The sequence below is a fragment of the Roseateles asaccharophilus genome (assembly GCF_031458115.1).
GTDB classification, from domain to species: Bacteria; Pseudomonadota; Gammaproteobacteria; order Burkholderiales; family Burkholderiaceae_C; genus Pelomonas; species Pelomonas asaccharophilus_A.
Window position 1 is genome coordinate 227,152 of sequence record NZ_JAVDXV010000007.1, and the last position, 55,237, is coordinate 282,388.

Annotated in this window: 51 protein-coding genes (2 of these 51 running past the window's edge); 25 read left to right on the top strand and 26 right to left on the bottom strand. The window is 69.0% G+C overall.

The genetic code is table 11. From position 1 onward, the window contains the following. The 4 genes from yghU to J2X21_RS18190 all read right to left on the bottom strand — a co-directional run. Positions 1 to 309, bottom strand: partial view of a glutathione-dependent disulfide-bond oxidoreductase gene (yghU, locus tag J2X21_RS18175; RefSeq protein ID WP_310330969.1) — the 5' portion only. Its footprint begins 561 nt before the window's first position; the window shows 309 of its 870 coding nt (coding positions 1-309); its start codon is at positions 307 to 309; its stop codon lies beyond the left edge, outside the window. Positions 310 to 404: 95 nt separating this feature from the next. Continuing rightward, the gene (locus J2X21_RS18180) at positions 405 to 2,021 is read right to left on the bottom strand and encodes a diguanylate cyclase domain-containing protein (protein ID WP_310330971.1); all 1,617 of its coding nucleotides are present in this window, start codon (positions 2,019 to 2,021) and stop codon (positions 405 to 407) included. Then, positions 2,018 to 2,464: a hypothetical protein gene (locus J2X21_RS18185; RefSeq protein WP_310330973.1), complete on the bottom strand. Its 447-nt coding sequence runs from the start codon at positions 2,462 to 2,464 to the stop codon at positions 2,018 to 2,020. Before J2X21_RS18185 ends, J2X21_RS18180 begins: the two co-directional genes overlap by 4 nt. A 4-nt stretch (positions 2,465 to 2,468) precedes the next feature. Further along, positions 2,469 to 3,695: a hypothetical protein gene (locus J2X21_RS18190; protein WP_310330975.1), complete on the bottom strand. Its 1,227-nt coding sequence runs from the start codon at positions 3,693 to 3,695 to the stop codon at positions 2,469 to 2,471. Between the two features lie 212 nt (positions 3,696 to 3,907). Here J2X21_RS18190 and J2X21_RS18195 point away from each other — a divergent pair, with 212 nt between their 5' ends. From J2X21_RS18195 to J2X21_RS18205, 3 genes are all read left to right on the top strand, one after another. Then, positions 3,908 to 4,552 (top strand): DsbA family oxidoreductase, encoded by a 645-nt coding sequence (locus J2X21_RS18195; RefSeq protein ID WP_310330976.1) that lies wholly within the window; start codon positions 3,908 to 3,910, stop codon positions 4,550 to 4,552. Between the two features lie 78 nt (positions 4,553 to 4,630). Then, on the top strand, positions 4,631 to 5,977 hold the full coding sequence (locus tag J2X21_RS18200) for a PEP-CTERM sorting domain-containing protein (RefSeq protein ID WP_310330977.1): 1,347 nt from the start codon (positions 4,631 to 4,633) through the stop codon (positions 5,975 to 5,977). A gap of 60 nt (positions 5,978 to 6,037) precedes the next feature. After that, entirely contained in the window at positions 6,038 to 7,015 is a 978-nt protein-coding gene (locus J2X21_RS18205; RefSeq protein WP_310330980.1) for a recombination-associated protein RdgC, read from the top strand. Positions 7,016 to 7,027: 12 nt separating this feature from the next. Here J2X21_RS18205 and J2X21_RS18210 read toward each other — a convergent pair whose 3' ends face one another. Together J2X21_RS18210 and J2X21_RS18215 are read right to left on the bottom strand one after the other, a co-directional pair. Beyond that, on the bottom strand, positions 7,028 to 7,492 hold the full coding sequence (locus tag J2X21_RS18210) for a CYTH domain-containing protein (RefSeq protein ID WP_310330981.1): 465 nt from the start codon (positions 7,490 to 7,492) through the stop codon (positions 7,028 to 7,030). Next, the gene (locus J2X21_RS18215; RefSeq protein ID WP_310330982.1) at positions 7,482 to 8,735 is read right to left on the bottom strand and encodes a DEAD/DEAH box helicase; all 1,254 of its coding nucleotides are present in this window, start codon (positions 8,733 to 8,735) and stop codon (positions 7,482 to 7,484) included. Before J2X21_RS18215 ends, J2X21_RS18210 begins: the two co-directional genes overlap by 11 nt. Before the next feature lie 73 nt (positions 8,736 to 8,808). Between J2X21_RS18215 and J2X21_RS18220 the strand changes: the two genes are divergently transcribed. Beyond that, positions 8,809 to 10,788: a ferritin-like domain-containing protein gene (locus J2X21_RS18220; protein ID WP_310330983.1), complete on the top strand. Its 1,980-nt coding sequence runs from the start codon at positions 8,809 to 8,811 to the stop codon at positions 10,786 to 10,788. 19 nt (positions 10,789 to 10,807) lie between these two features. Here the strand turns inward: J2X21_RS18220 and J2X21_RS18225 are convergent, their stop codons facing one another. Genes J2X21_RS18225 through dusA form a run of 3 tightly spaced genes read right to left on the bottom strand, consistent with a single transcriptional unit; the run spans position 10,808 to position 13,315 of the window. Further along, positions 10,808 to 11,362, bottom strand: a complete 555-nt coding sequence (locus J2X21_RS18225) for a methylated-DNA--[protein]-cysteine S-methyltransferase (protein WP_310330984.1) — start codon at positions 11,360 to 11,362, stop codon at positions 10,808 to 10,810. Between the two features lie 10 nt (positions 11,363 to 11,372). Beyond that, positions 11,373 to 12,359, bottom strand: a complete 987-nt coding sequence (locus J2X21_RS18230; protein WP_310330985.1) for an MBL fold metallo-hydrolase — start codon at positions 12,357 to 12,359, stop codon at positions 11,373 to 11,375. A 2-nt stretch (positions 12,360 to 12,361) separates the two neighbouring features. After that, positions 12,362 to 13,315 (bottom strand): tRNA dihydrouridine(20/20a) synthase DusA, encoded by a 954-nt coding sequence (dusA, locus tag J2X21_RS18235; protein WP_404667369.1) that lies wholly within the window; start codon positions 13,313 to 13,315, stop codon positions 12,362 to 12,364. Between the two features lie 163 nt (positions 13,316 to 13,478). Here dusA and J2X21_RS18240 point away from each other — a divergent pair, with 163 nt between their 5' ends. After that, positions 13,479 to 14,558 carry a site-specific integrase gene (locus tag J2X21_RS18240; RefSeq protein WP_310330987.1) on the top strand — a complete coding sequence of 360 codons (1,080 nt, stop codon included), beginning with the start codon at positions 13,479 to 13,481 and terminating at the stop codon, positions 14,556 to 14,558. Between the two features lie 189 nt (positions 14,559 to 14,747). Here the strand turns inward: J2X21_RS18240 and J2X21_RS18245 are convergent, their stop codons facing one another. Continuing rightward, positions 14,748 to 15,080 carry a hypothetical protein gene (locus J2X21_RS18245; RefSeq protein WP_310330989.1) on the bottom strand — a complete coding sequence of 111 codons (333 nt, stop codon included), beginning with the start codon at positions 15,078 to 15,080 and terminating at the stop codon, positions 14,748 to 14,750. A gap of 370 nt (positions 15,081 to 15,450) precedes the next feature. Here J2X21_RS18245 and J2X21_RS18250 point away from each other — a divergent pair, with 370 nt between their 5' ends. Next, on the top strand, positions 15,451 to 16,815 hold the full coding sequence (locus J2X21_RS18250; RefSeq protein WP_310330991.1) for a cyanophycinase: 1,365 nt from the start codon (positions 15,451 to 15,453) through the stop codon (positions 16,813 to 16,815). A gap of 26 nt (positions 16,816 to 16,841) precedes the next feature. Beyond that, a complete protein-coding gene (locus tag J2X21_RS18255) occupies positions 16,842 to 17,531 on the top strand; it encodes a substrate-binding periplasmic protein (protein WP_310330992.1) in 690 nt (229 codons plus the stop codon). A 50-nt stretch (positions 17,532 to 17,581) separates the two neighbouring features. Here J2X21_RS18255 and J2X21_RS18260 read toward each other — a convergent pair whose 3' ends face one another. Beyond that, positions 17,582 to 20,353: a TonB-dependent receptor gene (locus J2X21_RS18260; RefSeq protein WP_310330993.1), complete on the bottom strand. Its 2,772-nt coding sequence runs from the start codon at positions 20,351 to 20,353 to the stop codon at positions 17,582 to 17,584. A gap of 255 nt (positions 20,354 to 20,608) precedes the next feature. Between J2X21_RS18260 and J2X21_RS18265 the strand changes: the two genes are divergently transcribed. The 6 genes from J2X21_RS18265 to J2X21_RS18290 are packed head-to-tail and all read left to right on the top strand — an operon-like array spanning position 20,609 to position 27,026. Then, positions 20,609 to 21,838: a cyanophycinase gene (locus tag J2X21_RS18265; RefSeq protein WP_310330994.1), complete on the top strand. Its 1,230-nt coding sequence runs from the start codon at positions 20,609 to 20,611 to the stop codon at positions 21,836 to 21,838. A gap of 4 nt (positions 21,839 to 21,842) precedes the next feature. After that, positions 21,843 to 22,961 carry a M14 family metallopeptidase gene (locus J2X21_RS18270; protein ID WP_310330995.1) on the top strand — a complete coding sequence of 373 codons (1,119 nt, stop codon included), beginning with the start codon at positions 21,843 to 21,845 and terminating at the stop codon, positions 22,959 to 22,961. Between the two features lie 7 nt (positions 22,962 to 22,968). Next, on the top strand, positions 22,969 to 24,357 hold the full coding sequence (locus J2X21_RS18275) for a YfcC family protein (protein WP_310330996.1): 1,389 nt from the start codon (positions 22,969 to 22,971) through the stop codon (positions 24,355 to 24,357). 37 nt (positions 24,358 to 24,394) lie between these two features. Beyond that, positions 24,395 to 25,366 carry a GlxA family transcriptional regulator gene (locus J2X21_RS18280; protein WP_310330997.1) on the top strand — a complete coding sequence of 324 codons (972 nt, stop codon included), beginning with the start codon at positions 24,395 to 24,397 and terminating at the stop codon, positions 25,364 to 25,366. Next, positions 25,363 to 26,379: an arginine N-succinyltransferase gene (locus J2X21_RS18285; protein ID WP_310330998.1), complete on the top strand. Its 1,017-nt coding sequence runs from the start codon at positions 25,363 to 25,365 to the stop codon at positions 26,377 to 26,379. Before J2X21_RS18280 ends, J2X21_RS18285 begins: the two co-directional genes overlap by 4 nt. After that, positions 26,376 to 27,026 carry an arginine N-succinyltransferase gene (locus tag J2X21_RS18290; RefSeq protein WP_310330999.1) on the top strand — a complete coding sequence of 217 codons (651 nt, stop codon included), beginning with the start codon at positions 26,376 to 26,378 and terminating at the stop codon, positions 27,024 to 27,026. The genes J2X21_RS18285 and J2X21_RS18290 overlap by 4 nt, the downstream gene beginning before the upstream one ends. Before the next feature lie 9 nt (positions 27,027 to 27,035). On the opposite strand, the gene J2X21_RS18295 is transcribed toward J2X21_RS18290, so the two are convergent. From J2X21_RS18295 to J2X21_RS18325, 7 genes are all read right to left on the bottom strand, one after another. Continuing rightward, entirely contained in the window at positions 27,036 to 28,205 is a 1,170-nt protein-coding gene (locus J2X21_RS18295) for a DUF3370 family protein (protein WP_310331000.1), read from the bottom strand. Between the two features lie 91 nt (positions 28,206 to 28,296). After that, complete coding sequence (locus tag J2X21_RS18300) at positions 28,297 to 29,253, bottom strand: SGNH/GDSL hydrolase family protein (RefSeq protein ID WP_310331002.1); 957 nt, start codon at positions 29,251 to 29,253, stop codon at positions 28,297 to 28,299. Between the two features lie 83 nt (positions 29,254 to 29,336). Beyond that, positions 29,337 to 30,605, bottom strand: coding sequence for a DUF5009 domain-containing protein (locus tag J2X21_RS18305; RefSeq protein ID WP_310331004.1), 1,269 nt, complete (start codon positions 30,603 to 30,605; stop codon positions 29,337 to 29,339). Beyond that, positions 30,602 to 31,486, bottom strand: a complete 885-nt coding sequence (locus tag J2X21_RS18310; protein WP_310331006.1) for a carbohydrate kinase family protein — start codon at positions 31,484 to 31,486, stop codon at positions 30,602 to 30,604. The genes J2X21_RS18305 and J2X21_RS18310 overlap by 4 nt, the downstream gene beginning before the upstream one ends. Next, positions 31,483 to 32,670, bottom strand: a complete 1,188-nt coding sequence (locus tag J2X21_RS18315) for an AGE family epimerase/isomerase (RefSeq protein ID WP_404667371.1) — start codon at positions 32,668 to 32,670, stop codon at positions 31,483 to 31,485. The genes J2X21_RS18310 and J2X21_RS18315 overlap by 4 nt, the downstream gene beginning before the upstream one ends. Beyond that, the gene (locus J2X21_RS18320) at positions 32,667 to 33,347 is read right to left on the bottom strand and encodes an N-acetylmannosamine-6-phosphate 2-epimerase (protein ID WP_310331008.1); all 681 of its coding nucleotides are present in this window, start codon (positions 33,345 to 33,347) and stop codon (positions 32,667 to 32,669) included. Before J2X21_RS18320 ends, J2X21_RS18315 begins: the two co-directional genes overlap by 4 nt. Beyond that, complete coding sequence (locus J2X21_RS18325) at positions 33,344 to 34,078, bottom strand: GntR family transcriptional regulator (protein ID WP_310331009.1); 735 nt, start codon at positions 34,076 to 34,078, stop codon at positions 33,344 to 33,346. The genes J2X21_RS18320 and J2X21_RS18325 overlap by 4 nt, the downstream gene beginning before the upstream one ends. A 151-nt stretch (positions 34,079 to 34,229) precedes the next feature. Between J2X21_RS18325 and J2X21_RS18330 the strand changes: the two genes are divergently transcribed. From J2X21_RS18330 to J2X21_RS18370, 9 genes are read left to right on the top strand one after another with little or no spacing between them, the layout of a single operon-like run. Further along, the gene (locus J2X21_RS18330) at positions 34,230 to 35,471 is read left to right on the top strand and encodes an ABC transporter substrate-binding protein (protein WP_310331011.1); all 1,242 of its coding nucleotides are present in this window, start codon (positions 34,230 to 34,232) and stop codon (positions 35,469 to 35,471) included. Beyond that, positions 35,468 to 36,319 (top strand): ROK family protein, encoded by an 852-nt coding sequence (locus tag J2X21_RS18335; RefSeq protein ID WP_310331012.1) that lies wholly within the window; start codon positions 35,468 to 35,470, stop codon positions 36,317 to 36,319. The genes J2X21_RS18330 and J2X21_RS18335 overlap by 4 nt, the downstream gene beginning before the upstream one ends. Then, positions 36,316 to 37,176 (top strand): carbohydrate ABC transporter permease, encoded by an 861-nt coding sequence (locus J2X21_RS18340; RefSeq protein ID WP_310331014.1) that lies wholly within the window; start codon positions 36,316 to 36,318, stop codon positions 37,174 to 37,176. Before J2X21_RS18335 ends, J2X21_RS18340 begins: the two co-directional genes overlap by 4 nt. Further along, positions 37,173 to 38,000: a carbohydrate ABC transporter permease gene (locus J2X21_RS18345; protein WP_310331016.1), complete on the top strand. Its 828-nt coding sequence runs from the start codon at positions 37,173 to 37,175 to the stop codon at positions 37,998 to 38,000. The genes J2X21_RS18340 and J2X21_RS18345 overlap by 4 nt, the downstream gene beginning before the upstream one ends. A gap of 2 nt (positions 38,001 to 38,002) precedes the next feature. Continuing rightward, positions 38,003 to 40,492 (top strand): glycoside hydrolase family 38 N-terminal domain-containing protein, encoded by a 2,490-nt coding sequence (locus tag J2X21_RS18350; protein ID WP_310331017.1) that lies wholly within the window; start codon positions 38,003 to 38,005, stop codon positions 40,490 to 40,492. After that, positions 40,489 to 41,943, top strand: a complete 1,455-nt coding sequence (locus J2X21_RS18355) for a DUF4127 family protein (RefSeq protein WP_310331019.1) — start codon at positions 40,489 to 40,491, stop codon at positions 41,941 to 41,943. The genes J2X21_RS18350 and J2X21_RS18355 overlap by 4 nt, the downstream gene beginning before the upstream one ends. After that, positions 41,940 to 43,418, top strand: a complete 1,479-nt coding sequence (locus tag J2X21_RS18360) for an FAD-dependent oxidoreductase (RefSeq protein ID WP_310331021.1) — start codon at positions 41,940 to 41,942, stop codon at positions 43,416 to 43,418. The genes J2X21_RS18355 and J2X21_RS18360 overlap by 4 nt, the downstream gene beginning before the upstream one ends. Continuing rightward, on the top strand, positions 43,415 to 44,440 hold the full coding sequence (locus tag J2X21_RS18365) for an ABC transporter ATP-binding protein (protein WP_310331023.1): 1,026 nt from the start codon (positions 43,415 to 43,417) through the stop codon (positions 44,438 to 44,440). Before J2X21_RS18360 ends, J2X21_RS18365 begins: the two co-directional genes overlap by 4 nt. Beyond that, entirely contained in the window at positions 44,437 to 45,318 is an 882-nt protein-coding gene (locus J2X21_RS18370; protein WP_310331025.1) for an aldose 1-epimerase family protein, read from the top strand. Before J2X21_RS18365 ends, J2X21_RS18370 begins: the two co-directional genes overlap by 4 nt. A gap of 393 nt (positions 45,319 to 45,711) precedes the next feature. Here the strand turns inward: J2X21_RS18370 and J2X21_RS18375 are convergent, their stop codons facing one another. After that, the gene (locus tag J2X21_RS18375; RefSeq protein WP_310331026.1) at positions 45,712 to 46,674 is read right to left on the bottom strand and encodes a GlxA family transcriptional regulator; all 963 of its coding nucleotides are present in this window, start codon (positions 46,672 to 46,674) and stop codon (positions 45,712 to 45,714) included. A 109-nt stretch (positions 46,675 to 46,783) separates the two neighbouring features. On the opposite strand from J2X21_RS18375, the gene J2X21_RS18380 reads away from it, so the two are divergent. The 3 genes from J2X21_RS18380 (at position 46,784) to J2X21_RS18390 (ending at position 48,233) form a co-directional block, all read left to right on the top strand. Then, positions 46,784 to 47,086: a putative quinol monooxygenase gene (locus J2X21_RS18380; protein ID WP_310331028.1), complete on the top strand. Its 303-nt coding sequence runs from the start codon at positions 46,784 to 46,786 to the stop codon at positions 47,084 to 47,086. A gap of 54 nt (positions 47,087 to 47,140) precedes the next feature. Beyond that, entirely contained in the window at positions 47,141 to 47,428 is a 288-nt protein-coding gene (locus J2X21_RS18385) for a glutathione S-transferase N-terminal domain-containing protein (RefSeq protein ID WP_310331029.1), read from the top strand. A 181-nt stretch (positions 47,429 to 47,609) separates the two neighbouring features. Then, the gene (locus J2X21_RS18390; protein WP_310331031.1) at positions 47,610 to 48,233 is read left to right on the top strand and encodes a tyrosine-type recombinase/integrase; all 624 of its coding nucleotides are present in this window, start codon (positions 47,610 to 47,612) and stop codon (positions 48,231 to 48,233) included. Positions 48,234 to 48,591: 358 nt separating this feature from the next. On the opposite strand, the gene J2X21_RS18395 is transcribed toward J2X21_RS18390, so the two are convergent. The 7 genes in view from J2X21_RS18395 to J2X21_RS18425 are tightly spaced (at most 25 nt apart) and all read right to left on the bottom strand, a layout consistent with a single transcriptional unit that may run on beyond the window. After that, positions 48,592 to 49,299 carry an ABC transporter ATP-binding protein gene (locus J2X21_RS18395; RefSeq protein WP_310331033.1) on the bottom strand — a complete coding sequence of 236 codons (708 nt, stop codon included), beginning with the start codon at positions 49,297 to 49,299 and terminating at the stop codon, positions 48,592 to 48,594. Continuing rightward, positions 49,292 to 50,044, bottom strand: a complete 753-nt coding sequence (locus J2X21_RS18400; RefSeq protein ID WP_310331034.1) for an ABC transporter ATP-binding protein — start codon at positions 50,042 to 50,044, stop codon at positions 49,292 to 49,294. The genes J2X21_RS18395 and J2X21_RS18400 overlap by 8 nt, the downstream gene beginning before the upstream one ends. Then, entirely contained in the window at positions 50,041 to 51,078 is a 1,038-nt protein-coding gene (locus tag J2X21_RS18405; protein WP_310331036.1) for a branched-chain amino acid ABC transporter permease, read from the bottom strand. The genes J2X21_RS18400 and J2X21_RS18405 overlap by 4 nt, the downstream gene beginning before the upstream one ends. Continuing rightward, positions 51,071 to 51,964: a branched-chain amino acid ABC transporter permease gene (locus J2X21_RS18410; protein ID WP_310331038.1), complete on the bottom strand. Its 894-nt coding sequence runs from the start codon at positions 51,962 to 51,964 to the stop codon at positions 51,071 to 51,073. Before J2X21_RS18410 ends, J2X21_RS18405 begins: the two co-directional genes overlap by 8 nt. A 13-nt stretch (positions 51,965 to 51,977) precedes the next feature. Further along, positions 51,978 to 53,147 carry an ABC transporter substrate-binding protein gene (locus tag J2X21_RS18415; RefSeq protein WP_310331040.1) on the bottom strand — a complete coding sequence of 390 codons (1,170 nt, stop codon included), beginning with the start codon at positions 53,145 to 53,147 and terminating at the stop codon, positions 51,978 to 51,980. A gap of 25 nt (positions 53,148 to 53,172) precedes the next feature. Next, complete coding sequence (locus J2X21_RS18420; protein WP_310331235.1) at positions 53,173 to 53,979, bottom strand: enoyl-CoA hydratase/isomerase family protein; 807 nt, start codon at positions 53,977 to 53,979, stop codon at positions 53,173 to 53,175. Continuing rightward, positions 53,972 to 55,237, bottom strand: partial view of an AMP-binding protein gene (locus J2X21_RS18425; protein ID WP_310331042.1) — the 3' portion only. It continues 267 nt past the right edge of the window; only the last 1,266 of its 1,533 coding nucleotides appear in the window; its start codon lies beyond the right edge, outside the window; its stop codon occupies positions 53,972 to 53,974. The genes J2X21_RS18420 and J2X21_RS18425 overlap by 8 nt, the downstream gene beginning before the upstream one ends.

The window sequence follows — 55,237 nt, forward strand, 5'->3', positions numbered from 1 at the left end:
CACCAGTGCCGGAATCTTGGAGTTGGGGTTGGCCGCGACGAAGCCGCTGCCGAACTGCTCGCCCTCGTTGATGCGGATGAGCCAGGCGTCGTACTCGGCGCCGGCATGGCCCAGTGCCAGCAGCTCCTCCAGCATGACCGTCACCTTCACGCCGTTGGGCGTGCCCAGCGAGTACAGCTGCAGCGGGTGGCGGCCGACGGGCAGTTCCTTGTCGTGCGTGGGGCCGGCGACGGGCCGGTTGATGCTGGCGAACTGGCCGCCGCTGGGCTTGTTCCAGGTCCAGACCTGGGGCGGGATGTAGTCAGGCATGACGGGTTTCTAAGCTTGTTCGCACCGCCGCGTGAGAACAGGGACATTCGGGGCCGAGCGCCGGGCCGCGTCCAGCGCGGCCCGGCGAGAGGCACTCAGCCCGCCAATGCCAATACGAAGGCCAACTTCCCGTTGCGCTTCACGTGATACAGCGCCTCGTCGGCCGCACGCACCAACCGCGGCGACTCGGCCGCATGCAGCGGCAGGCAGGCCACGCCCACGCTGACGCCCACGCGCACCGTGTCGCCGGTGGACAGGCTGATGGGCCTGGACAGGCTCTCCACGAGGTCGTGCATGACCTGGCTCAACACCGCGTCGCCCGGGCCCACGTCGCGCAGCGCGATCAAGAACTCGTCGCCGCCGAGGCGCGCCACCAGGTCGGACGAGCGCCGCACCGCCGCCCGCATGCGCTCGGCGCAGGCGATCAGCACCTCGTCGCCGCTGTGGTGGCCGTGCCGGTCGTTGATGAGCTTGAAGCCGTCCAGGTCCACACAGGCCACGCTCAGCGTGCCGCCGCGCGCCAGCGCGTCCGCCACGAAGCGGTCCAGCGTCGCCAACCCTTCCGCTCGGTTCTTCAGCTGCGTCAGCGCGTCGTGCTCGGCGCGGTGGCGCACCGCCTTCTCCTCGCTCTTGCGCTCGGTGATGTCGTAGATGACGCCCTCCACCGTGGGCGCCTCGGTCGCCTCCTGCACGGAGATCAGGCAATGCACCCAGCGCCGGTGCTCGCCCTGCTGCACCAGCTCCAGGTCGGCCGAGACGGTCTCGCCGTGCCGGGTGGCCTCCTCGATCATCTGCCGCACCTGCTCGGGACGGTGGAACACACGGGCTATGAAGTCTTCCTCGCTGAGCGTGCGCAGCTGGTCCATCGACAGGCCCACCACGCGCGACACCGTCGGGTTGCCGTTGATGAGCCGCCCGCCCTCGTTCAGCACGAAGATGCCGGCGCTGCTGGAGTCGAAGATCTGGCGGTACTGGGCCTCCATCGCCTCGACCTCGGCGCGCAGGCGGCGCTCGGTCTGCAGCTGTCGCTCGTTGGCCTCCAGCAGCGAGTTCGCGCCGGCGATGAGCACACCGATCTCGTCACCGGCGTGGCTGGCCGGCGTTTGCAACCGTTCGCTGCTGCCCGGCGTCATGCGCCGCAGCGCGCTGGCCAGCCGCACGATGGGACGCGAGACCATGCGCGCGGCCAGCAGGTACAGGATCAGCGCCAGCAGCGCCGCCTGCGCGGCCATCGCGCCGGCCAGCGTGTAGGCCTCGCGGTCGGCGTCGGCCTGCACCTTGGCGTCATTCAGGCGGATGCGCAGCTGGCCCAGCTGTTCCTTGGCGTCGAAGGGCGACATCAGCGGCCGCGTCAGCAGCGTCGCGCCCATGCGGTCGACCGCACCGGGGCGCAGTGCCTTGGCCAGCGCGCTGCCGTCGGCGGCCACCACCTCCACGACATCCACCAGCTCGTTGCGCGCCAGGCCGCCCGCGACCTCCTGCAGCAGCACGGCGTCCTTCGCGAACGCGCCGATGGCGACGGTCTTCTCGACCGCCGTCGCCAGCGCTTCCACGCTGTTGCGGCTGGCCGTCAGCGCACGCTCCTGGCCCACCTGGTAGGCGACGGTGGAGGCCACGAGGGCCAGCAAGGCGGCGCTGATGAACACCAGCAGCATGAAGCGCAGCTGCAGGCTGTTCGCGCCGCGCACGCGAGGTGCGCCCGGGGTCGTCATTTGGCGGGCGTTTCCTTGATGACCAGCACCGTGCGCAGGCCGGCGTCGGTGGGCTCCTTGCTGAGCCAGCCCAGGGCGCTGGGGTTGCGGCGCAGGATGCCCGCCATGGCGGTCTCATCGGGCAACGCCTGGGGCGGCGCGCTCTGGCCGGAGAACATCAGCCGCGACCAGTAGCTGTTGACCTGGGCCACGCTCATGCCGGTCAGCGATTGGTAGAACGCCGCGCGGCGCGGGTGGTCGCGCGGCAGGTCGAAGATCAGCGCGAAGTCGCCGTTGGCGAACGCGCGGCTGCGGCCCATGAAGAGGTCCACGGCCTCCTTCTGCGTCAGCGCGCGCTGCGGGTTGCTGGCGTGCACGACGATGTAGAAATCGGCGCGTGCCGGCAGCGACAGCGCAAGACAGGCGGCCAGGCCGGCGAGGGAGAGCAGTCGGCGCAGGGTCATGGCTTCAGAAGATGAAGTCCACGACCGCGGTCGCGACGTTGACGGTGGCGGGCGAGCCGTCGGCGCCGGTCCACAGCGCGGCGCCGAAGCGCTGCACGCGCACGCGGTCCCACTGCAGCTTCAGCGCGGCCTGCGTATGGAAGTCCCAGCGCGTGCCCAGCGACCAGGTGGACTGGTGCACACGCGTGTTGTTCAGCGACGTGGTGACCACGCTGCCCAGCATCTGCGCCTGGGCCGCCCCCAGGGGGCCGATGACCGGCGTCAGCACCGCCTGCCAGGCCGGCTGATCCAGCACCGCCAAGGAATTGCGCGCGATGCCGTAGCTGATGTAAGGCGTCCAGTCGCCCAGCCGGTGGCCCAACATCGCCGTGACCATGTTCTCCACGGTCAGCGGCTTGGCCGCGACGCGCACGAACTCGGCGCTCCACTGCCAGTCCGCCAGCTCGTGGCGCAGGCCCAATTCCCAGAACGTGGCCCAGACGCCCGTGGCGCCCAGCCGCTCGCGCAGCACGCGGGCCTGATCGGCCACCGCAGGAATGGGCAGTTGGCCCAGCTGGGCCAGGCCGTCGAGGGCGGGCTGGGCGTTGGTCAGGTCGATGTCGATGCGCGTGCGGGCCACACTGGCGCGCACCAGCAGGCCGCCCTCCTCGCGCGACAGCATGCCGCCCACGACCTGGCGTATGCGGCTGGCCTTGGCCGTGTGCAGATCGCCGATGCGCGCGGTGCCCAGCATCAGCTTGGCGCGCCACTGCGCATCGCCCTGGAACCAGCTGCGCGCCACGTCGGCACCGTCCAGCGTGGTGGGCAGCCGCGAGTACAGCTCCACCGACGGCCGGGCCGCCGTGAAGCCGTAGCCGACGTTGCGATAGTCGGCCATCAGGAAAGCGTCGACGTTGACGCGGCCGGCGCGCAGCGTCCAGTCGGCGTTGGGCCGGTAGGTGGCGTAGGCCCATTCCAGCGCATCGCCGTCGGCGGCGTAGTGGCCGCGCTTCTTGGCAATGACCTGGGCCACCAACTCGAACCGCGTGCCCAGGCTGTAGTTCAGCTGCACGCCCAGCCGGCTGTCCACGTCGGCATGCCAGCGGCCGTCGTCGGCCGACTGCGTCAGCTCGCGGCGAAAGCCCCACCCGGGTGGCGTATCCACATGGCTCAGGCCCAGCGTGCCGAAGCCGCTCAGCCGCAAGCTGCCGCCGGGCCGTTCGGCCTGCTGGCCATGTGCCGTGGTCGCCATGACGCTGGCGGCCGCAGCCGCCAACAAACGGTGCCACGTGGATCTGGAGCGGAGGAGTGTTATGTAGGACATGGCTGCAGGGCAATGGCCAAGTCGATTATTAGCCCCGGGTCCCCCTCCCAGGCAAGGCCCGGCGCCGCCGACAGCAACCCAATCACGTTTTGCGCCGGCCTGCACGCTCGGTGGCATTGAGCCGCCGCGAAAATGCCGCCATGCGTATCGACTTCATCTCCGACATCGTCTGCCCCTGGTGCGCCATCGGCCTGTACTCGCTGGAGGCCGCCGCGGCGCGCATCCCGGGGCTGGAACTGGACCTGCACTTCCACCCCTTCGAGCTGAACCCCGGCATGGCGCCCGAGGGCCAGGAGATCGAGGAGCACCTGGCGCAGAAGTACGGCGCCAGCCCGGCCGCGCTGGCAGGCACGCGCGCGGCCATCCGCGAACGCGGCGCCGCGCTGGGCTTCGACTTCCGCATGGAGGCGCGCAGCCGCATCTACAACACGCGCGACGCCCACCGCTTGCTGCACTGGGTCGACGAGGCCTACGGCGGCGCCCGCCAGCGCACGCTGAAGGTCGCGCTACTGAAGGCCTATTTCACCGACGGCCGCGACGTGTCCGACCGCGCCGTGCTGCTGGAACTGGCCACGGCCGCCGGGCTGCCCGAGGCCGAGACCCGGGAGCTGCTGGCCAGCGACCGCTACGACGCCGACGTCAGCGCGGCCGAGGCGCAGGTGCACGGCCAGGGCATACATGCCGTGCCGGCCATCGTCATCAACCAGCGCCATCTGATCCAGGGCGGACAGTCGGTGGAGGTGTTCGAGAAGTTGCTGCGCCAGGTCATGGCCGACGCGGCCTGACCCCGCCTCCACAGCACTGGGGATGCGCCGGGCACCCGGGGGCCGCTAGCCTGCGGCTCATCTTTCGGGAGCCTCGCGATGAAGAAGCGCTGCCTGGTCTCACTCGTTCCGCTCGCCCTGCTGGCCGCCGCCCACGCACTGGCCGCCACGCCCACCGCCGAGTCGCCGTTCTTCCTGCGGCAGAACAACAGTGCCAACAGCGGCAACCATGCCACCGGCGACCTGATTGTCTGGGGCATACAGAACGTGAAGCCGCCGGCCGACAACCCCTCGGCCTATGTCTACGGCACGTCGGGCATCTGCCCCTGGGGCAAGACCTGCGACTCGTTCGCGACCGACCCCGACTGGCTCAAGCAACGCCTGTTCGAGCGCGACTGGACGCTGCTGCCGCACCAGTACTACGCGTCGCGCCCCTATGACCCCGCGCTGACCGGCAACTGGCGGCTGCTGCTGGCGACGAACGCCAGCTTCAGCGGCGCCATCAGCCTCACGACGCCCACGCTGGGCAACGTGGGCGCCATGCCCTTCGTCAGCTCGATGACCATCAGCGGCGCGGGCCTCACGCCCACCATCAGCTGGACGCTGCCGGCCACCACGCCCGACGGCATCGACCAGATGCGCATCCGCGTGCAGGACACCAGCCACCCGGTCACCGTGGAGTCGCGCGCGGGCGCCGCCTACAGCTTCCAGCAGGCCGACCTGATCTGGCAGAGCCCGGTGCTGGGCAGCACCAGCTTCACACTGCCGGAGGGCGTGCTGCAGTACGGCACAAGCTACGCCATCAGCATCGACCTGGCGCACACGCGCACCAGCGGCATCTTCGCCGGCACGGTGGACTCCCGCTCCAGCTCGTACTTCGACTTCACGCCCATCAACCCCGCCACGTTGCCGGCCGGGGTCAGCAACATCGCGCTGCCCACGCTGGCGCCGGTGCCCACCACCAGCGGCCTGCTGGCCGGGCCGGTCTACAGCTTCAACGTGGCCGACGTGGGGCCTGACCACGTCACCTTCATCGACCCCGTCGTCGCCACCGGCTTCAGCTACGCCACCGGCGCGGGCGACCCGCGCTTCAAGGCCGTGCAGGTGGCCAGCAACGTGGGCGACGGGCTCTACGAGGTCTGGACCTGGACGGGCAGCGGCTGGCAGCAGAGCGCCACCGGCCTGGCCGCCGGCGCCAGCTTCGACTTCACGGCGAACGGCTTTGCGGCCGGCGTGGACCGCTTCCAGATCCGCGGCATCGAGGCGTCGGCCAACGTCAACGCGTTCGACGTGACCGGCTTCGTCACGGGCCTGAGCTTTGTGTCCACGGGTAACTTCACGGGCACCATGCAGGCCATCACGACCGCCGTGCCCGAGCCTGCGACCTATTGCCTGTGGCTGGCCGGGGTCGGGGCATTGCTGAGCTGGGGGCGCCGGCGTACCTGAGACAATGCAGCCGTCTTTGTGAAGCCCGCCGCTGGCGGGCTTCTTGTTTCTCCAGAGTCCATGTTCAAGAACCTGATCACCTACCGCATCGGCGAAGGCTGGACGGCCGACGCTCAAGCGCTCGCCGAACAACTCGCCAAGGAACCCTTCCTGCCCTGCGCACCCACGCAACCGCTGGCCGTGGGCTGGGCGCCGCCGCGCGGCGTGGAGCACGCGCCGCTGGTCGAAGTGGTGGACGGCCACTGGCTCGTCAAGCTCAAGCGCGAGCAGCGCCTGCTGCCCTCCTCCGTCGTCAACGAGCGGCTGGACGAGCTGTGCGAGCACATCGAGGAAACCACCGGCCGCAAGCCCGGGAAGAAGGCCCGCAAGGACCTGAAGGAGCAGGCCGAGCACGAGCTGCTGCCGCGCGCCTTCACCAAGACCTCGGCCACGCAGGTCTGGATCGCGCCCAAGGACGGCCTGCTGTTCGTCGACGCCGGCTCCAGCAGCCGCGCCGACGAGGTCGTCACGCTGCTGATCCAGGCCAGCCCGGGCCTGAGTCTGCAGCTGGTGCAGACCGCCGAGAGCCCCGCCGCCGTGATGGCCGCATGGCTGATGGACGGCGTGACGCCCGAGGGCTTCCAGATCGAGCGCGAGTGCGAGCTGAAAGGCAGCGATGAGCAGAAGCCGGTCGTGCGCTATGCGCGCCATCCGCTGGACATCGACGAGGTCCGCGCCCACCTGACCAGCGGCAAGATGCCCACGCGCCTGGCGCTGAGCTGGAACGAGCGCGTCGCCTTCACGCTGACCGAGGGCTTCACGATCAAGAAGATCAGCTTCCTGGACCTGGCCTTCGAAGGCCGGCCCGAAGCCAGCGGCGACGAGGCCTTCGACGCCGACCTGGCGCTGGCCACCGGCGAGCTGGGCCGCTTGATCCCGGCGCTGATCGAGGGCCTGGGCGGCGAGCACGACTTCGCCGCCGGCCCCGCGCCCGCCCCCGTACCGGCTTTGCTGCCGGAGCCGACCGAGGCGGTCAGCGAGGAAGCGCCGCCCTGGTGACGACCACGCCGTTCACCAACTGGTGAACGGCCGCACCGCCAGGTTGGCGTTGACGTAGCGCGCGTCGCCGGTGACCTCGTCGCCCAGCCAGTCGGGATGCATGAAGACCTGGTCTTCGGACTGCAGCTCGATCTCGGCGACGACCAGACCGGCGTTGGCGCCCAGGAATTCGTCCACCTCCCAGGTCATGCCGCCCACGGTGCACAGGTGGCGCACCTTCTCGACGACCGGGCCGTCGGCCATCGCCAGCAATTGCTGCGCATCGGCCACCGGAATGGCGTACTCGAACTCGGCGCGCGTGGCACCGGTGGTGGCACCCTTGATGGTCAGGAAGGCGCGCTCGCCGGCAACGCGCACGCGCACCGTGCGCGCCGGGTCGCGGCTCAGGTAGCCCTGGCTGAAGCGGGTCTGGCTGGAAGCCTGCGCGCGCCAGCCCTCGCCGGCGACGAGGAATTTGCGTTCGATCTCAATGCCCATCGGGGTTTCCTGCTGCTGCGCGGGCGGCGGCCTCGCGCAGCTTGTCCTTCTTACTCTTGCGGGTGGTGCTCTTGATGCCGCCGGTGGCCTGCGCCTCGGTGGCGACGGCCTGCGGCTCGAAGCCTTCCAAACGCTCGCGCGGCACGCGCTGGCCCTGGCGCTTCTCGATGAGGCGGAAGTGCGATTCGGCGTTCTCGGCGCTGTCCGCACAGATGAAGCTGACGGCCGTGCCCTGCGCGCCCGCGCGGCCGGTGCGGCCGATGCGGTGCGTGTAGTCGGCCGCGGAGCGCGGCAGCTCGTAGTTGACGACAGCGTCCAGCGCGTCCACATGCAGGCCGCGCGCGGCGACGTCGGTGGCCACCAGCACGTTGACGCGGCCGGACTTCAGCGCCTCCAGCACATCGCGCCGTGCGCCCTGGCTCAGTTCGCCATGCAGCACGCCGGCCTTGAAGCCGTGGGCGAACAGCTTGTCCGACACCAGCTCGGCCGTGTACCGGCTGGCGACGAACACCAGCGCCCTCGCCCACCCGGCGTCGCGCAGCAACTCGCGCAGCGCGGGCAGGCGCTGGGCGCGGTCCAGCTGGATGGCACGCTGCGTGATCCGCGGCGGCGCCTCTTCGATGACGATGCGCTCGGGCTCGCGCAGCAGCGCGTCGGCCAGCGCCTGCACGGCCGGCGGGAATGTCGCGGAGAACAGCAAGGCCTGGCGTTGCGCAGGCACCTGGGCCAGCACGCGCTGCAGCTCGTCGGCAAAGCCCTGACCCAGCAGGCGGTCTGCTTCGTCCAGCACCAGGCACTGCACGCCGGCCAGCGTCAAACCGTTGTGGTCCAGCAGGTCCAGCAGCCGGCCCGGCGTGGCCACCATCACGTCGCAGCCGCCGCGCAGCGCCATCAGCTGCGGGTTGATGGACACGCCGCCGAAGGCGAGCGCGATCTTCGGGCGGTGCAGCAGCCGGGCGGCCACGTCGCGCAGCAGCTGCGCCGTCTGCGCCGCCAGCTCACGCGTGGGCGCCAGCACCAGCACGCGCGGGCCGGGGCGTGGGGGTGAGTCGATGAGGCGCTGCAGCAGTGGCAGCGCGAAGGCGGCGGTCTTGCCGGAGCCGGTTTGCGCGATGGCGAGCACGTCGCGGCCCGCCAGCACCGGCGGCAATGCCGCGGCCTGGATGGCGGTGGGCGCGTGATAGCCCTGCTCGCGCACGGCGCGCAGCAGGGCGGGCGTGAGGCCCAGGGAAGCGAAGGACATGCCGCGATTGTCGCGGCGGCGGCGTCAACCCGCGTGCTAATGTCGCGACAGGCCAGACTTGGAGCGCCCCGCGATGACGAGCCCCACGACCACGGTTGCGCCCAGTCGAGAGCAACTGCTGCACAGCCTCTACGAAGCGGCCGAGCTGGAGCACAACCTCATGTGCACCTATCTCTACGCCGCCTTCAGCCTCAAGCAGGCTGGCGAAGCCGGCTTGAGCGGCGCCGAGGCCGAGGCCACCGAGCGCTGGCGCCGCGAGATCATCGCGGTTGCGGTCGAGGAGATGGGTCACCTGGTGGCCGTCTGGAACATCACGGCTGCGCTGGGTGGCGCACCACGGGTAGGCCGCGGCAACTTCCCGCTGGACCCGGGCAACCTGCCCGCCAGCGTCGTCGTGAAGCTCGCGCCGTTCAATGCCGCGACGCTGCAGCACTTCATCTTCCTGGAGCGGCCCGAGGGCAGCGACGAACAGGATGGCGACGGCTTTGCGCTGCAGCACCCGTTCAAGCGGGGTTCGGCCGTCGCACGGGTCACGCCCATGGCCTGCGACTACGACACGGTCGGCCACTTCTACCAGCAGCTGGGCGAGAAGCTCCGGGCCTTCGTCGCGTTGAACGGAGAGGCGGCGTCGTTCTGCGGTGACCGCTGGCTGCAATTGGGCCCCGACGAGTTGACCCTCTGCGGGGCCCGCCAGGTGCTGTGTTCCAAGACCGCGCTGGCGGCGTTCGACGCCATCGTGCTGCAAGGCGAAGGCGCCTCGACCGACAGCGAGCGCTCCCACTACCACCGCTTCAGCGGGATCCGCGCCGAGTTGAGCGCGCTTCGCGAGGCCAACCCGGGCTTCGAGCCTGCCTGGCCGGCCGCGACCAATCCGGTGCTTCGGCGCCCGCCCAGGCCCGAGGGCCGCGTGTGGCTGGAGAACCCCGCCGCCGCCGAGACGGTCGACATCGCCAACGCCAGCTACGGCCTGATGCTGAGGCTGCTGTCCCAGAGCTATCTGATGCCGGGGCCCTCGGCGGAGAAGAGCCTCATCGTGGATCTGGCCGTGGGCTTGATGCGGGCCTTCACGCCGCTGGCCGAGCATGCGGCACGGCTGCCCGCCGGCCCCAGCAATCCCGGCTGCAACGCCGGCGCCAGCTTCACGGCGCTGCGCGATGCGGCCGGCCTGCCGCCCGGCCTTGCCGCGCGTCGCTTCGTCGTGGAGCGCCTGGCCCAGATCGCGGATGCCGCGGCGGGGCTGCATGCCGGACAGGGCGCCGACCGCACCGGGCGTGCCGCACGCCAACTGCAGGCGCTGCACGAACGCGCCGAGCGTGGCTTGGACTTGCATCAGGCACCGACGGCCACGGCGCCGCCCATCGCCGTGGCCGTGCCTGCTGCTGCGCCCCCACCCACCACGGTCGATGCAGGCATCGAGGTGGTGCAGGGCGAGAAGCTGGAACTGCGCTTTGAAGCCCAGCGCTGCATCCACGCACGTTTCTGCGTCACCGGCGCACCCAAGGTCTTCCTCGCCAATGTGCAAGGCCCCTGGATACACCCGGACGCGATGCCGGTCGAGCGCCTGGTGGACATTGCCCATGCCTGCCCGTCCGGCGCCATCCAGTACCGCCGCAAGGACGGCGAGCCCGACGAGCCGGCACCGCCCGTCAATCTGATGTCGGTGCGCGAAGCCGGCCCCTATGCCTTCCGCGGCCCGCTATCGCTGCGTGGCCACCGCATCGGCATGCGGGCGACCTTGTGCCGGTGCGGCGCCAGCAAGAACAAGCCGTTCTGCGATGGCAGCCATCACGACGTCGGTTTCGACGCGACCGGCGAGCCGCACACGGGCATGCTGGGCCTGTCGACCGACATGCCCGCTGTCCGTGACGGCGACATCGCCATCGAGCCGGAGCCCAACGGCCCGCTGCAGGTGCGCGGCCGCATCGAGGTGCTCAGCGGCACCGGCCGCATGGTCTGCCGGGTGACGCAGGCGCGTCTTTGCCGCTGCGGCGGCAGCGGGACCAAACCCTTCTGCGACGGCACCCACGCCGTCAACGGCTTCAGCGCCGATTGAGAGGCGCGCGGCCGGGCCGTCAGAAAAGAGGCTGCTGGTCGCCGGCCAACTGCCCCACGGCACGGGCCTCGATGAGCAGCATGCGCCGCTTGGTCTCGACGCCGCCGGGCGCCGAGAAGCCGGTGGGCTCACCGCCCGCGCCCATCACGCGGTGGCAGGGCACGATGGGCGGGAAGGGGTTGTCGCCCTCGGCCCGGCCCACCGCACGCGCGGCGCCGGGCTGGCCCAGTGCCGCGGCGATCTCACCATAGGTACGCGTCTGGCCGGGCGGGATGGCGCGTGTCAGCGCATGCACCTGGCGGCGGAACTCGGGAATGCCGCGCTCGTCGAGCTGGATGTCGCCGAGGTCGCGCGCCTCGCCGGCCAGCAGCGCCCGGATGCCGTCCACCGCATGGGCGATGTGGGACGGCAGTTCGGTGACCGGCTTCGCCGTCGGATGCCGCCTGGCCAGGCGCGCCAGACTGGCGTCGGGCAGCAGCGAGGCGACGACGCCGTGCTCGCTCCAGACGATGCCGCAGCGACCCAGCGACGTGTCGAAGCTGTGGCTCCAGAGCGGCTCGTCGGGCGGGATCACAGGGCCGATATCAGGGTCGTCGACAAAAGCGCTCACGTTGCTCGGGCGGGGCTTGCAGCAGGGTCTTGAAATAGTAGCCAACCATGCCGTTGACGCGGGCATCGCCTGCATCGTCCAGCCAGGGCCGGGCGTGCGAGCGCCAGGCCGCCGCGCAGGCGGCGGGATGCAGGCCCTGGTCGGCGCAGTCCAGCAGCGCGTCGAAACCGCCACGCCAGCGCTCGAAGTCCGCGCGGCTCATCACCGGGCCGTGGCCTGGCACCAACCGCGTGAACGGCTGGGCCGACAGGCGCCGCAAGGCCTCGCGCCAGGCCGGCGGGCAGGCGGTGTCCAGAAAGGGCACGGGCAGCGTGACGAGGTCGCCCGCGGCCAGCGTGCCGCTGGCCTCGTCCAGCACCCAGAGGTCACCGCCACTGACGGCGCTCTCGACGCCCACGCGCAGCCGGCGACCGACGATCGCGAGCGACGATGCGGCGCGGATCTCGCGATCGGGGTTCAACGCGTCGGCACGATTCAGCAGGTCCAGGTCCACCTGCATGACAGCGGCCTGCGCGGGTGGTGCGGTGGGGATGCCCGCCACCAGCTGCTGGCGGTAGCGGTCCAGCCAACCGCCGTTGGCCAAGGCCTGGCCCACGGCCGGCGAGGCCCAGACCTGCAGGCCGGGCAACCGCTCGCGCAGCCACGCGTTGCCGCCCAGGTGGTCCAGATGCCAGTGCGTGTTCAGCGCCGCCGTCACCTGGCCGCCGGCCGCTGCCAGCGCCGCCTCGGTGTGGGCGCGATGGCGGCCGCTGTCGATCAGCAACCAGCCATCACCCTCGCCCTTCAGCAGCACGCTGTTGCCATCGGGCTGGCGGCCGGATTCGAAGCCGCCGGACAGCAGCACGACGCCGGGCGCCAGCGTCTGCTGGGCCTGGGCCGCGCCGCACAACAGGCTGAGTGTGAGCAGCAGGACACGCATGCCGCCATGCTCGCGGATACCGGCGCTGCGGCCGGTCGTCATGCTCAGGCGGCGACCGCGAGGCCCGACAAGCGCGCGGCCGTGGCCTGAGCGGCGACTTCGCGTGGCGGCAGCGTCTTCAGCCGATGGTCGCTCCACACCTGGCGCCAGCGGCGAGCGCCCGGCGTGCCGTTCCACAGGCCCAGCGCATGGCGCATCGCATGCGGCCACGAGCGGCCGGCGGCATGCAGACGGTCCAGATAGTCCAGCCAGGCCTCCTCGACCTGCTCGCGGCTGTTGGCGGGGTCGGCGGCGCCGAAGAAGCGCGAGTCCCACTGCGCCATGCTCCAGGGCTCGTGATAGGCCTCGCGGCCGATCATGACGCCGTCGACGACCTGCAGCTGCTCGGCGATCTCGTCGGACGTCTTCAGCCCGCCGTTGATCGCGATGGTCAGCTGCGGGAACTCGCGCTTGAGCTGAGCGACCAACTCATAGCGCAGCGGCGGAATCTCACGGTTCTCCTTGGGCGACAGGCCTTGCAGCCACGCGTTGCGGGCGTGCACGACGAAGACCTCGCAGCCGGCCGCGGCCACGGTGCCGACAAAGTCGCGCACGAACTCGTAGCTCTCGATCTTGTCGATGCCGATGCGGTGCTTGACCGTGACCGGCAGCATCGTCGCGTCGCGCATGGCCTTCACGCAGTCGGCCACCAGTTGCGGCTCGGCCATCAGACAGGCACCGAACGCGCCCTTCTGCACGCGCGGGCTGGGGCAGCCGCAGTTCAGGTTGACCTCGTCATAGCCCCAGCGCTCGGCCAGCTTCGCGCAGGCCGCCAGGTCGGTGGGCTCGCTGCCCCCCAGTTGCAGCGCGACCGGATGCTCCTGGTCGTTGAAGTCCAGATGTCGCGGCTGGTCGCCATGCAGCAACGCGCCGGTGGTCACCATCTCGGTGTACAGCAGCGTGTGGCGCGTGATGAGGCGGTGCAGGTAGCGGCAATGGCTGTCGGTCCAATCCATCATCGGGGCTACGCTCAAACGCCACCCGCCATGAGAACTCGTTTTCTCTATGAAAACAGGGTCTCTTCCCTGTGTCTGATTCGGCATCGTTTCGGTCCGTTTTGGATCGTTTTTTCGACCCCGGTGCTACATTCGGTGCTACAAGAACTCTCTGTAGCACCGAACTATGGGCACGATTGTCCCACGCAAGCGCGCCGATGGCTCTGTCGGCTACACCGCTCAGATCCGCATCAAACGAGGCGGGAGAGTCGTCCACAGCGAGGCAGAGACCTTCGAACGGGACGCGGCGGCCAGGGCCTGGATGAAGAAGCGAGAGGCTGAACTTGCTCAACCCGGCGCTCTAGATCCCAAGCCGGAGATCAAGGATCCATTGCTGTCCGAGATCATCACCCAGTACAACACGGAGAAGCTCAAGGAACACGGCAAGACAAAGACCCAAGTTCTGAAGACCATTCAGGAGTCCCGGCTGGGAGGGCTTCGGGGCTCGCAGATCGGAAGCAAGGAGCTGGTCGAGTGGGTCCGGGATGAGCTCGACGCTACGCCCCAAACCAGGGGCAACTACGTGGCCCACCTGTCTTCGGTATTCGTGGTGACCAGACCGGCCTGGGGCTACCCGCTGGATCCCCAGGCAATGAGCGATGCCAAGATCGTGATGAAGAAGCTGGGCCTGATCTCTAGATCGAAGGAACGCAACCGACGCCCCACCCTCGCCGAGCTCGACAAGATCATGGCGCACTACGAAGCCATGCAAAAGCGCGGCCGTGCGATCGTCCCCATGAACCACATCATCCTCTTCGCCATCTTCTCGACCAGACGACAGGAAGAGATCACCCGAATCGCTGGCGCAGACCTCGATGCCGATCACAAAGAGGTGATCGTCAGGGACATGAAGAACCCAGGCGAGAAGATTGGAAACGACGTCCGCACAACTCTCACACCCGAGGCCCTTCGGCTGATTCAGTTGCAGCCAGAAACCAAAGGATCTATCTGGCCCTACAACGCTGAATCGATCAGCACCTCATTTCGTAAGGCCTGTGATTTCCTCGGCATCGAAGATTTGCATTTCCACGACCTCCGACATGACGGCATAAGCCGGTTGTTCGAGCTGGGTTGGAACATCCCCCAAGTCGCCCAGGTATCTGGCCATAAGTCCTGGAGTTCGCTGAAGAGGTACACCCACATCAGACAGTCAGGCGACAAGTACGCCGGATGGAGCTGGCGGACCAAGATACTCGACTCAGACTAGATCGGAGTGGTGGGCTGAACAGCGGACTTGCTTGTTCGCCAGAACCGTGGGCAACTCTGTTGATAACCACTGGCGACACACGCTAAGCCGTTGTCACATAACGGCTGCAGACAACGTGCCCAGGAAAGTAGCAGCTTTCGCCTGCTCTGATCGGCCAGCACGTCATTGCCGCCGATTTGGGGCACAAGCTCAGCCGGCTAGCAAATCGGCCGCCTTGTTCCCCAGCTCAAATGCAAGCAGCACCGCTGCCTTCGTGCCCATATCAGCACGCCCCATCGCCACGTAGTTGTTTGCTGCACGCAATTGCATCCTGAGCATTGCCGCGGCCTCGGCAACCTGCACCGGGTCGCGCTCCAATGCCACAGCCATGTGCAACACCTGCGCCCATCGGTCGGACTCGCTCAGGTAAGCACGTAATTGTCGCTGCCAGGGCTTGGCAGAAGGCAGAGACTTCCGCACTGCCTGGAGCAGTTCCGCAAGGTCTTTGAGGACTTTGCCTGAAGCCGGTACCTTTGCAGTCATGGCCCTCGATTGCTCCATTGGCCTCAATTCTCGCGCGCGAATGTGACCTAATCCAACAACATGGTCAGGCGGACGCTAACAGCCGCAACGCCAGCCGTTTGCTCATCTTGCAAAGCTATCAATAGCTGTGTTGAGTTCTGCCGATCCTTCGCCGAGTCGGCGCCAAGCACATACGAAGTTTGTTTGTCAGTTCGTCAATGGAGCAGTCCGGAGCAACCCCGACAGGACATTCCCGCAGGTGGCACAGCGACGCAAGTTTGCGTCGCGCCAAGGCAAGTCGGCCCCTACCGCGCCGCCGCCCCCGTCAATACCGTGCGCCCAGGGTTTGAGGCCAGCCATACCGGCGCCACCCGCTCCGTTCGGAGACCGCATGAGAAGCATCTTCATGAAGGCCGTGTTGACGTGCCTGCTGTCCAGCGCCGCGTTGGCGCCCGCCACGGCCGGCAAGCTGTTCCTGTCGGGTGGCGCCTACGAGGACGCAAACACCGACCTCTTCGTCAACGGCCTGCGCAAGGCCACGGGCCGCGATCCCAATTTCACGCCCAACATCAACAGCATCAGCAACTGCGGCACCAACTGGACCACGACGCTGTGCCCGCGCATCGCCGTCATCACGGCCTCCAAGGAGAACTACGCGACGGGGCTGGACGCCTTCAACAACGACATCCCGGCCAGCGGCTCGTCACCGCTGAAGCGGGGCTACTACAACCTCTTCCAGACTCACGGCTTCAGCCCCAAGCACATCACCGCCCACGTCGACAACTACAGCGTCCACAGCAGCGCCAGCACCACGCAGGGCCAGGCCAACATCGCCCTCATCAACCAGGCCGACGCGGTCTGGATCGTCGGCGGCGACCAGGCCAAGGTCATCCGCACGCTGCTGACCGACAGCGGCGCCGACTCCGGTTTGGCCGCCGCGCTGCGCGCCCGTTGGAGCAACGGCAACGGCAGCATCGTCATCGCGGGCGACTCGGCCGGCAACCATGCGCTGAACGTGCAGATGCATGCGGGCGGCGTCAGCTACGGCTATCTGTACTACGGCGCCGACCTGCCCGACACGCCGGTCACCGGCTGGCAGACGCTGGGCGACACGCGCGACGGCCTGGCCGCGCTGCGCTACCTGGAGAACGGCGCCACGATGAAGGGCCTGGGCTTCCTGCCCGCCGGCATCCTCAGCGACACGCATTTCGACAGCCGCTCCGGTCGCCTGGGCCGCCTGGCCGCGGCGCTGCGCGACCTGTCGGTGGCGCAGGGCTTTGGCGTCGACGAGAACACCGGCGTCGTCGTGGACACGTCGGCGCAGACCGCCACGGTCTACGGCGCCAACCGGCTGCTCGTCGTCGACACGGCCAACGCCAGCGTGCAGGCGGGCACCTTCTACAAGGTCAACGGCCTGCGCGTGAGCCTGCTGACGCCGGGCGACAAGTACAACTACGCCAGCAAGGTCGTCACCAGCACCAAGAGCGCGATCGGCACGGCCTACTACTACGGCAGCGCCTACAACTCGGCCGACATCTTCGCGGCGCTGGAGACCTCCAAGTCGCTGACCCGCGTGGTCGACCAGGCGCCCACGGTCAACATCGGCACGGCTCCCGTGCCCGTCTACAGCAGCGGCCCCGCCTACCCCGGTGGCGCGCCGGTCATCCGGCTTCGCTTCACGCGCGATGCCAGCAGCAAGGGCTACTACAGCGGCGGCAAGTACACCGTCGACAAGGTCAAGGTCGACATCTACTGAGCACCGGGCGGCGCTAGCATCCCCGCATGCGCCGCCTGATCCTCGCTGCCCTGCTGTCGGTCTGCGCATGCCCGGCGCTGGCCGACACGCGGCCACTGCGGGTGGTGTTGTTCGACATTGCCCCCTATGCCAGCCAGATCGACGGCAAGCCGCAAGGCCTGTACGTGGACTGGCTGCGCGGCTTTCTGGGCCCGCTGGGCTTGCAGGCCGAGTTCCAGCTCCGGCCCTTCGCCCGCATTGCGCCAACGCTGGAGCAGCGTGAGGCCGACCTGACCATCAGCTTCGCGACCGACACGCTATGGCAGGCCGCCCTGCCCCTGGGCCCGGTGCCGCGCGTCGATTCCGTCGTAGTGACGCGCACCGGCTGGCCGTCGGGCAAGCTCGAGAGCCTGCAGGGCGCGTCGCTGGGACGTGCCCGGGGCGGTTGCCTCGATCTTGCCGAACGACCCGAGCTGCACCTGCGCTGGACCGAGATCAACGGCTTCGACAAGGCTCTACGCATGCTCGAACTTGGCCGGCTGGACGGCGTCTGCCAGACGCGCGACGTGCTGCGTCACCAACTGCCGCTGCTGGGCATGAACCGCGCGCAGCTGGGGCCAGAGATCGTCGTGGGCCATCGTGTCGCACAGCTGTTCGCCCGCAAGACGCTGGAGCCGGCGCTGCTGGCCCAGCTGCAGGCCGCACTCGCCCAGCGTTCACCGATGCAGCGCGACTAGAAAAGGCGCTGCCCACCGGAGCGGACAGCGCCTTCATAGCGAAGCGGGCGTCAGAACTTGTACTGCGCGTTCACATAGAAGCTGCGGCCGCGCGGGTCGCCGTAGGTCGGGTCCCAAGTGACCTGAAAGTAGCGCGACTGGTTGGTGAACGGCGGCGCCGTGTCGGCCACGTTCAGGATGCCGGCGCGCAGGCGCAGCGCGGGCGTGAAGCGGTAGCTGGCAGCCAGGTCCCACAGCGAATACGCCTTCACGTCGCGATCGTTCCATTCGGGCGCCGCCAGGCCGGGCGTGTTCTGGTCGCGGTAGCCGGCCATGTAGTTGTTCGTCACCGTCAGGCCGAACGCACCGATGTCCCAGTCCACCGTCAGCTTGTGGCGCCAGCGTTGCACGGCCTTGTCGTCGCGGAACTTGCCCAGGCCGTCGACCATGCCGGAGCGCGGGTCGGTGTTGAACTTGTACTCGGTCACCAACGTGCCGCCCAGGCTGGCGCCAAAGCGGCCATAGGCCGTCGGCTCGCCGCGCCAGGTCAGCGACAGATCCACGCCCGCCGTGTTCAGCTTGCCGCGGTTCTCCTTCTTCACGGTGACGAACTCGACGAAGCCGTCGGAGAAGCGCTTCACGATGGCCGGGTCGTTGTAGTAGACCGGGTTGGTGAAGATGGTTTCCTCGCCGATCTCGGAAATGATGTCGGTCTTGCGGATTGCCCAGTAGTCGACGCTGCCGTTCCAGTTGCGCGACGGCTCGAACACCACGCCGACGTTGAACTGCTTGGACTTCTCGGGCTTGAGGTTGGCGTTGGAGTAGCGATCCACCGCCATCTGCGCCACCTCGCCGGACACCGGGTCCTTGACGAAGCTGGCGGTGATGCCGGAGCGCAGCGGGCGGAACAGCTCCGACACCGTTGGCGCGCGGAAGCCCGTGCCGTAAGACGCGCGCGCCAGCAGCGTGCGGTCGGGGCGGAAGCTCAGGCCCAGCTTGGGGTTGGTGGTGTTGAGCTTGGGCGACGTGGTCTTGGTGGCCTCGTCGTAGATGCCGTCGTAGCGATCATGGCGGATCGCGAGCTGGCCTTCCCACTGCTTGGTGAACGGCGCGCTCAACTCGGCGAATGCGCCCATCACGTCGCGCTCGTGGTTGGTGTCGGCCAGCAGCGGGCCGGAGCTGGAGCGGTCGTTGTTGACGTCGTTGCTCTTCAGTGCCGCGGTGGCGCCGAACTTCAGCTTTTCGCGGCGCACTTCCGCGCCCACGGCCAGCATCAGGTCGCCGCCGCCCAGCGTGGCCAGTGCGCGAGTCAGCTTGCCGTCGACGCTGGTGCTGCTGCCTTCGGCGACGCGCGCGGCACCGTCGATGCGGATGGAGTTCATGAACGCACGGCCGGCGCTGGCGTCGCTGGCACGCTGGAACGGGTTGTACTGGCCCGCCTTGATGCCGGCCTCCAGCTTGCTCAGCGACACCCAGCCATCCAGATTGAGGTCGGACGCCTTGTTGACGCTGTGGTTCAGGGCCGTGTCGTACTCCCAGTCGCCGAAGCGGCCCGTGGCGCCGGCCACCACACGGGTCGCCTCGCTCTCGACGCGGCTGATGCGCTTGCCCGCGTCTTCCAGGCGGAAGCGGAAGTCCACCGCACCGGTGACGCCCGTGACGGCCTGCAGCGATGTCGGCAGCGTGATGCCGGAGGCCGTGCGGAAGCGCGCCGTGGCCGGCGACGCGGAGTAGTCGGTGTCGGTCTTGGCGAACAGCGCCTCGATGAAGACCTGGTGGTCCTCGGCCGCCTGGAAGGTCGCGCGGCCGATCACGCTGGCCTTGTCGGATGCCGGGTAGATCTCCGAGCCGGCGACATAGTCGTAGGAGCAGCCTTCGCGGCCACCCAGGCCCAGCGCCTGCACCGAGTTCGGGTTCAGCCCGCCGGTGCACGACGCCTTGCCGAAGTTCACGCGGCGCGAGCCCGAGTTCACGCCGCCGGGGTTCCAGGTGCCGTTGGCGTTGGAGCCCTTGATCGCCGTACCGGGGTTGGCCAGCACGAAGTTGTTCAGCGCGGTCAGCTGCGCCGCGGTGAGGTCCACGTTGGCCGGGAAGCTGTTGCTGGACGTCTGCGACGGCAGGCGGCCCGGCAGGTTGTATTCCTGGATGAACTGGCGCTGGCGGGCGTCCAGCGCGTCCAGCTTCTGCACGTCCACCGCGGCAAACACGTTGAAGCGGTCCTTGGCCAGGTCGCCCCAGCCACCGGACGCGCTGAACGTCGTCTTGCCGGCGCCGCCCTCCTCGGTGCGGAGCGCATAGACGCTCAGGTCGGCGCCCTGGTAGTCCTTGCGCGTGATGAAGTTGATGACGCCGCCCATCGCATCGGTGCCGTAGATCGCCGAGGCACCATCCTTCAGCACCTCCACGCGCTGGATCGCGCCCGCGGGGATGTTGTTTAGGTCCACGCCCGCGTTGTCACCAGGGCTTGCGAAGTTGGCCAGACGGCGGCCGTTCAGCAGCACCAGCGTGCTGGACACGCCCAGGCCACGCAGGTTGGCGCCGTTGAAGCCGCGCTGTGCGCCGGACTGGTCGCTGATGCTGGCGCCATCGGTCAGGCCGCCGACGTTGGACGTGATCTTCTGCAGCAGCTCGGCCGCGGTCGTCACGCCGGCCTTGTCGATGTCCTGGCGCTTGATGACGTCCACCGGCAGCGCGGCCTCGCCGTCGATGCGCTTGATGCTGGAGCCGGTGATCTCCACGCGTTCGAGCTTCTGCTCCTGGGCGTGGGCGACGGAAATGGCTGCGGTGGTCAACAGCGCGGCTTGCGCGAGCGTGCTGAGGGTGTGGGTGCGGGTTCTGGTCATGAAGGCCTCGGGGTGGATGACGGTCGGACGACTGCCTTGCAATTCACTCTAGGGAGGGGCCTCATGTATTGCCTATGGGGTTTGGTCGCGCAGGTCGCTTGCACGCAAGTGCGCGTCGCTTCACGGCAATCGCGCATGGCCGCCGCACCACGGCGGCACCGGCGTCTTGCTCAGATGCGACATGGAATTGCGTGCCCGGCCCCAACGAGGTGCAACCCGCTGCCCCGCCGCGAAGTGCGCTGACAAGATGGCTTCATGCGAAGACTTCTCTCCACCTTCATGGCCGGCGTGCTGCTGGCAATGTCCACCGCAGCAGCGGCCCAGGGCACGTCCATCGTCATCGGCGGCGCGCTGCGCTTTGACAACGACGCCGTCTGGCAGCGCATCGTCGACGAGGCCGGCGGCGCGGGCGCGCGCATCGCCGTGTTCGCCACCGCCGCGGCCAACCCCGAGCGCAGCGCGGCCAACATCGTCGCGGCACTGAACCAGCGCGGCGCACGCGCCGAAGCCATTCCCGTCGCACCGCGGCTGAAGAACATCGATCTGCAGACCAATCTGCGCGACCCCGCACTGATCGCCAAGGTCGCCGCCTCGCGCGGCGTGTTCTTCTCCGGCGGCGCGCAGGAGCTCATCGTCGACACGCTGCAGCCCGGCGGCGAGCCCACCGCGATGCTGAAGGCCATACGCGCTGTGCACGCCGGCGGCGGCGTCGTGGCCGGCACCAGCGCGGGCGCCGCCATCATGAGCCGCATGATGTTCCGCGACGCGCAGGACAACCTGCAGATCCTCAAGGGCCAGTGGCGCCAGGGCAAGGAATACGACCGCGGCCTGGGCTTCGTGGGCCCCGACCTCTTCATCGACCAGCACTTCCTGAAGCGCGGCCGCATCGGCCGCATGCTGCCGGCCATGCGCGCGTTCGGCTACACGCTGGGGCTGGGCATCGAGGAGAACAGCGCCGCCGTCATCAAGGGCAGCGCGGTGGAGGTCATAGGTGCGCGCGGCGCGCTGCTGGTGGACCTGAGCGCCGCCATGTCCGATGCCCGCCAGCCCGCCTTCAACCTGCGCGGTGCGCAGCTCAGCTACCTGGACCGCGGCGACCGCCACGACCTGGCCAACGGCGTGACCACGCCCGCGCCGCACAAGCTGCGCGAAGCCCGCATCGACCCCGCCGCCAGCGACTACAAGCCCTATCTGCAGGGCGACAGCTACTTCCTCGACATGCTGGGCGACGGCACCATCGTGACCGCCATGGCCCAACTGCTGGACAGCGCCGCCCCCGAGGTGCGCGGCCTGGCGCACCGCGTGCATCCGCGCGCCGGCGATACCGCACCCGACGTCGGCTTCGAGTTCCGCCTCTACAAGGGCCCCGGCCTGGTCGGCTGGTTCAGCGGCGCGCTCGGCGGCGAGGACTACACCGTGCTGAAGGCCCGCCTGGACGTCACGCCCGTGCGCGTGGCCACGCCCCTCGTCACGCCGCTGCCCTGACCTCATGCGAACTCAATTCCACGACCTGCCGGCCGCCAGCGCCGGCACCACGCGACGCCTGCGCAGTCTGCATTTCGGCCGCGGCGAATCCGGCCGCAAGGCCTATCTGCAGGCGGCGTTGCATGCCGACGAGGTGCCGCCGCTGCTGGTGGCACAAGCCCTGATCGAACGCCTGGCCAAGCTCGACGCCGTGGGCGCCATCCCTGGCGAGATCGTGCTCGTGCCCATGGCCAACCCCATCGGCCTCGCGCAAGACCTGCAGGGTTCGGCGCTGGGCCGCTTCGACCTGGGCACCGGCGTCAATTTCAATCGCCAGTTCCGCCACCTGACCCCCACACTGATCCAGCGCCTGGACGGCCGGCTGGGCCCCGACGCGGCGCACAACGCCCGTGCCATCCGCCACTGCAGCCACGAGCTGCTGGCGGCATGGCAACCCACCACCGAGACCGAGGCGCTGAAGCGGCTGCTGCAGATGCTGGCCCACGATGCCGAGCTGGTGCTGGACCTGCACTGCGACAACCAGGCCGTCATGCACCTCTACGCCGGCACGGCGCAGACCGACGCCTTCGCGCCGCTGGCCGCCTATCTGGGTGCGCAGGCGCTGCTGACCAGCGAGGTCTCGGGCGACGAGCCGTTTGACGAATCGGTGGGACGCGTCTGGTGGGAGCTGGCCGCGCACTTCGGCGAACGTTTCCCCATCGACCCGCTGGGCTGCCTGGCCGCCACCGTGGAGTTGCGCGGCGAGACCGACGTCGGCTACGACCTCGCCGAACACGACGCCGATGCGCTGCTGGCCTTTCTGCAGCACCTGGGCCATGTCGACGGCAGCGCCCCGGCGGCCGCACCGGCCTGTGCCGCCACGCCGCTGGAGGGCGTCGAGCCCGTGACCGCACCGGTGGCCGGCATCGTCGTCTTCGCCAAGGCGCCGGGCGACTGGGTGGAGGCCGGCGAGCTGGTCGCCGAGATCATCGACCCGCTCACCGATGAGATCACCGCGCTGCACGCCACCGTCACCGGCCGCTGCTTCGCGCGCACCGCGCGCCGCTACGCCACACGCGGTATGCGACTGGCCAAGATTGCCGGCGCGCGGCCTTACCGCAGCGGCAAGCTGCTCTCGATGTGAGGCTGCGATGAAGCTGCGACTCCCCAACACCTATGTCCTGCTGTTTTCGCTGCTGGCGCTGATCGCGCTGGCCACCTGGATCGTGCCCGGCGGCCGCTTCGAGACCGCGATGGTCGGCGGCAAGTCGGTCGTCGTCGCCGGCAGCTACCACGTCGTCGATGCGCGGCCGCAAGGCCTCACGGCGCTGCTGACGGCGCCCATCAAGGGCTTCGTCGAGGCGGCGCTCATCATCGGCTTCGTGCTCATCGTCGGCGGCGCCTTCGCGGTGCTGCAGAAGACCGAGGCCATAGACGCGATGATCAAGGCCGTGGCCAAGGCGCACAGCCGCTCGGCGCTGGTGCGCGCGATGGTCATCCCGGTCTTCGTCACGCTGTTCGCGCTGGGCGGCGCCACCTTCGGCATGGCCGAGGAGGCCATTCCCTTCGTGCTGATCTTCATCCCGCTGGCCTTGGCGCTGCGGCTGGACACGCTGACCGGCGTGGCCATTCCCTTCGTCGGCTCGCAGGTGGGCTTCGCGACCGCCTTCCTGAACCCGTTCAACGTCGGCGTGGCGCAAGGCATTGCCGGCGTGCCGCTGTTCTCGGGCCTGGGCTACCGCGCGCTTTGCTGGGCCGTCGCCACCGGCCTCACCATCGCCTTCCTGCAGTGGTGGGCCGCGCGCATCCGCCGCGATCCGACGCTGAGCCCCACCTACGAGCTGGACCAGGAGCGGCGCAAGACGCTGGACCTCAGCGGCTTCGAGAACTTCGCCGGCATGAGCCGCCGCCACCGCGCGGTGCTGTGGCTGTTCGCGGCCACGCTGGTGGGCATGATCGTGGGCGTCGTCAAGTTCGGCTGGTACATCGAGGAGATCGCCGCGCTGTTCCTCGTCATGGCGGTGGCCGTGGGCGTCGTCGCGCGCTTCTCGGCGGACGAGTTCATGACCGCCTTCCTGCATGGCGCCAAGGACTTGATCGGCACCGCGCTGGTCATCGCGCTGGCCAAGGGCACCGTCATCCTGATGCGCGACGGCCAGATCATCGACACCATGCTGCACGCGCTGGCGCCGCTGGTGGCATCCAACAGCCCGGTGTTCGCCGCGCAGAAGATGTTCGCCATCCAGTCGGTCATCAACTTCTTCATTCACTCCGGCACCGGCCAGGCCGCGCTGACCATGCCGCTGATGGCGCCGCTGTCCGACCTCGTCGGCATCACGCGCCAGACCGCCGTGCTGGCCTTCCAGTTCGGCGAGCTGACGACGCCCATCATCCCGACCTCGGGCATCACCGTGGGCGTGCTGGCCCTGTCCGGCGTGCGCTTCACGACCTGGGTGCGCTGGATGCTGCCGCTGCAAGGCTTCTACCTGCTGATGGCGCTGGCACTGCTGGCACCGCCCGCGCTGATGGCCTGGCAATAACATCGCGCGGATGGAGGCGCCGTCGTCTGTTCACCGCGTGGGTCTGCTGCTGCTGCCGGGCTTCTCGACGCTCGCGCTGGGCGGCATGCTGGACGTGCTGGCCGCCGCCAACGCGCTGCAGGACGGCGCTGTCTACCGCGCCGACTGCCTGAGCCCGGCCGGCGGCGAGGTGGCCTCGGGCAGCGGCGCCCGCACGCTGACGAACAGCATGGGCGCCGGCACCGACTGGCTGGCGCTGTTCGTCATCGCTGCAGAGCCGGCCCAGCCCGACCTGGCGCTGCTGCACTGGCTGCGGCGCTGCGCCGAAGCGGGCACGGCGCTGGGCGGCATCGGCACCGGTGCCGCCTGGCTGGCCGCCGCCGGCCTGCTGGACGGCCAGCGTGCCTGCGCCGACTGGCCCTGGCTGGACGGCCTGGCCGAAGACCATCCCGGCGTCGCCTGGGCCAACGGCCTGTGGGACATCAACACCGCCGGCGACCGGTTGAGCAGCGCTGGCGGCCTGGCCAGCGTGGACCTGTGCTGCGCCTGGCTGGCACAGCGCCACGGCGAGCGCTTGGGCCAGGAGTTGATCCAGGCCTTGAGCCTGCGCGCGCTGCGCCCTCGCGATGAGCGCCAGCGCGCCGGCTACAGCGAGCGTCGCGGCGCGGGCAGCCCCAAGCTGGCCGAGGCGTTGACGCTGATGGAGGCCAATCTCGCCGAACCGCTGCCCACCGACGAGGTGGCCCGCCTCGTCGGCGTGTCGCGCCGCCAGCTGGAGCGCTTGTTCAAGCAGCACCTCGACACGCTGCCATCGCGCCACTACCTGGCCCTCAGGCTGGGCCGCGCGCAGCGGCTGTTGCAGCAAAGCTCACAGTCCATCCTGCAGATCGGCCTGTCGTGCGGCTTTGCGTCGGGGCCGCATTTCTCCAATGCCTACAAAACGCACTTCGGCCGCACGCCGCGCGACGAGCGCAGCCAGCGCGCGCAGGCCTGGCGCGGCGTGACCCATTCCCAGGGAGAACTCTCATGAACACCTTGCTGCTGCGCCCCGTGGCGGCGGCCGACCTGCCCGATCTCGTGCGCATGGCGGCCGCCAGCCACGACGGCATCAGCTCGCTGCCCAACGACGAGGCCAAGCTGCGCGCGCGCATCCAGGCCTCGCTGCAGTCGTTCGCCAGCCCCGACGATGCCAGCGGCGAGGAGACCTATCTCTTCGTGCTGGAAGACGGTGGGCGCATCGTCGGCTGCTCAGGCATCGCCGCCAGCGCGGGCTTCTTCGACCGCTTCTACAGCTACCGCAACGAGTTCGTCGTGCACGCCAGCGCGGCGCTGGGCCAGTCGCAACGCATGCACACGCTGCACCTGTGCCACGACCTCACGGGCACCACGCTGCTGACCTCCTTCTATCTCGACCCCGCCTACGAGCACGGGCCGGCCGCGCAGCTGCTGTCGCGCGCGCGTCTGCTGTTCATCCACGCGAATGCCGAGCGCTTTTCGGAGCGCATCGCCGCCGAAAGCCCGGGCGTGACCGACGCCGCAGGCCAGAGTCCGTTCTGGGACGCCGTGGGCCGACGCTTCTTCGGCATGGACTACCCCGAGGCCGAGGCCGCCATCGGTGGCCGCAGCCGCGCCTGCATCGCCGACCTGATGCCGCCCTCCCCGGTCTACGTGGCGCTGCTGCCTGAGGCCGCGCAATGGGCGCTGGGCCAGCTGCATCCGGTGGGCGAGCTGCCCTTCTCCATCCTGCAGGACGAGGGCTTCGACGCCGACAGCTATGTGGACATCTTCGACGGCGGCCCCACCGTGGAGGCACCGCTGGCCTCGCTGCGCAGCGTGCGCCATGCGCGCGAGCTGCAGGTGCAGGCCGGCGAAGGCCATGGCCCCCGGCACTGGCATCTGCTGGTGAGACCGTCGCGCGCCGGCTTCGCAGCCGTGCTGGCGGAGATCGGCAATGACCTGACCGAAGCCGATGCGCTGGCGCTGCGCGCGCGCGCCGGCGAACGCCTGCTCGCCACGCCGCTGGTTCCGGGAGGTTCCGCATGAGCGAACGCCTCGTCATCACGCCCGAAGCCGATGGGCAACGCCTGGCACTCGCCGACGGCTCGGCCACGCTGCGCCTCGTGCCACGCCTGGGCCTGGTGCTGCCGCGCTACCACTTCCACGTCGGGCGTGTCGTGCATGCCGCGCAAGAACTGGGGCTGTTCCGCGTGCAGACCACGCTGCTGCTCGGCAACGACCTGACCGGGCAGGCGGAGCTTTGCGACTTCCAGGTCTCGCCCGCGCTGGACGAGACGGCGCAGGCCGAAGCCTGGCGGCGCCTGGTTGGCGCTGCCATCGAACACGCCAGCCCCACGGCGCCGCAGCTGGTGGCCGAGCTGCCGGGCTGGCGCGACGCGGCCGGGCAGTCGCCGTTCTGGCAGGCGCTGGGCGCGCGCTTCTACCGCGGCGACCCGCAGCAGGCGCAGCAGCAGTTCGGCGACGCCTGGCGCAGCCATCTCGCCGCGCTGCTGCCGCGGCAGACCATCTACCTGTCCTTCCTCGGCACCGCGGCCGAAACCCGTCTCAGCCAGCCGGCTGACAGCGTGAGCGCCTTGGCACAGGCGCTAGCCGAGGCGGGCTTCGACGTGTCGGATCACGTGCGCATCGACGACGGCGGCCCGGTGCTGAGCCGCCGCCTGCCACGCCGCTGAGGGCGCGCGTCAGAGCACCTCGACCACCAGCTGCTGGTTGGCCGTGCCCAGCCCGGCGATGAAGGTGGTCAGCCGCACGTCGGTGCTGCCGCCGGCCGGCACGGTGTAGGTGCCCAGCACCTGGCGCGGCTGCGTGGGCGTGGTCCACAACGTGACGGCGGCGCCGTTCAGCGTCGCGGGGCTGTTGAAGGTGAAACTGGGCGAATCGCTGCCGGCCGTGAAACTGGACGCGAAGCTGACGCGCACGGTCTTCGCCGTGGCCTGGCCGTTGGCCAGGCGCAGCGTCACGTCGTACTTGTGGCCGTAGTTGCCGTAGCTGCGGCTGGTGGAGTCCGGCAGGCGGTAGATCTGCGGGCGCGTCTGCTCCTGCAGGTTGGCGTTGAACTTGGACGAGGTGTTGAACGAGAAGCCCGCATGCACATTGCCGCTGGCCGGCAGCGTGACAGTGGTGGTGCCGGCCACCAGGCTCTTGTCGAACACCCCGGCCTCGCGGCCATAGGCGTTGGTGGACTCGCTGTAGATGTCGCCCGTCGCCGGGCCACCCTGCGTCGCGTTGATCGCGTCCTGCGCGCTGCCGCTCAGCGTGACGACGCTGTAGAGATAGATGGGCTGGCTGCCGCACACCTCGAAGCGCCCGTCGGCCATGTTGTTGTTGGCCATGGACGCCTTCGCAATCTCGGTGCCCTGGAAGGCGCCCAGGCTGCGGCCGCTGAAGTTGGTGCCGAACGTGCCGTTCAGCCAGTCCTTCGCGACGAAGAAGCTCTGGCCCGTGCCCTTGCCCGTCAGCGGCTTCTGGGCATTGGTGTACATCGAGCCCTTGGCGTTGACCGTGATGGTCGCGTTGTTGGGGTTGCTGGCGATCAGGTGCAGGTAGGCACCGGCGCCGACCTTGTTGATGTGGAACAGGTAGGCGTTGTGGCAGCCGGACAGCGGGTAGGCGCGGCCGCCACGCGTCGCGTCGTTGCGGGCCACCTGCATCAGCCAGCCGGTGCCGCGGAAGATCTCCGGGTTGTTGCTTTTCCAGATCGGATAGCTGCCGTAGCCCAGCGACAGCGGCTGCAGCAGGTTGTCGGACACCTTCTGGTTGGTGGCCAGCAGGCCGGATTGCCAGGACTGGGCATGGGCAGCGGCCGCCAGCAGCGGCAGCAGAAACAGCGAGGCGCGTTGGATGACGTTCATGGTGCGGTTCACGAGAGATTGACGTTGATGACCGGATGCGACGTACAGCGGGCCTGCTCAGCCGGGCGGTGCACGTGCGCGGCTCATCGCGTCAGTCCAGTGCCCGCAGTGCCTGCACGACCCGGGCCGACATGTGGCGGTGGTCGTCCAGGTCCGGGTGGCCGCCGCAGCCGCGCGCGGTGATGGGGCCCCAGTCCAGCGTCGCGGTGCGGCGCCAGCCGGCGACGCGCTGCTCGTCGGCCAGCTGCCGCACCAGCGGGCGCAGCTTGTCGCCGTTGGACGGCAGCGCCGTGCTCAGCAGCAGCACGGGCACGTCGCCGGCGCGGCGGTGCACATCGGCCAGCAGCGCGCGGTAGGTCTGCAGCACATCGCGCATCAGCGTGGCCGCGTCGCGCGGCTCACCGTCGGCCACCGGCGTCGAGAAATCGTTGATGCCCAGGGCTATGACCACCGCCGTCGGCACCCAGGCCGCATCCGGTGCGCCGGGGCGGTCCTGCAGCAGCCGCGCGTAGTGCAGGCCGTGATGGCTGTCGCGCTGGTTGCCGGCCCAGTTGCGCACCAGACCCTGGCCCGACACCGCATGGATGCGTGCCTCGGCGCCCAGCGAACGTGCGGCACGCACCGCGTAGCTCTGTGTCACGTCGGTCAGCGCGGGGATGTCGGCCTCGGCGCAGGCACGCGTGGGCGACAGGTTGCCCATGGCGGCGGTGAAGGAGTCGCCGATGAACTCGATGCGCCGCGCGGCGGGTGCAGGCGGCGGCAGCACCCTGCCCTGCACCTCGAAGCCCAGCACCCGCGCGGCCTGGCGCGGTGACTCGGTGCGCTTGACGAGGCGCGCCTCGTGTCGGCCCGCAGGCAGGCCTCGCAGCCACACGGTGCGCTCTCCGGCGGTCGGTGCGATCTGCAGGCGCGGTTCGCCATCGACCTCCAGCACCCAGTGGTTGTGCGCGTCGTCCAGCGTCACGCCAATGGCGCGACCGTCGAAGCGCAGCGTCCAAGCCGTGCCGGGCCAGGTGGCCAGCCAGCCACCGCCGGGCGCGGGGGCCATGCGCCCCTGCGTCTGCACCAAGCGCTCGGGTACCGGTGCGGCATGAACACCCGCGGCAAGCATCAACAACCACAACGCACGCATCAAGCCCTCCAGATCCAGCCCCGGCGGTTGGCCGCCAGGGTCAAGCACATCACCGCACTGGTCAGCAGCGCGCCCTTCAGCAGCGCCTCGGGCACCGAACCGGTCAGCGCCTGCCACGCCGGCAGCAGCCCGCTCAGCTGCAGCAGCGGCAGCACGCACAAGCTGCCGGCCACATAGGCCAACATCGGGTTGCGGCCCAGCTCGGACACAACGCCCAGGCCGCGCAGTGGCTGCAAGGCCACCAGCAGCAGCACGCTCAACCCGGCCGTCAGCACCTGGTAGCTGAACGTGGATGGATCCTTGCGGATGCCGCCTTGCAGCGGCTCCATAAACAGCCCCAGCAGCACCAGCGCGACGGCCAGCGGCCAGGCGCGCGCCGCGAAGCCACCGGCGCGTGCGGCGCGCACGCCGCCCCAGGTCAGCAGTGCCGCGCTCAGCATGGCGTTCAGCGCCGTCTCGCGCGCCTGCAGCAACACGAGATTGAGCACGACAAGGGCGAAAGCGATCGAGGCCAGCCCGCGATCACGATGGACCGGCTCGCCGCGCGCCAGCCACTCGCCCACCGCCATGCCGGGCACGACGATCAGCAAATACTTCAGGAACAGGAAGCGCCACGCCCAGTCGGCCGGTGTGCTCCACAGCACGCGCGTCCATGCGTCGGGCGGCGCCAGCATTACGGCGACGACCACCGGCAGCGCCCACCAGCGCCACGCCTGGCGGCCGTCGCGCGTGGCCGCCCACAGCAGCGTGCCCGCGCCGGCCATGACGGCCAGCACGACGAGGATGATGTCGTGGCGCTTGGGCTCCAAGCCCACCCAGACCCACAGCGCCACGGCTGCGGTCCAGGCGCCGGCCTTCAGTGTCAGCGGCACGCGCCGCACCAGCAGCAGCCCCAGCAGCGCGAACGCCGCCAGCGACAGCCACGGGCTCACATGCGCCGGCTTCAACTGCTGCGTGAACAGCGCGAAGAACAGCAGCAGCGCGAAGCGCCGCACGGCCGTGCGCGCCGCTTCAGCCGGCGTGTGATGGCGCAACGCCAGCGGCAGCGCGGCGCCCAGCGCGAACAGGAACATCGGAAAGACCAGGTCCACCCAGGTCAGCCCGGGCAGCGTCGGCATGAACTTGTGCGCGGGCGGCGGCAGCTGCGCGTGGTACATCCACGCCGGCAGCGCGCCGCCGAAGCCGAGGCTGCCGCTGAACACCATGCCCAGCACGGCCAGGCCGCGCAGCGCGTCCAGGGAAGGATCACGCAGCGCCTGGTGGCTCATGCGAGCACGGCGTGCAGCTGAGCCCGCGTGGGCGCCACGGCGCCCGCGCCTTCGCAGGCCAGCGACGCGTTCGCCAGCGCGAACTGCAGCTGGCGCGCCGGTGGCTCACCCTGCATCAGCGCGGCCAGCAGGCCGGCGAGGCTGGCATCGCCAGCGCCCACGGTGTCGACCACGCGCACGGGCCGCGCCGCGGCGTGCAGTTCGACGCCGGGCGCGAACAGCGAGGCGCCGTCCGCACCGCGCGTGTAGAGCCAGGTGGCTTGCGGGTTCTGCGCGCGCAGCGCGGCCAAGGCGTCGGCGGGTGTCGCTTCAGGGAAGTAGCCACGCAAGTCCTCATCGCTGACCTTGATGACATCGGCCATCGCGATGAAGCGCTGCAGACGCGGCAGGTCCGCGGCGGTCATCAGCTTGCGGTGGTTGGGGTCGAAGCTGATGCGGACGCCTTGCGCCTTCAGATCGAGCGCCAGCGCTTCGAGGCGCCTGCCCAGCGGCTCGCGCACCAGGCTGATGCCGCCGAAGTGGCCCCATTGCAGGCCGGCGAGCGACGGCAGCTGAGCAGCGTCGAACTGCAAGTCGGCAGCACCCTCGCCGAGGAAGAAATAGTGCGGTGGATCCAGCCGGTCGACGATGGCCAGCAGTGGCGGCGCGTCAACGCGGCGGATGAAAGACTCGTCCAGCCCAGCCTCGCGCGCGGCCTTGTGCAATTGGTCGCCGAAGCGGTCGCGGCTCAGGCAGCCCGCCCAGGCGGACGGCACATCCAACGCGGCCACCGCGCGCGCGACGTTGAGGCCAGCGCCACCCGGCAGCCCGCGGAAGTCGTCGCCACCGCGCGTGACGAGATCGGTGAGCGCTTCACCGAAGCTGATGAACGCAGGGCTCATCCCCGCCCCGCCAACTTCAGGCCCAACAACACCTCATGGCAGGCACCCATCGTGTGGTAATCGGTCTTGCCGGCCGGGCTCTTCTCGTCGCTGAGCTTCTGGTTGTCGGGCGACAGGATGCGGAACCACGCACCGTGTTCGTGATCGACGAAATGCGCCCACGAGTAGGCCCACAGCTTGTCGTACGCGTCCGCGAAGCGCTTCTCGCCGGTGGCCAGCTGCAGCAGCGCCGCAGCCGCAAAGCTCTCGGCCTGCACCCAGAAATATTTGTCCGCATCGCAGACGCGGCCGTCGCGGTCAAAGCCGTAGACCAGGCCGCCATGCGTCGCATCCCAGCCCTTGGCCCAGGCCTCGTCGAACAGCTCGAAGGCGCGCGGCAGCAGCCAGGCCTCGGGCCGCACGCGGTGCAGCATGACCAGCAGCTTGGCCCATTCGGTCAGATGGCCCACCTGGTAGCTCCAGGGCCGGAACAGGTTGGCCGGGTCATCCCGGTTGTAGTCCCAGTCGGGCTGCCACTGCGTGTCGTAGTGTTCCCAGATGGAGCCGCCGCAGCGCGCGGCCTGGCGCACGCAGATGTTCTCCGCGACGAGCATCGCGCGATCCAGATAGCGTTCGTCGCCGGTCGCCTCGTGCGCGGCCAGCAGCGCCTCGCAGGAATGCATGTTGGCGTTCTGGCCTCGGTAGTTACTCAAGCGCCAGCCCGCATCGGCCTCGTCCGCATACAGGCCATGATCCGGCTCCCAAAAGCGCTGCTCCATCAACTCGCAGGTCTCGGCGATGCCCTCCCTCGCACCCGCCACGCCGGCCATCGCCGCATGGGCATGGGCCAGCAGCACGAAGGCCAGGCCGTAGCAATGATTGGTCGTGTCCAGCACCTCGCGCGTGTCGTGGTCCAGCAGCCAGGCATAGCCACCGTCGGGCTGCCGGTGCACGTCGCGCAGATAGGCCAGGCCGTGCGCGGCGCGGCGCCGGTCTTCGGCATCGCCGAACGCGCGGAACGCCATCGCGTGGTTGAACACGAAGCGCGCGCTGCTGACGAGGTGGCGCTGGCGGCGGTCATAGACCGTGCCGTTGTCCTTGAAGAAATGGAAGAAGCCGCCGCTGGCGTCCACCGCCACCGGTGCGTAGAAGGCCAGCGTGTGGCGCACATGGGCGCGCAGGAAATCCGGATCCCAGAAGTTCATGACTGAGTGCTTTGCGCCTGGGCGAACCATTGCGTGACGAGTTCGGTGCGCGTGATTGCTGTGCCCACGGTGACGGCCCAGGCGCCGCGCGCCAGCGCCTCGCGCACTTGCGCGGGCGTGTGGATGCGGCCCTCGGCCATGACGCGCGGATGCTCGGCGGCCAGTTGCTCCAGCAGCGCCCAGTCTGGGTCGGCAGGCACGGGTCCGCCGGTGTAGCCGCTCAGCGTCGTGCCGACGATGTCGAAGCCCAGGCGCGCGGCCTCGCGGCCTTCGGCCAGCGTGGCGCAGTCGGCCATGGCGAGAACACCGCTCGCACGGATCGCGTCCAGCAGCGCCTGCACGCTGGCGGGCCGCGCGCGGTCGGTGGCATCCACCGCGATGACATCGGCGCCCGCATCGGCCAGCGCCAGCACGTCGCTGCGCTCGGGTGTGATGCGCACGGGGCTGTCGGCCAGGTCGCGCTTGACGATGCCGATCAGCAGCGCCTGCGGCAGGCGGCGGCGCACATGGGCCAGCCGAGCCGCGCCTTCGATGCGCAGCGCTTGCGCGCCGCCCTTGAGCGCCGCCTCGGCAATGCGCGCGACCACCTCGTCATGGTCCAGCGGGCCGTCGTCCACCGGCTGGCAACTGACCACCAAGCCGCCCTTTAGGCGGCCATCCAGCTCCGTCAAGGTCACGCGTCATCCCCCGCCGCGCCCTGCGGCGCACGCATCACATTGACCTCGAAGCGGTAGCGGTCGGCGCGGTACAGCGTGCGCGCGAACTCGACGATCTCGCCGGTGTTGCTGAGCACCAGGCGCTCCACCAGCAGCGACGGCGAGAACGGCGGCACTTCCAGCATGTCAGCCTCTTCCTCGCTGAGCACGGTGGCCTGCACCTCCTGCACCGCGCTGCGGATGACCAGGCCGGAGCGCTGCAGCAGCTCGTACAGCGAGCCGGTGCGCAGCTGCTCGGCATTGACCTCGGGCGCACGCGCCTTGATCAGGTAGACCGTCTCCAGCGCCATGGGCTCGTCGTTGGCGAAGCGCAGGCGCTTCAGCTCCATCAGCGCGGCGCCAGGCGTGAGCTTGAGCTTCTGCGCCAGCTTGGCGTTGGCGCCCAGCTCCTTCACGCTCAGCACCTCGCTGCTGGGCATCAGGCCGCGCTCGCGCATGTCCTCGCTGAAGCTCATCAGCTGCAGTTGCTTGACGACCGGCTGGCCGCTGACGAAGGTGCCGGCGCCCTGGCGGCGGTCCAGCAGACCTTCGTGCTCCAGTTCGCTCAAGGCGCGGCGCAGCGTCTCGCGCGCCACGCCCAGGCGCTCGGACAGCTCGCGCTCAGGCGGCAGCCGGCCGCCGCTGTGTTGCTCCACCAGGGCCAGCAACTGTTCCTTCAGCTGCTGTCGTTTCAGGGCTCGATCGGAGGGCATGGTTGGCCTTCTATTGGTCTAAGTTCCAGGCGTTTATTCCTGGGCCACAACGGCGACCAATGTAACCTCTACATAGAAGATTGAAAAGAGACCATTTGTATACCATTTGCTTGCAACACTGCTTTGGTTCGGGTAAGGTGCCGGCCTCGACATGAAGCGACACCTCCTTGCTCTCACCGCGGCCAGCGTGCTGCTCGCCACCTCCGCTGCGTCAGCGCGCAGCCTGGAGTTCTGGACCATGCAGCTGTCGCCGCAGCTGGACGGCTACATGAACGCGCTGATCCAGCGCTACGAGGCCGCCCACCCCGGCGTGAAGGTGAAGTGGGTGGACCTGCCCTGGGCCGAGATGGAGCGCAAGGTGCTGACCGCCATCGCGGCCGGCCAGGCACCCGATGTCGTCAACCTGAACCCGCAGTTCGCCGCCAAGCTGGCCGAGTTCGGTGCGCTGGCAGAGCCTGAGCAGCACCTGAGCGCTGCCCAGGTGGCCAGCTACCTGCCCGCCGCCTGGGCCGGCAACTGCATGGACGGCAAGACCTTTGCGCTGCCCTGGTATGTGACGGTCAACCTGACGCTGTACCGCCGCGGCCTGCTGCAGGACGCCGGCATCTCCGCGCCGCCGCGCTCGCATGCCGAGTTGCTGACCGTGGCGCCCAAGCTGGCCACGCACGGGCGCCATGCCTACTTCCCGGCGCTGGACGGCTCGCACCCGCTGGAAACGCTGGTGGCCATGGGCACGCCGCTGCTGGATGCGCGCGGCTGTGCCGGCTTCGCCAACGACCAGGGCGCCGCTGCCTTCGGCTTCTACCGCGACCTGTACCAGCGCAAATGGGTGCCGCGCAACGTCGTGACCGAAGGCCACCGCAAGGCCGTGGAGTTGTTCGTGGCCGGCGAGGTGGCCATGATCTCCACCGGCATGCAGTTCCTGAACTTCATCAAGACCAGCAATGCCGACCTGTACACCGACATCGACATCGCGCCACCGCTGGCCCGCCCGGGCACGCCACCCAATCTCGCCGTGATGAACCTGGCCGTGCCCGCCGCGTCGAAGCAGAAGCAGGCCGCGTTCGACTTCGCCGCGTTCGTCAGCAATGCCGACAACCAACTGGCGTTCGCGAAGGCCGTGCCGGTGCTGCCCAGCAGTCGTGCGAGCTATGGCGACGCCTTCCTGTCCACCACACCCGCCAGCGGCGACCTGACCGACCGCGCCCGCGCGCTGTCCGCGCAGCTCGCGCAGCAAGGTCAGGTGCTGGTACCGCCCATGCGCGCCTACAGCAAGCTGCGCAACAGCTACGCCATCCAGCTGCAGGCGCAGATGCTGGGCAAGCAGGCGCCCGCCGCCGCGCTGCAGACGGTGACCACGCAATGGAACCGTCTGCTGGGGTGCAAGCCATGAGCGAATATGTGCTGGCTGCCGACCTGGGCGGCACCAAGATCCTGGCCGCGCTGGTCAACGAGCGCGGCGAAACCCGCCACGTACTGGAGGCCCCGACGCCCGCCAAGGCCGGTGCCGCTGCCGTCGTGAAGGCGCTGCGCGAGCTGCTGCAGGACGCAGCCGACGGCCACCAGCCGCGCGCCATCGGCCTGTCGCTGGCCGGCGTCATCGACGCGCAGACCGCCTGCGTACTGGACGCCACCGACGCGCTGCCCGGCTGGAAAGGCACGGACCTGCGCGCCGAGCTGGCCCACTTCGGCCTGCCCGTCACCGCCCGCAACGATGTGCACGCCGCACTGCTGGGCGAAGCCTGGCTGGGCGGCTTGCGCGGCTGCCGCCACGGCGCGTTGCTGACGCTGGGCACCGGCCTGGGCGCGGCCTTCCTGGCCGATGGCCAGCTGCACACCGGCCACAACCAACTGGCCGGCCACCTGGGTCGCACCGAGTGGCTGCACCAGGGTCGGCGCGTGCCGCTGGAGTCGCTGCTATCCGGCACCGGCCTGGCCAACCTGCACGGCAGCGCCGCGGACGGCCGCGACGTCATCGCCCGCCTGGGGCTGGACGCCACCGCCGACAGCGCGCTGCGCACCTGGGTCAACCTGCTGGCGCTGCAGCTGCACAACCTGCACTGGGCCTTCGACCCCGGCCGTGTGCTGCTGGGCGGCGGCATGATCGATGCGCGCGAACACTGGTGGCCGCTGCTGGAGCGCGTGACGGCCGACCTGCCGCTGGACATCCGCCCTGCTGAACTGGGATCGCGCGCCGGGCTCTTGGGCGCAGCTCACCTTGCCTGGGAGGCCGTCGCGTGAAAGAGAAACCCTGGATCACGCTGCTGTTCCTGCTGCCCGCCTGCAGCCTGCTGGGCGGCTTTGTGCTGTACCCGGCCGCGCAGGCGCTGTGGCTGAGCTTCACCGACTACAACATGATCACGCCCACGCGCTTTGTCGGCGTGGACAACTACGCACGGCTGGCCTCCGATCCCTTCTTCTGGGCCGCGCTGCGCAACAGCCTGCTCTACCTCGTGGTCGTCGTGCCGCTGCTGGTGGTGCTGCCCATCGTGGTGGCCGTGGGCGTGAACGCCGCGCTGCCGGGCATACGCCTGTTCCGCGCCCTCTTCTACTTGCCCGTCGTCACGTCGCTCGTCATCTCCAGCCTGATCTGGAAGTGGGTCTACGAGGAGAAGGGACTGCTCAACCACGCGCTGTTGTCGCTGGGCATCGTCGATGCGCCCGTGGCCTTCCTGACCGACCCCAGCCTCGCGCTGTTCGCCGTCATGGCCGTCACGCTGTGGAGCGGCATGGGCTACTACATGGTCATCTACCTGGCCGGCCTGCAAGGCATCCCGCGCTCGCTGTACGAAGTGGCGGCGCTGGAGGGCGTCAGCGCCTGGCAGCAGTTCTGGCACATCACCGTGCCGCTGCTGCGGCCCAGCATGGCCATCGTGGCCGTCATGTCGTCCATCGCGGCGATGAAGGTCTTCGAGGAGATCTACGTGATGACGCAAGGCGGGCCCATGGCCGCGTCCAAGACGCTGGTCTATTTCATCTACGAGACCGCCTTCGTCGAGTTCGAGATGGGCCAGGCCGCTGCGGCCGGCATGGCGCTGTTCGCCATCACGCTGGCGCTGTCCCTGCTGCAGTTGCGCCTGCTGCGCAAGAAGACATGAACAAGAAGATCCTGCGCTACCTGCCGCGCTATCTCGCGCTCATCGCCTGGGCCGTCGTCACCATCGGCCCCTTCCTGTGGCTGCTGTCCACGTCGCTGAAGGGCCCGGGAGAGAACCTGTTCGCCCAGCCGCCGCAGCTGCTGCCCGCCGAGCCCACGCTGGAGAACTTCCGCCGCGTGCTGCAAAGCCAGCCCATGTTCAGCTACCTGTTCAACAGCCTGCAGGTGGCGCTGCTGGCCGTGGCCTGCAACCTGTGCTTTGCATCGCTGGCCGGCTATGCGCTGGCCCGCATCGAGTTCCGCGCCAAGCCGCTGGTGTTCGCGGCGCTGCTGGCCAGCATGATGCTGCCCTTCCAGCTGCTGATGATCCCGGTCTACCAGTTGGCGCTGTCGCTCGGCCTGCGCAACACGCTGGTGGGCCTGGTGCTGCCGCATGCCTGCACGGCGTTCGGCATCTTCCTGATGCGCCAGGCGTTTGACGCCATCCCGCGCGCGCTGGAAGAGGCGGCGGTGATGGAAGGCGTGGGGCGTTTCCGCATCTGGGCCTTTGTGTGCCTGCCGCTGGTGCGGCCGCAACTGGCCACGCTGGCCGTGTTCACCTTCATCGCGGCCTGGGGCGATTTCCTGTGGCCGCTGATCCTGAACGACGACCCGGCGCGCTTCACGCTGCCGCTGGGCGTGAACCGCCTCGCCGGACTGTTCTCGCTGGATTGGCGCCTCGTCGCCGCCGGCGCGGTGTTCAGCCTCATTCCCGTGCTGATCGTGTTCGCGTTCAGCCAGAAGTTCTTCATCGAAGGCGCATTGAAAGGCGCAGTGAAGCAATGACCTTGCCCAAGCCCTACCAAGTCAGCGTCGTTGTCCAGACGCACTGGGACCGCGAGTGGTACTACCCGCAGCAGACCTTCGCATCGCGCCTGCTGGCCGTCATGGAACGCGTCTGCGACCAACTCGACGACGGCCGGCTGCAGCACTTCCTGTTCGACGGCCAGGTCTGCGCGCTGGAAGACCTGCTGCTGGAAGCCGAGCCCGACCTCGCCGAACGCGTTCAGGCCCATGCCCGTGCCGGCCGCATCGCTTTAGGCCCCTGGTATGTGATGGCCGACGAGTTCCTCGTGTCCGGCGAGTCGCTGTGGCGCAACCTGGAGATTGGCCTGGCCACGGCAGCGCAGTTCGGCGAGCCGCAGCGCATCGGCTACCTGCCCGACAGCTTCGGCCACATCGCGCAGATGCCGCAGCTGCTGCGCCACCACGGCATAGGCTCCAGCGTCACCTGGCGCGGCATCGGACTGCGCCATGCCGAGTTCCGCTGGGTGGCGCCCGACGGCAGCGTGGTCGACGCCGTATACCTGACCCAGGGCTACTACCAACACCCGCTGAACGTGACCGACTGGCAAGGCGCGCTGACCAGGTACCTGGAGGCCATCGCACCGCGCAGCCTGACCGGCGCGCTGCTGCTGACCCAGGGCGGCGACCACCTTGCGCCCGTAGCCCAGCTCGCCGGCCGCATCACGCAGTTCAACGCCGCGCAGGACCGCTACGAGCTGGTGCAGCACAGCCTGCAGCAACACCTGGACGCGCTGGCCGCACACGACGTGGAGCGCCCCTCGCTGCAAGGTGAGCTGCGCGACAACACGCAGAGCTTCGTGCTGCCCGACGTGCTGTCCACACGCCGCTATCTGAAAGACCTGCACCAGCGCGCCGAGGACCGGCTGCTGGGCGAAACCGAGCCGCTGTGGGCCTGGCTGGCCGGCGTGCAGCCGCCCGAGCACGCGCTGCTGCAGAGCTGGAAGGCGCTGATCCAGCAGCAGGCGCACGACTCCATCTGCGGCTGCAGCGCCGACGAGGTACATGACGAGATGGAGACGCGTCTGGTGTCGCTGGACCAGCGCCTGGCCGCGCTGCGGGCCCGTGCGCTGCACGCCGCCGGCCTGCAAAGCCCGCTGCAGCATGGCGGCGATGGCGTCTCCGTATTTGCCGACGACGCGACCTTCACGCTGTTCAACCCGCTGCCGCTGGCCACCGAGGGCTGGCAGGCCGTGGAGCTGCTGCTGCAAGGCCTGCAGCCCGCCGCGGTGCGCCTGCTGGACGCGAACGGCACACCGCTGCCGCTGCACTGGCTGGCTTGCGAGCCCGCGCGCTCGCTGCGCTCGCCGCTGGACGACTTCCCCGATCCCGTCGTGGGTCACCGGCTGCAGTTGCGCGTCGCGCTGCCGCTGCAAGGCCTGCAAGCCGTCGCGCTGCGGTTGGAGGCCTGCGATCCGGCCGCCGCCGGCGCGGCGACGCTGGCCGCCGACACCACCAAGGCCATAGCAGGACTCCACCTCGACGAGGACGGCGATCTGCACTGGCAAGGCCGGCTGCAGTTACTGCTGCACACCGAACTCGACGCCGGCGACAGCTATAACTTCTCGCCCTCCGCGCAGCCGGCGCGGCAATGGCATTCACGCTTCCGCGCAATCAGCCAGCGCCGCAGCGGCCCCTTCACGCAGCTGAAGCTGGGCTATGCGTTCGAGCAGCCGCAGAGCCTGGATGAACATCGCCGCGGCCCCAGCCAGACCAACGTCACGACCTCGGGCGAGCTGACGCTGTGGCTCACCGAAGGCTCGCCCTGGGTCGATGCGCAGCTCACCCATCACAGTGCCGCGCAAGACCAGCGCACCCGCCTGGTGTTCGCCGCCGGCGAGATGCTGACCGAATCTGCCGGCGACACGGCCTTCCACTGGACCCGTCGCCCGGTCGTGAAGGCCACCTACCCCGCGGAACCTACGCCGCAGCGCGAGACACCAGTGGTTGTGAACCCCAGCCTGTCCGCCGTCCAGGCCGGCAGCATCGCCGTCGTCCACCGCGGTCTGCAGGAGTTCGAGATCGTCGACGGCCCGCACGGCAGCGACGCGTTGGCGCTGACGCTGCAGCGTGCCGTCGGCTGGCTGTCGCGTCGCGACATGGTGTCGCGCGGTGCCGGTGCAGGCCCCGACCTGCCCACGCCCGGCGCGCAGCGCGGCTTTGACGGCGCCACGTCGTTCGCTTTCGCTCTTGATACCGCCGCGCCCGATGCGCTGCTGCAGCGCGCGCTTCGCCTGCGCCGCCCGCTGCTGGTGCTGCCCGGCCACCAACCCGCCGCCTGGCGCGAACCGCTGGTGTTGCCCAGCGACCGCCTCGTGCCCAGCAGCCTGCGCCGCGTTGACACCGAGCTGGAGCTGCGCGTCTGGAACCCACTGAACCAAGCCCTGCCCGGCCTGCTGCCCGGCTGGACCCGCATCGGCGCCGACGGCGACGTGCAGCCGCACCAGATCGCTACGTACCGGAGGCCAGCATGAAGACCGTCATCGGCCTGCCCGTCGACGGCCGCCCGGTCGTGCGCGCCCAGGTGCAGCAGCTGGTGGCGCTGGCCGAAGCCTTCCAGCTGCGCTGCCCGGAGATCGCCGAGCTGGGCGACTTCCGCATTCCCGCCGACCGCGAGCATCTGGCGCAATGGCTGGTCCAGCAGCGCGAGCATGCCGCCGGCTGGGTGCTGAGCCTGGACATGCTGGTCTATGGCGGTCTCATCCCCAGCCGCTTCATTGACGACGACGAGGCCGGTCTGCGCGAACGTCTGTCGCTGCTGCGCAAACTGAAGCGCCCCGGCGTGCCGCTGACGGCCTTCGCCGCGACCATGCGCATCTCCAACAACTGCGTGGCCGAGGAAGAGAAGCCCTACTGGAACCCGTATGGCGCCGATCTTTGGGCATGGAGCTTCCACACCGATCGCCACGCGCTGACCGGCGACGGCGACAGCCTCACCCGTGCCGAAGCCGCCGCGATGCGCGTACCCCCGCACATCCGCGACGACTACCGCGCCACGCGCACCCGCAACTTCGCGATCAACCTGGCGGCGTTGGACTTCGTCGAGCAAGGCGTCATTGACCGCCTGGTGCTGCCGCAGGACGACACGGCCGAGTACGGCTTCAACATCGCCGAGCGCCGCGCGCTGCAGGCCGAGGTCGCACGCCGCGGGCTGACCGACCGCGTGCTGATCTACCCCGGCGCCGACGAGGTCATGCACACGCTGTCGGCCTGGGTCGTGGGCAAGTTGCGCGGTGACGCGCCGTTGCGCATCAACGTGCTGCCGACCGATGCCGCACATTGGGAACGCCTGGTGCCGCTGTATGAAGACCGGCCGCTGCCGCTGTCGCTGGCGGCGCAGCTGCAGGCCGTGGGCGCTGTGCAGGCGGGTGACGACGCCGAGCTGCTGCTGCTCGTGCACAGCCAGGGCCATTCGCAGGGCGACTGGGCCATGCGCAAGCTGCTGCCGCAGCGCGTGGGTGTGGATGCCGACGCCTGGACTGCCGTCACTTCGGCGCCCGCCGTGGCCGTGGCCGACGACGCGCATGCCAATGGCGGCGATCCTGCCTTCGTCGCCGAGCTGGCGGCTCACCTGCCTCTCACGTCGCTGGCCGGCTATGCAGGCTGGAACACCTCCAGCAACCGCATCGGCTCGCTGCTGGCCCAATTGGTGCTGGCGCACGGCCGCTGGACGGCGATCGACAACCAGGCCGTCGTCGCGCTGCGTCTGGCCGAAGACCTGCAATGGCAGGCCCGGCTGCGCCAGAGGCTGCGCGACCGCATCGACGAGCCCGCTCTACCTTCTGCAGAACTGGAGCAGCAAGCGCAGGCACTGGTGCTGGACGAGGCCAACATCTGGCTGGCGACCATGGGCTTCACACAGCGCATCCGCCGCGCGTGGTTGCCGTGGCGGCGCACGTTCGAGATTGGCCTGGAGGTCGCATGACCAAGGTCCAACTCCTCATCGTCGGCGACTCGCTGGGCGGCGTGCTGGCCGCGCACACGGCGCATGCGCTGGGTCTCGATGTGCTGCTCATCACGCAGAACGACTGGGTCGGCGGCCAGCTCACCAGCCAGGCGGTGCCGCCGGACGAGCACAAGCTGATCGAGAGCACTGGCTGCACACGCCGCTACCGCGCGTTCCGCGATGCGATGCACGCCCACTACCGCGCGCAGCCGGGCTTCCTGGACGCCGGCACGATGACCGAGGGCTGCAACCCCGGCGACGGCTGGGTGTCCCGCTTGTGCCTCGAACCCGCCGTGGCGCACGCCCACCTGCTGACACTGCTGGCCGATGTGCCGCAACGCCGCGGCTGGCCCACCGCCGTGACGCGCGAGGGCCGACGCATCACTGCGGTCGACATCGGCGGTGAGTTCATCGCCGCCGACCTCGTCATCGACGCGACCGAGACCGGCGAACTGCTGAAGCTGGCAGGGCTGCCCTACCGTCTGGGCAAGGAATCCCAGGCCGAGTTCAACGAACCGCTGGCGCCGCCGCAGGCGGACCCGCTGGACCAGCAGCCCGTGACCTGGGTGCTGGCGCTGCGCCGCGAGGCAAGCCCCGGCCCCATCACGCCCAAGCCCACCGACTACGACTTCTGGCGACAGCACGTCGTGCCGCACTACGGATTCAAACAGTTCAGCGACTGCATGCCCGGCAGCCGCATCGGCGAGGTCGCGCGCCTGCCGCTGTTTGCGGACGGCGCGACGCTGGACTGGTGGCGGTACCGCCGCATCGTCGCCGCCCACCAATGGGAACAGGCACCGCAGGACGTGTCCCTCGTCAACTGGGCACAGAACGACTACGCGCTGCAGCCGCTGCTGGACGGGCCGCTGAGCGAGCGCGAGATCGGCGACGCCGCGCGCGAGCTGAGCCTGTGCCTGCTGCACTGGTTGCAGCTAGAGGCCGGCCACCCAGAGCTGCAGCCGGCGCCGGACGCTACCGGCACGGCCGACGGCTTGGCGCAGGCCATATACGTGCGCGAGTCGCGCCGCTTGGTCGGGCTGGACACGCTGACGCAGAACGACCTCAGCACCGGCAACCTGGAGCCGATGACGCACCCGCAAAGCGTCGGTGTCGCCTGGTACAACCTGGACATCCACCCCACCGTGAAGAGCGGCATGGGGCTGAACGCCAAGGGCCGGCCCTATGTGCTGCCGCTGGGCATCTTCCTCAGCGCCGACATCGACAACCTGCTGCCGGCCTGCAAGAACCTCTCCGTCACCCATCTCGCCAACGCCAGCGCGCGCGTGCATCCCACCGAATGGCTGATCGGCGAGGTTGCGGCTCACATCGCCGCGACGTTGCTGCGGCACGACCTGACCCCGCAGGCGCTGCACGCCGACGCGGCCACCGTCGCGGCGCTCCAGCAGCGGCTGCGCGACGACGGCATCCCGACCGATTGGGACCTTCAACCATGACCACGCCCACCCTGCAACTTCGCGGTCTGCGCAAGCAGTTCGGCAACACCACCATCCTGCACGGCATCGACCTGACGCTGAACGAGGGCGAGTTCCTTGTCTTCGTCGGCCCGTCGGGCTGTGGCAAGAGCACGCTGCTGCGCCTCATCGCCGGGCTGGAGAGCGCCAGCGGCGGCCAGTTTCTCATCGACGGCAAGGACTGCACGCAGGCGCCCCCCAGCGAGCGCGGCCTGGCCATGGTGTTCCAGAGCTATGCGCTGTACCCGCACATGACGGTGGAACAGAACCTGACGTTCGGCATGCGCATGCGCGGCGTGCCCAAGGCCGACATCGCGCGCAAGCTGGACCGCGCCGTCACCGTGCTGAAGCTGCAGCCCTATCTGCAGCGCCGCCCCGGCGAGCTGAGCGGCGGCCAGTGCCAGCGCGTGGCCATAGGCCGGGCGCTGGTGCAGCAGCCGCGCGTGTTCCTGTTCGACGAGCCGCTCTCCAACCTCGACGCCGAGCTGCGCTTGCACATGCGCGTGGAGCTGGCCGCGCTGCACCGCGAGCTGGGCAGCAGCATGATCTACGTGACGCACGATCAGGTGGAGGCCATGACGCTGGCCGACCGCATCGTCGTGCTGCGCGACGGCCGCGTGGAGCAGGCCGGCCCACCGCTACAGCTGTACCGCGAGCCGGCCAACGCGTTTGTCGCCGGCTTCATCGGCTCGCCGGCCATCAACCTGTTCGACGCCGCCGCCCTGCCCGCGCTGGCGCCCACCGGTGCGGCACGCCTGGGCGTGCGACCCGAGCACTGGCGCTGCGTCGATGCCAGCACGCCAGGCGCCGTCGGCGCGAAGGCCGTGCATGTGGAGCGCCTGGGCGCCATCAGCTACCTGTACGCACAGACCGAGCACCTGGGCCGCGTCTGCGTGCAACTGGACGGCGGCCGCGCTGCCGAAGCCGGCGACACGCTGGCGCTGCAGCCGCACCCCGACTGGATCTACGCGTTCGACGCGCAGGGTGCGCGCCTCGCCGCATGAACGTCGAGCTGCGCCACGGTGCGATGAGTGCCCGCGTGGCGCTACACGGCGCGGAGCTGCAGTCGTTGCGTGTGGGCGACGAGGAGCTGATGTGGCAGCCCAGGCCCGACGTCTGGAACCAGACGTCGCCCTGGCTGTTCCCTTTTGTCGGCCGGCTGCGTGGCGGCGGCTTCGAACACGCTGGGCGCTGGTACGAGATGCCCATTCACGGCTTTGCCGCCGCCAATGACTTTGAGCTGCTGGATGCGCGTGAGGACGCCGTGCGCCTGCAGCTCCGAGCCAACGATTCCACCCGCGCGATCTATCCCTTCGAGTTCCGCCTCAAGGTCGGCTATCAGTTGAATGCCGACGGTCTCGCGATCTCGCTGGCCGTTCACAACGACGGCGACGAGACCCTGCCCTTCGGCCTCGGAGGCCACCCCGGCTTCGCCTTGCCTGGCGAACTGAGCGACTGGTCGCTGCACTTCGACCAACTTGAGACCGACTCGGCTTGGCGCCTGCAGCCAGAGCCGCTGCCGTTAGGCCTGCGCGCGCCGTCACCTGAACCGCTGGCCTGGGATGCGCCGGGTGAGCTGCGGCTGCACGCGGCGCTGTTCGACCGCGACGCCCTCATCCTCGACCCAGTGCGCTCCACGTCGGTCGCGCTCATCCACCGCCACCACGGCGAGCGCCTGCGGGTCCACCTCGGCGGCGCCCGGCAGCTGGGTTTGTGGGCAAGGGCTGGCGCGCCCTACGTGTGCATCGAGCCTTGGTGGGGACGAGATGATGACGAACTGGCGCCAACGAGGCTACGGGAAAAGGCTCAGCTGCTACGCCTGTTCTGCGGCGACATCTATCGCGCGGCTTGGCGCGTTGATTGCGGTGGCCTGATGGGCTGATGCGGCCCAAGTCCGGAGCTTGCGGCCTTGACGGTTGCCTAGGTCAGCAACAGGCTGGTCTGAGTCATTCGCGGGGCAGTGGTTAAAGGACAGCGCCCACGCAGACCGGTCATTGCAGGCCGCTGGCTCTTACAGGCTGCTTCACCCCTGGAACCGATCGCTCGACGCGGCTCGAGTACCGGTGCGGGCCCGAACGACTGCTCTCGCCCGTTGCGACAGGCGCATCTCGCCCCGCTGAGGCCGCCGGCCCGCGCGTCGGGGGCGTCAGCAACGTGCCCGAAGCAGCCTTCCACTTCGACCCGATGAACTCACGCGGACGGCCACGAGCGGTCATCAACGAACGGCAGCTTTCGGGCTGTTCATCGCCCCAGCGGCCACCCAGAGCGAACCCGATCAGGCGCCCGCGCGCAACTCCCTCACGCCGCGGCCCAGCTTGCGACGCAACAAGGCGCGCAGGGTCACCCCGTCCGCGTAGCCGACCTGCGCGGCAATCTGGTCGATGCTCTCGCTGCCAGTGCGCAGCAGGTGCACAGCACGCTCGACACGTAGATCCTGGAAGTACGACAGTGGTGACTTGCCCAACACACCCTGCAGGCGCCGCGCCAAGGTGCGTTCGCTGGCCCCCGCTGCGACGGCCGCCTCGGCCAGCGAGAACCCGTGCGCGAGCTGCTGTCGGGCCCAGCCCTCGAAGCGCTGGACCACCGGGTCGGCATGGGCGAGGTGATCGGGGATCACGAACTCAGCTTGCGAGCCGCGTGCCTCGACCAGCAGGTAACGCGCCGCCAGCGCCGCCAGCGTCGGGCTGCAGCTGCGCACGATGCTCAACGCCAGATCAAGGTGGGCCAAGGCGGCACCGGCCGTGGTGAAGCCGGCCGAGTTCACGAGCATGCGGGAATCATCGAGCAGCACGCGCGGATAGCGCTGCCGGAACATCGGCGCCAGCCACCATGAGGTCGTGGCGCGTTGACCGTCGAGCAGCGCGCTCTCCGCCAGCAAGAAGGTGCCGGTGCAGGCGGCACCGACCGCCGCTCCGTTGCCGGACAACTGCTGCAACGCGACGACCGCGTCGGCCACGTCCGCACATGCCAGCCGCGCCGCGAGCGGGTCCGGCATCTTGGCGCCGAGCGCGGGCACGAGCACAACGTCGGGGTTGCGCACAGCGTGCACCGGCACCACGGGCACCGTCAGACCCTGCGCAGTGCGCACGCGTCGCCGCACGCCGACCAGCGTGACTTCGATGGGTGCTGGCGCCTGCGCCAGCGAGCCCGCCAGTTCGCCGGCCGTGCTCAGCGTGTCAGTGAGGGCCGCCAGGCCCAGGTCGAACACGCCATCCAAGACAAGAAGGTGAAGGCGCATGGCGGGAATGATATCAATGTTGGCCTTCCTGCCACTCGTGGACGTCGCCGGCAAGACTTAGTCTGCGGACTCCCTCATGCAACCACCCATTCATCGCAAGGATCAAGCCATGACCAAGTTCGCCCTCTTCCTCCGTCTCGAAGCCAAGCCTGGCCAGGAGGCCGCCGTTGCCGACTTCCTGGCCGGCGCGCTGCCGCTGGCCAACGCCGAGTCGGGCACCACCGCCTGGTTCGCTTTGAAGTTCGGCCCTTCGACTTTCGGCGTGTTCGACGCCTTTGCCGACGAGGCGGGTCGCCAGGCCCACCTGAACGGTCCCATCGCAGCGGCTTTGATGGCCAAGGCAGCGGAGTTGTTCAGTGCGCCGCCGAACATCGAGAAGATCGATCTGCTGGCGGCGAAGTTGCCTGGCTGACGGGCGCACACTCGGCGGCGCACTTGCGCCGCCCTCCGTCTTGACAGGACTGCCATGACCAGCAGCGCCCGCTTCGACCTCTTTTCGTTTTGGCGCACCTCCGCGACCTATCGTGTGCGCGTCGCCTTCAACCTGAAGGGCGTGACGCCGCAGGAGCACAACATCAACCTCGATGCCGGCGAACAACGCAGCGAGGCCTTCCTGAAGCTGAATCCGATGGGCGCCATCCCGGCGCTCGTGGACCACGCTCCCGGCCGGTCGACAACGCCGCTGACCCAGTCAGGTAGGGCGGGTCACGACCCGCCCTACCTGACTACAGGTGCCTCTGCATCACGCCGTTGAGCGACTGCTTTCCCGCCGCGATTTCGATGGGCCGAACGACCGCTCAGGGTGCGAAGGCGTCCGTCGGGCGGGCCAAGATAGGTCCTTGGCCTCGACGTGACCTCCGTGCGGCCCGCTGAAGCCGACTCGGCCATACCTATAGGCGCAAGCTGAGTGACCCGCAACTCGATGGGAGACCGTCATGGGTACCGCAGTCAACGCCGCTCGTCGGGAACCTTGGATCAAGGGCAAGTTCGTCGGGCAGAAGGCTCCTTTCAAGCCCCAGGAGATCTGGGCCGTTCGCGTCCGCCTTCAGATGGAAGGCCGGGTGCGCGAACTGGCCCTCTTCAATCTGGGAATCGACAGCAAGCTGCGCGGATGCGACCTAGTGGCGCTCCGGGTCCGGGACGTATCCCATGGCGAGCAGATGGCGACCCGTGCCATCGTCATGCAGCACAAGACCCAGCGGCCGGTGCAGTTCGAGATCACGCAGGCTACTAGGGACGCCGTGCAGGCGTGGATCCGGCAAGCAGGGTTGAAGTCCGAGGACTTTCTGTTCCCGAGCCGGCTCCACGAATCGCCCCATCTAGGGACCCGACAGTACGCTCGGATCCTTGGGCATTGGGTCGATGAGTTGGGTCTGAACCATGCCGACTACGGTACCCACTCGATGCGGAGGACCAAGGCGACGCTCATCTATTGGCGCACCAAGAACCTTCGCGCCGTGCAACTGCTGCTCGGCCGTTCCAAGCTGGAGTCGACGGTGAGATACCTGGACATCGAGGTCGATGATGCCCTAGAGATTTCCGAGCAGACTGAAATCTAACGCTGACCCAAGCTGCCGCTCGGGCCAAGGCGCCTGGGCGGCCATCACCCAACGACGGGGCGGAACATGACACGGGGCAGAAAGTCTCGGCCCTGAGTTGAGTCCGCCCTGGCTGGCGGCTCCGCAGCGATTGCGAACTGTGGATCACTCGACCTCAGTGCACGCTCATGGTCAATCGGCAGACATCGGCCCGGTGCTAGTCCCGCATGCTTAAAGACCGCTAAAGGATGCGCGGCCGACGGCGCAGGTGCTGAGGCGCCCTGATATTGCCCGCACGAACAATGCATCCGGCTGGAACCTGGCACTCGCGCCCCTACGCGGACCAGCTCGATAAATTCGGGAAGGACATCAGCCTGATCTAGACGCTCAGCTTCTCCAGCAAGTCCGCACGGTGTGCCGCGTTGGCTGATTCGCCCTGGGCCGTCACTTGGCCGCGCTCGATCAGGTAGTAGCGCTGCGTGAGCGCGATGGCGCGCTGCACGTTCTGCTCCACCAGCACGATGGGGATGCCGTCGCGGGCCAGCCCGGCCATCAGCTCGAACAACTCGTCCACGATCATCGGCGCCAGACCTTCGGTGGGCTCGTCGATCAGCAACAACTTGGGCGCGCCGGCCAGCACGCGGGCCATGGCCAGCATCTGCTGCTCGCCGCCGGACAGCGTCGTACCCATTTGGCGCCGGCGCTCGGCCAGGCGAGGGAAGCGCTGGTATATCTCATCGAGCTTGCCGCGCGAGGCCGCCCGGCTGCGGCGCGGCACCTGCAGCAGGCCGAGCTTGAGGTTCTCCTCTACCGTGAGACCCGGAAAGATGCGTCGGTCCTCGGGCACCAGCCCGATGCCATGGCGGCAGACCTGCTCGGGAGCGGCGCCGGTCATGTCCGTGCCGTCGAATCGCATGGAGCCGCTGCTCGGCCGCACCCAGCCGGCGATGGTCTTGATCACCGTCGTCTTGCCGACGCCGTTACGGCCAAACAGGCCAACCACCTCGCCTGGACCGACCTTGAGCGAAATCCCCTGCAGTACGTGGCTGAGGCCGTAGTGCGTGTGCACGTCCTGGAGTTCAAGCATGCTGCTCTCCGAAGTAGGCGGCCTGCACGGCCGCATTGGCGCGCACGGCGGCCGGTGTTCCCTCGGCCAGTTTCTGACCCTGATGCATCACGACCACGTGATCCGAGAGCTGCATGACCAGGTCCACGTCGTGCTCCACCAGCAACACCGACAGGCCGTGCTCCCGCACCAGGCTTCGGATCATCTGCTCGGTCTCACGCGTGTCTGCGTGACTCATACCCTGAGTGGGCTCGTCCAGCAGCAGGAGGCGTGGCTTCGCGGCGAGCGAGACCGCGATCTCCAGCCGGCGCTGCTCGCCATGTGAGAGGAAACCGGCCAGTTCGTCCGCTTTGTCGGCCAGGCCGAACTGCTCGATCAGCTCATCCACCCTGGCCAGCGCCAGCCTGCTGCGCGTGACCGAGCGCAGCAGGCCCTGGCCGTGCTCGAGGAACTGCGCGGCGAGGCGCAAGTTCTCGCGCACCGACAGTTCGAAGAAGAGGTTGGTGATCTGGAAGGAGCGCGCCAGGCCGGCTGCCAGCATCTGGTGCGGCGCAGCACCGGTCAGCTCGCGGCCCTCGAAGCGCACCGTGCCGCTGCTGGGCCTGATGGCGCCGCTGATCAGGTTGAACAAGCTGCTCTTGCCCGCGCCGTTCGGGCCGATCACGGCCGTGATAGCGCCGGGCTGGGCGTCGAAGCTGACGTCGTTGACGGCCTGCAGCGACCCGAAGCGCACGCCCAGACCCCGCACTTCGAGAAGTGCACTCATGACTTGTTTCCTCGCAGATTGAGCCAGCGCTGCAGGCGCGGCAGGCTACTGCCGACCAGGCCGCGCGGCAGCAGGATCACCACCACCACGAAGAGCAGACCGATGACGATGTGGTGGTGGGTGGTGAAGGAGCCGACGACGGAGCGCAGGCCGGTCAGCAGGGCCGAACCGTAGAGCGGTCCGATCAGCGTGCCGGTACCGCCGACGATGACGTTGATCACTGCTTGGCCCGAGACCTGGAAGAACATCAGCTCTGGCGAGACGAAGCCGCGCAGCATCGGGTAGAGCGCGCCGCTGGCGCCGGCCATGCAGGCCGCGGCGACGAAGGCTGCGAGCTTGTAGCGCCAGGGGTCGAAGCCGAGAAATGCCACGCGGTGCTCATTGACGCGGATAGCGTCGAGCTGCCGGCCCAGCGGCGTGCCCATCAGGTGGCGCAGGCCGAGGTAGAGCGCGGCGATGAAGGCCAGGGTAACGAGGAAGAAGCCCAGCGGATCGGCCGAGCCCAACCCCGGCAGCACGACCGCGGCCGGCACGCCAATAATGCCGTCGGAGGCGCCGAGCTCGCGGGTGTTGAACACGACCTTGGAAACGACCTGTGCCAGGCCGAAGCTGATCAACGCGAAGTACACGCCCTTGGAGCGGATCGCGATCAAGCCGCCCACCAGGCCGGCCAGCGCGCTTGAGGCCACGGCCACTACCAGCGCTAGCCAGAACGATGCTGCCCAGTGCTGCAGCACGAGCGCGGAGACATAGGCGCCCAGGCCGAAGAACAGCGCCTGGCCCAACGGCAGCAAGCCGGTGCGGCCAAGCAGCAGATCCACGGACAGCGCGAGGCCGCCGAAGATCAAGGCCTCGGTCGCCAGTCGGACGAAGAACTGGTCGCCCAGCGCCGTGGCCGCGAGGCCGAAGACTGCGGCGCCGACGAAGAAGACCCAGGCCAGCAGGCGCAACACGTCGGGCGGCGCGCGGCGAGCGCGCGGCGGCGTAGCCACCCCGGTAGGCGAGGGTGGAGGAGTGAGGATGGCGTCACGCATGGCCGAGCTTTCCGAACAGGCCCTGTGGCCGCCACATCAGCACCAGCACCATGATGCCGAAGAGCAGCGGGTCGCTCCACACGGGAGAAATGAAGAGGCTGGAGATGGACTGCACCTGCGTCAGCAGCAGGCCGGCGAGCACCGCACCCTTGATGGAGCCCATGCCGCCGATGATCACGACCGAGAAGGCGATCAGCACGAAGTCGCGCCCCATAGTCGGGAAGACCGAGTAGATGGGCGCGAGCAGCACGCCGGCCAGTCCCGCCAGTGCCACGCCGAAGGCGAAGGTTCCGGCGTAAACGCGCGCCACCGGCACGCCCAGCGAGGCGCTCATGTGCCGGTCGAAGGCCGCGGCCCGCACGATGGCTCCCAACGGCGTTCGGAAGACCAGCAGCCAGACCCCAGCGATCAGCAGGCCACCGAAACCCATGACGAAGAGACGGTAGTTCGGGAAGAACAAGCCCACCACTTCCGTGGCGCCGCTGATCGGCGACTCCATGCGCAGCGGGTTGGCTCCGAAGGCGATCTTGAGCACGTCCTCCAGCACCACGCCCACGCCGAAGGTAAGCAGCAGGGTCAGCGTGTGCCGGTCCTTGCTGTGGAACACGCGCTGTATCAGCCCGCGCTCGGTGGCGTAGCCCATCACGGCCATCAGCAGCGGCGTGAGCAGCAGCGCCCACCAGAATGAAAGGCCCAGGCCCAGCAGGGCCACGGCCAGGTAGGCACCGATGGCGTAGAACTCGCCGTGCGCCATGTTGATCACATCCAGCAGGCCGAAGATGATGGTGAGCCCCAAGGCCATCAGCACCACGGCCACGCCGATGGAGAGGCCGTTGATCATCTGCGGAGCGAGGACGAATTGCAGCCAATCAACGGCTTCATTCATGACGGCCTCCGGCTCAGAACCTGGTGCAGCTGTCGGCGCCGATCGCCGCCGCGGCCGCGACCTTGCCGACGATCTCGAACTTGCCGCCGTTGACGCGCACGGCATACATGTCCTGCATGGCCTGGTGGTCGCCGGCACGCATGGTCTTCGTGCCCTGCGGCGTCGCCCACTGGATGCCGCGCATGGCTTCGCGGACCTTGTCGGTCTCGGTGCTCTTGGCCTTCTCGACGGCGGCCTTGTAGAAGAAGAGCACGCCGTAGCTATCGGCGCCGTAGAGGTCGGGCTGGGCCTTGTTGGCGGCCTCGAAGTCGGCAACGAACTTCTTGTTCTCCGGCGAGTCGAGGCTGGTCGAATAGCCCACGCCGGTGACGAAGCCGTCGGCGGCCTTGCCGATGGCGGCGAGGTTCTGCGAGGTCACGGTACCCGAGGCGCCAACCACCTGGACAGTGCGGTTGAGGCCGAACTCCGCCATCTGGGTGAACAGCCGCACCGTGTCGTTGCCAGCCACCGAGGTGTAGATCACCGCCGGGCGGGCCGAGCGGATCTGGCCAAAGAAGGGCGAGTAGTCCTTGTTGTCCAGCGGCGCGAACACCTCGCCCACAGTCTTGGCGCCCTTGCCCTCGGCGGCCGACTTGAACGCCGCGACGGTGCTGCGACCCATCTCGTAGTCGGGACCGAGGTAGAAGACGTTGGCGTTGGGCTTGGTCGTGGAGAGCCAGTCGGCCAGCGCGGCGGACTGCATGCCGGCTCGGGCATTGACGCGGAACACATTGGGCGAGCACTTGTCTGCAGTGATCGAGTCCGCGAAGGAAACGGTGGTGGCGATCAACCGGTTGTTGCGCTCCGCCAGCTGACCCACGGCGAGCGTGGAGCCGGAGTTGACCGTGCCGGTCAGGAAGTCCACCTTGGCCACCTGGAACAGCTTCTCGGCCTTCTGCACGGCCACGGCGGGGTTGGCTTCCTCGTCCTCATACAGCAGCTCCAGCTTGCGGCCCATCACGCCGCCGCCGGCGTTGATCTGGGCTGCAGCGAGGTCCAGCCCCCATTTCACCTGCTGGCCGATACCGGCATAGGTGCCCGAGAGCGGCGTCACCACGCCGATGCGGATGGTCGCCTGGGCGCTGGCGGCCGCGCTGCCGAGCAGCGCAAGGGCGAGGGTCGTGAGCTGCAGTATCTTTGTCATGATCGTCGTCTCCTGTTGTTGTGGATCAAAGGCCCGTGAAGGCCGGCTTGCGCTTGGAATGGAAGGCCTCAACACCTTCCTTGAAGTCGACCGAGCTGCGCAGGCGCGAGTAGCAGTGGCCTTCAAGCTCGATGGCGATGGAAAGCGGCGAGTCCTCGGTGTCGTTGAGCAGCTTCTTGGCTGTGCGCTGGGCCAGCGGGCTGAAGGAGCGCAGCTCGTCCACCAGCGCATCGGTGGCCTTCTCCAGCTCGGCGTCGAGCACGCAGTCGGTGGCCACGCCCCAGTCGAAGGCCTGGCGGCCGCTGATGCGGCGCGAACGCATCACGATGTCCTTGGTGCGCGTAATCCCGACCATCTTCTGCAGCCGCGCGGAGCCGCCCGATCCGGGGATCTGCCCCAGCTTCTGCTCGGGCAGTGCGTAAAGCGTGGTCTCGGTGACGAGGCGGAAGTCACAGGCCAGCGAGAGCTCGAAACCCACGCCGAAGCAATAGCCGCGCGCCGCGGCAATCACCGGCTTGCTGCAGCGCGCCGGGGCGGCCACATTCCAGGCCAGCTTGGAGACATGCTCAGGCGAGGCCTCAAGGAAGCCCTTGATGTCGCCGCCGCTGGAGAAGTGCTCACCCACGGCGCGCACCACGATTACGCGCACTCGCGGGTCGGCGTCCAATGCCTCGAAGGCGATGCGCAGCTGCTCGCGCGCCCGCATGCTGATCACGTTGAGCGGCGGACGCTCCAGCACGATGTCAGCCCGCTCGCGCGCGGCGTCGATCTCGATGTGAAAGCCGTCCAGCTCGGCAGGCAGCGTCTGGGCGGGGTGGTTGAGGTCAGTCAGCATCATGTTCTTGCTCTCCGATGGGTTCGTAGTCACCCGCCACCAGCTTGCGGCGCAACACCTTGCCGACGGGGGATTTGGGGATCTCGCGGACGAAGACGTAGTCGCGCGGGCGCTTGAAATTGACAAGGTCGGAGCTGCGGCAATGCGCGTCCAGCGCGGCCGGCTCCACGGGCGAGCGGGTCTTGACGAAGGCCACCACCTTCTGGCCCCAGCGCTCGTCGGCCAGGCCGGCAACGGCCACCTCGTCGACGGCGGGGTGCAGGGACAGCACCGACTCGATGTCCACCGGCGAGATGTTCTCGCCGCCGCTGATGATCATGTCGTCCACACGGCCGGTGACGAAGAGGTCGCCGTCGGCATCCACATAGCCGGTGTCGCCGGTGAAGTACCAGCCCTCGCGCAGGCTTTTGGCATTGGCGTCGGGCCGCTGGTGGTAGCCTTCGAAGGCCTCGTCGCTGAGCAGCTCGGCAATGATCTGGCCCTCTTCCATCGGCGCGGCGCGGCGCTCCACGGACTTGCCGTCCAGCGCCACCACGCGCAGCCGCGTGTTGATGCCTGCGCGGCCCGCCGAACCCGGCTTGCCCACGGCGTCCTGGTTGATGGCCACGGTGTAGATCTCCGAGCTGCCGTAGTGGTTGACGAACAGCTCGGGCCGGAAGGCTGCCCGCAGGCGCAGCAGCAGCGCGTCGTGCATGGGTGCGCCGGCGAAGCCCAGCTTGCGCACGCTGCCGACGTCGGTGCCGGCGAAGTCTGCATGGGCCAGCAGGTCGTGATAGAGCGTCGGCACCAGGTAGAGGTGGCTGATGCGCTCGGCCGCGATGGCGCGCAGCGCGGCGGCGGCGTCGAAGCGCGGCATGCAGACGAAGCGCCCGTCCAGCAGCGCCAGCGCCAGCAGCGAGCGCACGCCCATCGTGTGATACAGCGGCATGACGCCCAGCGTCCGCTCGCCGTAGCCATAGCGGTTCTGCGCCACATGCGCCAGCGCGGCGATGCGCTCGGCGCGCTGCCGGCGCGGCACGCCCTTGGGTGCGCCGGTCGTGCCCGAGGTGTAGAGCATCAGCGACCAGTCTTCGGCCTGCCCCTGGGGCACGGGCTCGGCGGCGCCGGCCAGCAGGTGTTCATAGCGGCGGTCGCCGGTGCCCACACCGACACGCAGCGTGACCGCGGCTATCGCCGACGCCGCGACCGCTGCCTCCGACACCGCCTCGTACACCAACACCCGGGCGCCCGAGTCTTTGAGGACGTGGTCGATCTC

What these genes read in the sequence shown, in the direction of transcription:
- J2X21_RS18180 (WP_310330971.1), bottom strand. Translation starts at nt 2,021, where the DNA reads ATGACGACCCCGGGCGCACCTCGCGTGCGCGGCGCGAACAGCCTGCAG.
- J2X21_RS18185 (WP_310330973.1), bottom strand. Translation starts at nt 2,464, where the DNA reads ATGACCCTGCGCCGACTGCTCTCCCTCGCCGGCCTGGCCGCCTGTCTT.
- J2X21_RS18190 (WP_310330975.1), bottom strand. Translation starts at nt 3,695, where the DNA reads ATGGCGACCACGGCACATGGCCAGCAGGCCGAACGGCCCGGCGGCAGC.
- J2X21_RS18195 (WP_310330976.1), top strand. Translation starts at nt 3,908, where the DNA reads ATGCGTATCGACTTCATCTCCGACATCGTCTGCCCCTGGTGCGCCATC.
- J2X21_RS18200 (WP_310330977.1), top strand. Translation starts at nt 4,631, where the DNA reads ATGAAGAAGCGCTGCCTGGTCTCACTCGTTCCGCTCGCCCTGCTGGCC.
- J2X21_RS18205 (WP_310330980.1), top strand. Translation starts at nt 6,038, where the DNA reads ATGTTCAAGAACCTGATCACCTACCGCATCGGCGAAGGCTGGACGGCC.
- J2X21_RS18210 (WP_310330981.1), bottom strand. Translation starts at nt 7,492, where the DNA reads ATGGGCATTGAGATCGAACGCAAATTCCTCGTCGCCGGCGAGGGCTGG.
- J2X21_RS18215 (WP_310330982.1), bottom strand. Translation starts at nt 8,735, where the DNA reads ATGTCCTTCGCTTCCCTGGGCCTCACGCCCGCCCTGCTGCGCGCCGTG.
- J2X21_RS18220 (WP_310330983.1), top strand. Translation starts at nt 8,809, where the DNA reads ATGACGAGCCCCACGACCACGGTTGCGCCCAGTCGAGAGCAACTGCTG.
- J2X21_RS18230 (WP_310330985.1), bottom strand. Translation starts at nt 12,359, where the DNA reads ATGACGACCGGCCGCAGCGCCGGTATCCGCGAGCATGGCGGCATGCGT.
- dusA (WP_404667369.1), bottom strand. Translation starts at nt 13,315, where the DNA reads ATGATGGATTGGACCGACAGCCATTGCCGCTACCTGCACCGCCTCATC.
- J2X21_RS18240 (WP_310330987.1), top strand. Translation starts at nt 13,479, where the DNA reads ATGGGCACGATTGTCCCACGCAAGCGCGCCGATGGCTCTGTCGGCTAC.
- J2X21_RS18245 (WP_310330989.1), bottom strand. Translation starts at nt 15,080, where the DNA reads ATGACTGCAAAGGTACCGGCTTCAGGCAAAGTCCTCAAAGACCTTGCG.
- J2X21_RS18250 (WP_310330991.1), top strand. Translation starts at nt 15,451, where the DNA reads ATGAGAAGCATCTTCATGAAGGCCGTGTTGACGTGCCTGCTGTCCAGC.
- J2X21_RS18255 (WP_310330992.1), top strand. Translation starts at nt 16,842, where the DNA reads ATGCGCCGCCTGATCCTCGCTGCCCTGCTGTCGGTCTGCGCATGCCCG.
- J2X21_RS18260 (WP_310330993.1), bottom strand. Translation starts at nt 20,353, where the DNA reads ATGACCAGAACCCGCACCCACACCCTCAGCACGCTCGCGCAAGCCGCG.
- J2X21_RS18265 (WP_310330994.1), top strand. Translation starts at nt 20,609, where the DNA reads ATGCGAAGACTTCTCTCCACCTTCATGGCCGGCGTGCTGCTGGCAATG.
- J2X21_RS18270 (WP_310330995.1), top strand. Translation starts at nt 21,843, where the DNA reads ATGCGAACTCAATTCCACGACCTGCCGGCCGCCAGCGCCGGCACCACG.
- J2X21_RS18275 (WP_310330996.1), top strand. Translation starts at nt 22,969, where the DNA reads ATGAAGCTGCGACTCCCCAACACCTATGTCCTGCTGTTTTCGCTGCTG.
- J2X21_RS18285 (WP_310330998.1), top strand. Translation starts at nt 25,363, where the DNA reads ATGAACACCTTGCTGCTGCGCCCCGTGGCGGCGGCCGACCTGCCCGAT.
- J2X21_RS18290 (WP_310330999.1), top strand. Translation starts at nt 26,376, where the DNA reads ATGAGCGAACGCCTCGTCATCACGCCCGAAGCCGATGGGCAACGCCTG.
- J2X21_RS18295 (WP_310331000.1), bottom strand. Translation starts at nt 28,205, where the DNA reads ATGAACGTCATCCAACGCGCCTCGCTGTTTCTGCTGCCGCTGCTGGCG.
- J2X21_RS18300 (WP_310331002.1), bottom strand. Translation starts at nt 29,253, where the DNA reads ATGGCCCCCGCGCCCGGCGGTGGCTGGCTGGCCACCTGGCCCGGCACG.
- J2X21_RS18305 (WP_310331004.1), bottom strand. Translation starts at nt 30,605, where the DNA reads ATGAGCCACCAGGCGCTGCGTGATCCTTCCCTGGACGCGCTGCGCGGC.
- J2X21_RS18310 (WP_310331006.1), bottom strand. Translation starts at nt 31,486, where the DNA reads ATGAGCCCTGCGTTCATCAGCTTCGGTGAAGCGCTCACCGATCTCGTC.
- J2X21_RS18315 (WP_404667371.1), bottom strand. Translation starts at nt 32,670, where the DNA reads ATGAACTTCTGGGATCCGGATTTCCTGCGCGCCCATGTGCGCCACACG.
- J2X21_RS18325 (WP_310331009.1), bottom strand. Translation starts at nt 34,078, where the DNA reads ATGCCCTCCGATCGAGCCCTGAAACGACAGCAGCTGAAGGAACAGTTG.
- J2X21_RS18330 (WP_310331011.1), top strand. Translation starts at nt 34,230, where the DNA reads ATGAAGCGACACCTCCTTGCTCTCACCGCGGCCAGCGTGCTGCTCGCC.
- J2X21_RS18335 (WP_310331012.1), top strand. Translation starts at nt 35,468, where the DNA reads ATGAGCGAATATGTGCTGGCTGCCGACCTGGGCGGCACCAAGATCCTG.
- J2X21_RS18345 (WP_310331016.1), top strand. Translation starts at nt 37,173, where the DNA reads ATGAACAAGAAGATCCTGCGCTACCTGCCGCGCTATCTCGCGCTCATC.
- J2X21_RS18355 (WP_310331019.1), top strand. Translation starts at nt 40,489, where the DNA reads ATGAAGACCGTCATCGGCCTGCCCGTCGACGGCCGCCCGGTCGTGCGC.
- J2X21_RS18360 (WP_310331021.1), top strand. Translation starts at nt 41,940, where the DNA reads ATGACCAAGGTCCAACTCCTCATCGTCGGCGACTCGCTGGGCGGCGTG.
- J2X21_RS18365 (WP_310331023.1), top strand. Translation starts at nt 43,415, where the DNA reads ATGACCACGCCCACCCTGCAACTTCGCGGTCTGCGCAAGCAGTTCGGC.
- J2X21_RS18370 (WP_310331025.1), top strand. Translation starts at nt 44,437, where the DNA reads ATGAACGTCGAGCTGCGCCACGGTGCGATGAGTGCCCGCGTGGCGCTA.
- J2X21_RS18375 (WP_310331026.1), bottom strand. Translation starts at nt 46,674, where the DNA reads ATGCGCCTTCACCTTCTTGTCTTGGATGGCGTGTTCGACCTGGGCCTG.
- J2X21_RS18380 (WP_310331028.1), top strand. Translation starts at nt 46,784, where the DNA reads ATGACCAAGTTCGCCCTCTTCCTCCGTCTCGAAGCCAAGCCTGGCCAG.
- J2X21_RS18385 (WP_310331029.1), top strand. Translation starts at nt 47,141, where the DNA reads ATGACCAGCAGCGCCCGCTTCGACCTCTTTTCGTTTTGGCGCACCTCC.
- J2X21_RS18390 (WP_310331031.1), top strand. Translation starts at nt 47,610, where the DNA reads ATGGGTACCGCAGTCAACGCCGCTCGTCGGGAACCTTGGATCAAGGGC.
- J2X21_RS18395 (WP_310331033.1), bottom strand. Translation starts at nt 49,299, where the DNA reads ATGCTTGAACTCCAGGACGTGCACACGCACTACGGCCTCAGCCACGTA.
- J2X21_RS18400 (WP_310331034.1), bottom strand. Translation starts at nt 50,044, where the DNA reads ATGAGTGCACTTCTCGAAGTGCGGGGTCTGGGCGTGCGCTTCGGGTCG.
- J2X21_RS18405 (WP_310331036.1), bottom strand. Translation starts at nt 51,078, where the DNA reads ATGCGTGACGCCATCCTCACTCCTCCACCCTCGCCTACCGGGGTGGCT.
- J2X21_RS18410 (WP_310331038.1), bottom strand. Translation starts at nt 51,964, where the DNA reads ATGAATGAAGCCGTTGATTGGCTGCAATTCGTCCTCGCTCCGCAGATG.
- J2X21_RS18415 (WP_310331040.1), bottom strand. Translation starts at nt 53,147, where the DNA reads ATGACAAAGATACTGCAGCTCACGACCCTCGCCCTTGCGCTGCTCGGC.